The 56,574-nt window shown below is 67.3% G+C and carries 51 protein-coding genes (2 of these 51 cut by a window edge); 34 read left to right on the top strand and 17 right to left on the bottom strand.

Annotated features, from left to right (window positions below; all coding sequences use genetic code 11):
• Positions 1–795 carry the 5' portion of a lipase family protein gene (locus AC5P7A_RS12850; protein ID WP_495220194.1) on the bottom strand. The gene continues 408 nt to the left of window position 1, outside the view, so 795 of the gene's 1,203 nt are visible here — the first part of the coding sequence; its start codon is at positions 793–795; its stop codon lies off the left edge, out of view.
• Between the two features lie 199 nt (positions 796–994).
• Positions 995–1,882, bottom strand: coding sequence for an outer membrane protein assembly factor BamD (locus AC5P7A_RS12845; RefSeq protein WP_032960726.1), 888 nt, complete (start codon positions 1,880–1,882; stop codon positions 995–997).
• Positions 1,883–1,995: 113 nt separating this feature from the next.
• Between AC5P7A_RS12845 and rluD the strand changes: the two genes are divergently transcribed.
• From rluD to AC5P7A_RS12825, 4 genes are read left to right on the top strand one after another with little or no spacing between them, the layout of a single operon-like run.
• On the top strand, positions 1,996–2,985 hold the full coding sequence (rluD, locus tag AC5P7A_RS12840; RefSeq protein WP_014038257.1) for a 23S rRNA pseudouridine(1911/1915/1917) synthase RluD: 990 nt from the start codon (positions 1,996–1,998) through the stop codon (positions 2,983–2,985).
• Positions 2,985–3,755, top strand: a complete 771-nt coding sequence (gene pgeF, locus AC5P7A_RS12835; RefSeq protein ID WP_111206593.1) for a peptidoglycan editing factor PgeF — start codon at positions 2,985–2,987, stop codon at positions 3,753–3,755. The genes rluD and pgeF overlap by 1 nt, the downstream gene beginning before the upstream one ends.
• A 20-nt stretch (positions 3,756–3,775) precedes the next feature.
• Positions 3,776–4,282: a DUF4166 domain-containing protein gene (locus AC5P7A_RS12830; RefSeq protein WP_049440363.1), complete on the top strand. Its 507-nt coding sequence runs from the start codon at positions 3,776–3,778 to the stop codon at positions 4,280–4,282.
• A complete protein-coding gene (locus tag AC5P7A_RS12825; protein WP_111206591.1) occupies positions 4,257–4,694 on the top strand; it encodes a thiol-disulfide oxidoreductase DCC family protein in 438 nt (145 codons plus the stop codon). Before AC5P7A_RS12830 ends, AC5P7A_RS12825 begins: the two co-directional genes overlap by 26 nt.
• A gap of 70 nt (positions 4,695–4,764) precedes the next feature.
• On the opposite strand, the gene otsA is transcribed toward AC5P7A_RS12825, so the two are convergent.
• The 4 genes from otsA to AC5P7A_RS12805 all read right to left on the bottom strand — a co-directional run bounded on the left by otsA (position 4,765) and on the right by AC5P7A_RS12805 (position 11,294).
• Positions 4,765–6,129 (bottom strand): alpha,alpha-trehalose-phosphate synthase (UDP-forming), encoded by a 1,365-nt coding sequence (otsA, locus tag AC5P7A_RS12820; RefSeq protein WP_014648191.1) that lies wholly within the window; start codon positions 6,127–6,129, stop codon positions 4,765–4,767.
• Entirely contained in the window at positions 6,126–7,907 is a 1,782-nt protein-coding gene (locus tag AC5P7A_RS12815) for a glycoside hydrolase family 15 protein (protein ID WP_032960733.1), read from the bottom strand. The genes otsA and AC5P7A_RS12815 overlap by 4 nt, the downstream gene beginning before the upstream one ends.
• Positions 7,908–7,948: 41 nt before the next feature.
• On the bottom strand, positions 7,949–8,707 hold the full coding sequence (gene otsB, locus AC5P7A_RS12810) for a trehalose-phosphatase (RefSeq protein WP_014648189.1): 759 nt from the start codon (positions 8,705–8,707) through the stop codon (positions 7,949–7,951).
• A 151-nt stretch (positions 8,708–8,858) separates the two neighbouring features.
• A complete protein-coding gene (locus AC5P7A_RS12805; protein ID WP_495220193.1) occupies positions 8,859–11,294 on the bottom strand; it encodes a TonB-dependent receptor plug domain-containing protein in 2,436 nt (811 codons plus the stop codon).
• Between the two features lie 214 nt (positions 11,295–11,508).
• Between AC5P7A_RS12805 and AC5P7A_RS12800 the strand changes: the two genes are divergently transcribed.
• The 4 genes from AC5P7A_RS12800 (at position 11,509) to AC5P7A_RS12785 (ending at position 16,945) form a co-directional block, all read left to right on the top strand.
• The gene (locus AC5P7A_RS12800; protein ID WP_197562144.1) at positions 11,509–11,991 is read left to right on the top strand and encodes a DUF3574 domain-containing protein; all 483 of its coding nucleotides are present in this window, start codon (positions 11,509–11,511) and stop codon (positions 11,989–11,991) included.
• Between the two features lie 36 nt (positions 11,992–12,027).
• Complete coding sequence (locus AC5P7A_RS12795) at positions 12,028–12,885, top strand: SH3 domain-containing protein (protein ID WP_495220192.1); 858 nt, start codon at positions 12,028–12,030, stop codon at positions 12,883–12,885.
• 108 nt (positions 12,886–12,993) lie between these two features.
• Positions 12,994–14,712 carry a thiamine pyrophosphate-dependent enzyme gene (locus tag AC5P7A_RS12790; protein ID WP_495220191.1) on the top strand — a complete coding sequence of 573 codons (1,719 nt, stop codon included), beginning with the start codon at positions 12,994–12,996 and terminating at the stop codon, positions 14,710–14,712.
• Positions 14,713–15,334: 622 nt separating this feature from the next.
• Entirely contained in the window at positions 15,335–16,945 is a 1,611-nt protein-coding gene (locus AC5P7A_RS12785) for a SulP family inorganic anion transporter (protein WP_478425987.1), read from the top strand.
• A 164-nt stretch (positions 16,946–17,109) separates the two neighbouring features.
• Here AC5P7A_RS12785 and AC5P7A_RS12780 read toward each other — a convergent pair whose 3' ends face one another.
• A complete protein-coding gene (locus AC5P7A_RS12780; RefSeq protein WP_164167680.1) occupies positions 17,110–17,820 on the bottom strand; it encodes a glutathione S-transferase in 711 nt (236 codons plus the stop codon).
• Positions 17,821–17,990: 170 nt separating this feature from the next.
• On the opposite strand from AC5P7A_RS12780, the gene AC5P7A_RS12775 reads away from it, so the two are divergent.
• The 3 genes from AC5P7A_RS12775 (at position 17,991) to AC5P7A_RS12765 (ending at position 22,218) form a co-directional block, all read left to right on the top strand.
• On the top strand, positions 17,991–18,812 hold the full coding sequence (locus tag AC5P7A_RS12775) for a DUF3014 domain-containing protein (protein WP_495220190.1): 822 nt from the start codon (positions 17,991–17,993) through the stop codon (positions 18,810–18,812).
• Positions 18,813–18,993: 181 nt separating this feature from the next.
• Positions 18,994–21,579, top strand: coding sequence for an ATP-dependent chaperone ClpB (gene clpB, locus AC5P7A_RS12770; RefSeq protein ID WP_111205396.1), 2,586 nt, complete (start codon positions 18,994–18,996; stop codon positions 21,577–21,579).
• A 93-nt stretch (positions 21,580–21,672) separates the two neighbouring features.
• On the top strand, positions 21,673–22,218 hold the full coding sequence (locus tag AC5P7A_RS12765) for a hypothetical protein (protein WP_227864321.1): 546 nt from the start codon (positions 21,673–21,675) through the stop codon (positions 22,216–22,218).
• Between the two features lie 39 nt (positions 22,219–22,257).
• Here AC5P7A_RS12765 and AC5P7A_RS12760 read toward each other — a convergent pair whose 3' ends face one another.
• The 3 genes from AC5P7A_RS12760 to AC5P7A_RS12750 form a co-directional block, all read right to left on the bottom strand.
• Positions 22,258–23,058 carry a MipA/OmpV family protein gene (locus tag AC5P7A_RS12760; protein ID WP_046432175.1) on the bottom strand — a complete coding sequence of 267 codons (801 nt, stop codon included), beginning with the start codon at positions 23,056–23,058 and terminating at the stop codon, positions 22,258–22,260.
• Between the two features lie 140 nt (positions 23,059–23,198).
• Complete coding sequence (locus AC5P7A_RS12755) at positions 23,199–24,488, bottom strand: ATP-binding protein (RefSeq protein ID WP_049407037.1); 1,290 nt, start codon at positions 24,486–24,488, stop codon at positions 23,199–23,201.
• Positions 24,485–25,222 carry a winged helix-turn-helix domain-containing protein gene (locus AC5P7A_RS12750; RefSeq protein ID WP_014648178.1) on the bottom strand — a complete coding sequence of 246 codons (738 nt, stop codon included), beginning with the start codon at positions 25,220–25,222 and terminating at the stop codon, positions 24,485–24,487. Before AC5P7A_RS12750 ends, AC5P7A_RS12755 begins: the two co-directional genes overlap by 4 nt.
• Positions 25,223–25,401: 179 nt before the next feature.
• Here AC5P7A_RS12750 and AC5P7A_RS12745 point away from each other — a divergent pair, with 179 nt between their 5' ends.
• Positions 25,402–26,688: an O-acetylhomoserine aminocarboxypropyltransferase/cysteine synthase family protein gene (locus AC5P7A_RS12745; RefSeq protein ID WP_288496513.1), complete on the top strand. Its 1,287-nt coding sequence runs from the start codon at positions 25,402–25,404 to the stop codon at positions 26,686–26,688.
• A gap of 423 nt (positions 26,689–27,111) precedes the next feature.
• Here the strand turns inward: AC5P7A_RS12745 and ybaL are convergent, their stop codons facing one another.
• The 4 genes from ybaL to AC5P7A_RS12725 form a co-directional block, all read right to left on the bottom strand.
• On the bottom strand, positions 27,112–28,809 hold the full coding sequence (gene ybaL / locus AC5P7A_RS12740; protein WP_041863753.1) for a YbaL family putative K(+) efflux transporter: 1,698 nt from the start codon (positions 28,807–28,809) through the stop codon (positions 27,112–27,114).
• 193 nt (positions 28,810–29,002) lie between these two features.
• The gene (locus AC5P7A_RS12735) at positions 29,003–29,812 is read right to left on the bottom strand and encodes an XVIPCD domain-containing protein (RefSeq protein ID WP_053092054.1); all 810 of its coding nucleotides are present in this window, start codon (positions 29,810–29,812) and stop codon (positions 29,003–29,005) included.
• An 82-nt stretch (positions 29,813–29,894) separates the two neighbouring features.
• Complete coding sequence (locus tag AC5P7A_RS12730; RefSeq protein WP_005418535.1) at positions 29,895–30,203, bottom strand: hypothetical protein; 309 nt, start codon at positions 30,201–30,203, stop codon at positions 29,895–29,897.
• 279 nt (positions 30,204–30,482) lie between these two features.
• Complete coding sequence (locus tag AC5P7A_RS12725; protein ID WP_014648176.1) at positions 30,483–32,870, bottom strand: TonB-dependent receptor plug domain-containing protein; 2,388 nt, start codon at positions 32,868–32,870, stop codon at positions 30,483–30,485.
• Between the two features lie 334 nt (positions 32,871–33,204).
• Between AC5P7A_RS12725 and AC5P7A_RS12720 the strand changes: the two genes are divergently transcribed.
• Positions 33,205–35,070 (top strand): ABC-F family ATP-binding cassette domain-containing protein, encoded by a 1,866-nt coding sequence (locus AC5P7A_RS12720; RefSeq protein WP_014648175.1) that lies wholly within the window; start codon positions 33,205–33,207, stop codon positions 35,068–35,070.
• An 80-nt stretch (positions 35,071–35,150) separates the two neighbouring features.
• Here the strand turns inward: AC5P7A_RS12720 and ampR are convergent, their stop codons facing one another.
• Complete coding sequence (gene ampR / locus AC5P7A_RS12715) at positions 35,151–36,017, bottom strand: LysR family transcriptional regulator AmpR (protein ID WP_049440344.1); 867 nt, start codon at positions 36,015–36,017, stop codon at positions 35,151–35,153.
• Between the two features lie 175 nt (positions 36,018–36,192).
• Between ampR and blaL2 the strand changes: the two genes are divergently transcribed.
• The 3 genes from blaL2 (at position 36,193) to AC5P7A_RS12700 (ending at position 39,102) form a co-directional block, all read left to right on the top strand.
• Entirely contained in the window at positions 36,193–37,107 is a 915-nt protein-coding gene (blaL2, locus tag AC5P7A_RS12710) for a L2 family extended-spectrum class A beta-lactamase (RefSeq protein WP_134967265.1), read from the top strand.
• 85 nt (positions 37,108–37,192) lie between these two features.
• Positions 37,193–38,407, top strand: coding sequence for a cation:proton antiporter (locus AC5P7A_RS12705; RefSeq protein WP_014648172.1), 1,215 nt, complete (start codon positions 37,193–37,195; stop codon positions 38,405–38,407).
• A 53-nt stretch (positions 38,408–38,460) separates the two neighbouring features.
• Entirely contained in the window at positions 38,461–39,102 is a 642-nt protein-coding gene (locus AC5P7A_RS12700; protein WP_049406173.1) for a hypothetical protein, read from the top strand.
• Between the two features lie 99 nt (positions 39,103–39,201).
• Here AC5P7A_RS12700 and AC5P7A_RS12695 read toward each other — a convergent pair whose 3' ends face one another.
• Entirely contained in the window at positions 39,202–39,936 is a 735-nt protein-coding gene (locus AC5P7A_RS12695) for a DUF3011 domain-containing protein (RefSeq protein WP_032958942.1), read from the bottom strand.
• A gap of 158 nt (positions 39,937–40,094) precedes the next feature.
• Here AC5P7A_RS12695 and aspS point away from each other — a divergent pair, with 158 nt between their 5' ends.
• The 18 genes from aspS to queC all read left to right on the top strand — a co-directional run bounded on the left by aspS (position 40,095) and on the right by queC (position 56,097).
• Positions 40,095–41,846, top strand: coding sequence for an aspartate--tRNA ligase (aspS, locus tag AC5P7A_RS12690; protein ID WP_111206115.1), 1,752 nt, complete (start codon positions 40,095–40,097; stop codon positions 41,844–41,846).
• A 16-nt stretch (positions 41,847–41,862) separates the two neighbouring features.
• On the top strand, positions 41,863–42,186 hold the full coding sequence (locus AC5P7A_RS12685; RefSeq protein ID WP_014648168.1) for a hypothetical protein: 324 nt from the start codon (positions 41,863–41,865) through the stop codon (positions 42,184–42,186).
• A 31-nt stretch (positions 42,187–42,217) separates the two neighbouring features.
• Positions 42,218–42,739, top strand: coding sequence for a GNAT family N-acetyltransferase (locus AC5P7A_RS12680; RefSeq protein ID WP_014648167.1), 522 nt, complete (start codon positions 42,218–42,220; stop codon positions 42,737–42,739).
• A 75-nt stretch (positions 42,740–42,814) separates the two neighbouring features.
• Positions 42,815–43,447, top strand: a complete 633-nt coding sequence (locus AC5P7A_RS12675; protein ID WP_032958946.1) for an esterase/lipase family protein — start codon at positions 42,815–42,817, stop codon at positions 43,445–43,447.
• Positions 43,448–43,623: 176 nt separating this feature from the next.
• Positions 43,624–44,355, top strand: coding sequence for a YebC/PmpR family DNA-binding transcriptional regulator (locus AC5P7A_RS12670; protein WP_014648165.1), 732 nt, complete (start codon positions 43,624–43,626; stop codon positions 44,353–44,355).
• A gap of 105 nt (positions 44,356–44,460) precedes the next feature.
• Positions 44,461–44,982: a crossover junction endodeoxyribonuclease RuvC gene (ruvC, locus tag AC5P7A_RS12665; RefSeq protein WP_014648164.1), complete on the top strand. Its 522-nt coding sequence runs from the start codon at positions 44,461–44,463 to the stop codon at positions 44,980–44,982.
• Between the two features lie 13 nt (positions 44,983–44,995).
• A complete protein-coding gene (gene ruvA / locus AC5P7A_RS12660) occupies positions 44,996–45,589 on the top strand; it encodes a Holliday junction branch migration protein RuvA (protein WP_014648163.1) in 594 nt (197 codons plus the stop codon).
• A gap of 49 nt (positions 45,590–45,638) precedes the next feature.
• Positions 45,639–47,558: a potassium transporter Kup gene (locus tag AC5P7A_RS12655; protein WP_075075726.1), complete on the top strand. Its 1,920-nt coding sequence runs from the start codon at positions 45,639–45,641 to the stop codon at positions 47,556–47,558.
• Positions 47,559–47,693: 135 nt separating this feature from the next.
• Positions 47,694–48,734, top strand: coding sequence for a Holliday junction branch migration DNA helicase RuvB (gene ruvB, locus AC5P7A_RS12650; RefSeq protein ID WP_014648161.1), 1,041 nt, complete (start codon positions 47,694–47,696; stop codon positions 48,732–48,734).
• Positions 48,724–49,155 carry a tol-pal system-associated acyl-CoA thioesterase gene (ybgC, locus tag AC5P7A_RS12645; RefSeq protein ID WP_014648160.1) on the top strand — a complete coding sequence of 144 codons (432 nt, stop codon included), beginning with the start codon at positions 48,724–48,726 and terminating at the stop codon, positions 49,153–49,155. Before ruvB ends, ybgC begins: the two co-directional genes overlap by 11 nt.
• Before the next feature lie 10 nt (positions 49,156–49,165).
• Positions 49,166–49,945, top strand: a complete 780-nt coding sequence (tolQ, locus tag AC5P7A_RS12640) for a protein TolQ (RefSeq protein ID WP_005410752.1) — start codon at positions 49,166–49,168, stop codon at positions 49,943–49,945.
• Between the two features lie 24 nt (positions 49,946–49,969).
• The gene (tolR, locus tag AC5P7A_RS12635) at positions 49,970–50,398 is read left to right on the top strand and encodes a protein TolR (RefSeq protein ID WP_005410751.1); all 429 of its coding nucleotides are present in this window, start codon (positions 49,970–49,972) and stop codon (positions 50,396–50,398) included.
• Complete coding sequence (tolA, locus tag AC5P7A_RS12630; RefSeq protein ID WP_014648159.1) at positions 50,388–51,443, top strand: cell envelope integrity protein TolA; 1,056 nt, start codon at positions 50,388–50,390, stop codon at positions 51,441–51,443. The genes tolR and tolA overlap by 11 nt, the downstream gene beginning before the upstream one ends.
• A gap of 285 nt (positions 51,444–51,728) precedes the next feature.
• Positions 51,729–53,048, top strand: a complete 1,320-nt coding sequence (gene tolB / locus AC5P7A_RS12625) for a Tol-Pal system beta propeller repeat protein TolB (RefSeq protein ID WP_014038220.1) — start codon at positions 51,729–51,731, stop codon at positions 53,046–53,048.
• A 64-nt stretch (positions 53,049–53,112) separates the two neighbouring features.
• On the top strand, positions 53,113–53,631 hold the full coding sequence (gene pal, locus AC5P7A_RS12620) for a peptidoglycan-associated lipoprotein Pal (protein WP_014648158.1): 519 nt from the start codon (positions 53,113–53,115) through the stop codon (positions 53,629–53,631).
• Positions 53,632–53,634: 3 nt separating this feature from the next.
• The gene (gene ybgF / locus AC5P7A_RS12615) at positions 53,635–54,453 is read left to right on the top strand and encodes a tol-pal system protein YbgF (protein ID WP_049406165.1); all 819 of its coding nucleotides are present in this window, start codon (positions 53,635–53,637) and stop codon (positions 54,451–54,453) included.
• A gap of 198 nt (positions 54,454–54,651) precedes the next feature.
• A complete protein-coding gene (gene queE, locus AC5P7A_RS12610; RefSeq protein ID WP_495220189.1) occupies positions 54,652–55,353 on the top strand; it encodes a 7-carboxy-7-deazaguanine synthase QueE in 702 nt (233 codons plus the stop codon).
• Between the two features lie 78 nt (positions 55,354–55,431).
• A complete protein-coding gene (gene queC, locus AC5P7A_RS12605; RefSeq protein WP_032958954.1) occupies positions 55,432–56,097 on the top strand; it encodes a 7-cyano-7-deazaguanine synthase QueC in 666 nt (221 codons plus the stop codon).
• Between the two features lie 141 nt (positions 56,098–56,238).
• Here queC and AC5P7A_RS12600 read toward each other — a convergent pair whose 3' ends face one another.
• A protein-coding gene (locus AC5P7A_RS12600; protein ID WP_495220188.1) for a DUF2268 domain-containing putative Zn-dependent protease crosses the window boundary here: on the bottom strand, positions 56,239–56,574 show its 3' portion. 621 nt of this gene lie beyond the right edge of the window; 336 of the gene's 957 nt are visible here — the last part of the coding sequence; the start codon falls outside the window, past its right edge; it ends in the stop codon at positions 56,239–56,241.

Below are 56,574 nucleotides of genomic sequence, written 5' to 3'. Positions count from 1 at the left end.
GGCACGGCCTGCGTCGCTGAGGACGCGGTCGATCTGAGGCGCGGCCTGCAGCAGGCCGTCGAGCAGATACGCGTGATATGCGTTGGGTGCGCCAGGATTGGCGGTGCGGTTGCCGGGATTCATCACCAGCGCGGTCAGTTCGACTGCGGTGGGCGTTCCGGCGGTGAAACTGCCGCGGTACTGCAGGGATGGGCCGCCATGGGAGGCGGCCAGATGGCCTGCTGTCAATGCGGCCGCGCCCCCCTGCGAATATCCGACCGAGACCCAGCGCGGCGACAATGTTGCCGTCCCCAGGTACTGGCGGCTGGCCTTGACCATGTCGATGGCGTTGCGCGCCGCGGTACGCACGTGCAGGTAGGCATGATTGCCTGGGCTGCCCAGGCCCTGGTAGTCGGCGGCGGCGACGGCATAGCCCTGGGCCAGGAACACGTCCAGGAAGCGTCCGTCGCGTTCGGCATGGGTGGGGCCGGAGACCGAGGGCGCACAGCGATCCGCAATGCCCTGAGTGCCATGTGCCCAGGACACCACCGGCCACCCGCCCGCAGGCGCCGCGCCGGCGGGCAGGTACAGCAGGCCGGTGCCTTCGGCCAGCTGGCCGCGGTGGTCCGGGGTGCGGTAGTGCAGCTTGTAGGCCTGCGCGGCCCTGGACGGCACCCATGACGCGCGATAGGGGGCAGCAGACAGCAGATCGCCCGGCGCGGCCGGTGCAGCGGCCAGGGGGCGCGGGGATAGCGCCAGCAGGGCGGTGGCGATGAGGCAGGACAGGGGACGGAAACTGCAGCGCAGTGGGGCCATGGGACGCTCCGTGATGGCCGGTGTGGCCGTTGCGCCGCAGTGTGGAGCGCCTCGCCCAGGCGGGCTGCGACCGGCGTCGCATCCGCGCTGGATTCGTAGCATTCCTAGGTGCCGGCCCCGGCGCGGGGAGGCGGATGAGGAAAGCAGTTGAGCGTGGCTCGACTCCACAAAGAAGAAGGGCCCCTTTCGGGGCCCTCTCTTATTTCTTTTCCAGTCGCGCGTTGCGCTGGCCGGTGCTGGCGGACTTCTCGCCGGCGAACGGGTTCAGCTTGCGGATCATCCACGGGTACTTCGGCCACTTGCCTTCCAGCCACGGGTGATCCGGCTGGTTCAGCTGCAGGACGCGACGGGCGTCGTCGGCCAGGGTCTTGTTGCCCAGGTGGGTGTAGGAATCGGCCAGCACGGCCACGGCGTCGTACTGGAAGGCGCTCTGCGGGTAGGTTTCCAGCAGGTAGTTGGCGCGGCCCACGGCCGAGACCCAGGCGCCGCGGCGCATGTAGTACAGGGCGTTGTCCAGCTCGTGCTGGGCGAACACGTCACGCAGCTCCAGCATGCGCTGGCGCGCATCGGCGGCGTAGCGGCTGTTCGGGTAACGATCAACCACGATGTTGAAGTCCGAGTACGCCTGGTGCGGCGTGGACAGGTCGCGGCGGCTGGCATCCAGCGACCATACGCGGCGCAGGAAAACCGTACTGCGGTTGGAATTGGCCAGGCCGCGCAGGTAGTACAGGTACGCAATGTTGCGGTGCGTCGGGTAGGTGCGGATGAAACGGTCGATGCTGGAGACGGCGTCATCGTGCTTGCCGGCCTTGTACTGGGCGTAGGCGGTTTCGATCATCGCCTGCTCGGTGTACGGGCCGTACGGATACTGGGCCACCAGGCGGCGGAAGCTGGCTTCGGCGCCGCTCCAGTTGCCGCCCTGCATCAGCTTGTGGCTTTTCTCGTACAGCTGTTCGACCGGCACGCCTTCGTCGGGGCGATCACCCTTCTTGGCGCCGCGGTGGCAGCCGGTTGCGGCGATGACCAGCACCAGCAGCAGGGCGGTGAGGCGGACGGGCGCGGAGAGCATGGCGGAGCGTCGGATCATGGGGTCGAGGCGGGACGCGGCTGGAATACGAAGGGTCGATGATAGCCTAGTGTCCTGTCCAGCGACTGAAACCGGCCGCCGGGACCCCAAAATTTCAAAGAATGCCCCCTGCCATGTCTGAACAACCCTCTGAATCGGCCCGCCAGGCCATCGTCCCTGACACCGCCGCCGGCCGTCGTTTCGATGCCGTCGTGGCCGAACTGTTCCCCGAATATTCGCGTTCGCGCCTGACCGAGTGGATCAAGTCCGGTGACGTCCTGCTGGACGGCGCCCAGGTGCGCCCGCGCGATCCGCTGCGCGGCGGCGAGGTGGTGACCCTCCACGTGGTGCTGGAAACCCAGACCGACGCCCAGCCGGAGGACATCCCGCTGGACGTGCTGTTCGAGGACGAGCATGTGCTGGTGATCAACAAGCCGGTCGGCCTGGTGGTCCACCCCGGCGCCGGCAACCACAGCGGCACCCTGGTCAACGCGCTGCTGTTCCGCGACCCCTCGGTGGCGGTGCTGCCGCGCGCGGGCATCGTGCACCGCCTGGACAAGGACACCAGCGGCGTGATGGTGGTGGCCAAGACCCTGGAAGCGCAGACTGCATTGGTCGAGCAACTGGCGGCCCGTGACGTGCACCGCCAGTACCTGGCCATCGTGATGGGCGCGCTGGTGGCAGGCGGTACCGCCGATGCCCCGATCGACCGCCACCCGCGCGACCGGCTGAAGATGGCGGTGCGCGAAGACGGCAAGGAAGCGGTGACCCACTACCGCCTGCGCGAGCGCTTCCGTGCGCACACCGCGCTGGAGTGCCGCCTGGAAACCGGCCGTACCCACCAGATCCGCGTGCACATGGCACACGTGCGCCATCCGATCATCGGCGACCCGCTGTACGGCGGTGCGCTGAAGCTGCCCAAGGGTGCCAGCGACGAGCTGGTGGCCGCGCTGCGCGGCTTCAAGCGCCAGGCCTTGCACGCCGAGACCCTGGAGTTCATGCATCCGATCACCGGTGAGCCGGTGCGCAATACCGCGCCGGTGCCGGAGGACATGCTGCACCTGATGAAGGTGCTGCGCGAAGACAGCGAAGCCTTCGCCGCCCGCGAGCGGGATCGCTGGTGATGGCCGCCGCGCTGCCGTTGCTGCAGGCGGACTGGCCGGCGCCGGCAGGCGTCCATGCGCTGACCACGCGCCGGCATGGCGCGGGCATTTCGCCGGCGCCGTTCGCGCAGTTCAACCTCGGCAACCGGCACGCGGCCGATGGTGATACCCCGGCCAACGTGGAGCACAACCGCAAGCTGCTGCAGGAGGGGCTGGCACTGCCCTCGGCACCGCACTGGCTGCGCCAGGTGCACAGCAGCACCGTGCTGCGCTTCACCGCGCCACCGGTGCCCGGCACCAGCGAACCGGTGGCCGACGCCGCGGTGACTTCGGTGCCGGGCGTGGTGCTGGCGATCCTGACCGCCGACTGCCTGCCGGTGGTGTTTGCCGCGGCCGATGGCAGCGAGGTGGGTGCGGCCCATGCCGGCTGGCGTGGGCTGGCTGACGGCATGCTGGAGGCCACGGTGGCCGCCCTGCAGACGCCGCCGGCGCAGCTGCGGGCCTGGCTGGGCCCGGCCGCCGGGCCGTCCGACTATGAGATCGGCGAGGAGGTCTATCACGCCTTCGTCGGCCATGATCCGGCCGCCGAAGCGGCGTTCGTGGCGACCCGGCCGGGCCACTGGAAGGTGGACCTGTTCGCGCTGGCGCGGCAGCGGTTGCAGGCGGCGGGGATGGACCCGGCGCAGGTGTATGGCGGCACGGTGTCGACCATGGCCGATCCTGACCTGTATTCGCACCGGCGCGACCGTCGTACCGGGCGCATGGCGACCCTGGCCTGGATCGCGCCCTGACCCCGTCGCTGTTTGCGCGGGTGCTGGGGCCGGCCTTCGCCACCCTGGCAGCGCCGGTGCAGGCGCTGCATGCCGCGCCGTTGCCCTGCCGTTACGTGGGGCAGGCGCGCATCGTGAGGGGGCGGCACTGGCTGGTGCCGCTGCTGGCCACGTTGGCGCGGTTGCCGAAGGACGGCGACGCGCTGCCCACCGAAGTGGCGTTCAGTGCACGCGGGCAGGGCGAGCAGTGGGCGCGGCGGTTTGGCCGCTGGCCGATGGTGTCGCGGCTGTGGGCGCACGAAGGGCTTCTGCGCGAGCAACTGGGCGCGGTTCGCTTCGAGTTCGCGCTGCAGGCCCGCGAGGGTGGCATCGACTGGTCGGTGCGGCGGGTCTGGGCGTTCGGGCTGCTGCCGCTGCCGACGCGTTGGTTCGGCGGTGTGCGCTGCCGTGAAGCCTGGCGCGGCGAGCGTTACACTTTCCTGGTCGATGTGACGCTGCCCTGGGCCGGAGCCCTGATCCGCTATGAAGGCTGGCTCGAACCACAGTGACGGCGCCGCCGGGACTGGCAGCGCGGTGATCGTGTTCGACGGCGTGTGCGCCCTGTGCAACCGCTGGGTGCGCTTCCTGCTGCGTTTCGACCGCAAGGGGCGCTACCGTTTTGCGGCGATGCAGGGGCAGCAGGGCAGCGCGATGTTGCGCGCGCACGGGCTGGACCCGCAGGACCCGATGTCGTTCCTGCTGCTGGATGCGCAGGGCACCTGGACCGATACCGATGCCATCCTGCGTGTACTGGCCGGGCTGGGCGGTGGATGGCGCCTGAGCGGCGTACTGAAGGTGCTGCCGCGCGGACTGCGCGACGCGGCGTACCGCGCGCTGGCCCGCAACCGCTACCGCTGGTTCGGGCGGCATGATGCCTGTCATCTGCCCGCACCGGAGCAGGCAGCGCGATTCCTGGATTGAAGAAAAAGGGGACGGAGGGGATTAAGTCGTTTGTGCACAAACGACTTAATCCCCTCCGTCCCCTTTTTTCTCAGCCTTCCAGTGCGTCCAGGTAGCTGCGCCGCCAGTGGTTGATGTCGTAGGTGCGCAGGTGCTCCATCATGGCGTGCCAGCGCTCCTTGCGCTTGCGCAGCGACATCGTCGCCGCGGTGGCGATGGCGTCGGCAACGCCATCCAGGTCGTGCGGGTTCACCAGCAGTGCCTGCTTGAGTTCGTCGGCGGCGCCGGCCAGCAGCGACAGCACCAGCACGCCCGGGTCCTCCGGGTCCTGCGAGGCCACGTATTCCTTGGCCACCAGGTTCATGCCATCACGCAGCGGCGTGACCAGCCCCACCGCCGCTGCACGGTAGAAACCGGTGAGGGTGGCATGGGTGAAGTTCTGGTTGACGTAGCGCAGGGGTGTCCAGTCCGGCTCGGCGTGGCCACCGTTGATGTGGCCGGCGATCTGCTCCAGCTGGCTGCGCAGCTGCCGGTACTCGGTGACATCACCGCGCGAGACGGGGGCGATCTGCAGGTAGGTCAGCGACCCGCGCTGGTCGGGATGGCGCTCAAGATACCGTTCGAAGCCGAGGAAGCGCTCGGGCAGGCCCTTGGAATAATCCAGGCGATCAACGCCGATCGCCAGTTGGCGATCACGCAGGCTCGCGCGCAGGTTCTTTACGGCGGCCTTGGTGGCGGCGGTACCGGCCTGGCGCGCGATCAGCTCGGTGTCGATGCCGATCGGGAACGCCGCCGCGCGGAAACGACGCCCGCCCGGTGCCTCCAGCTCCCCGTTGGCGAGTACCCGACCGCCGCCGAACAGGCGCAGGTAGGTCTGGAAGCGATCGGCATCGCGCTGGGTCTGGAAGCCCACCAGGTCATACGCGTAGAGCGCGGAGAACAGCCGCAGGTGGTCGGGCATCGCCTGCAGCAGGTCGGCCGAGGGCATCGGGATGTGCAGGAAGAAGCCGATGCGGCAGCCGATGCCACGCTCGCGCAGCAGTGCGCCAAGCGGGATCAGGTGATAGTCGTGGATCCAGACGATGTCATCCTCGCGCAGCAAGGGCGCGAGCTTGTCGGCGAACAGTGCGTTGACCTTGTGGTAGGTCTCGCGGGTGGCACGGTCGTAGTCGACCAGATCCAGGCGGAAGTGCAGCAGCGGCCACAGCGTGCGGTTGGCAAAGCCGTTGTAGTAGCCGTCCACCTCGCGCTTGCTCAGGTCCATGGTGACGTAGTCGATGTCACCGTCTTTCTGCCGGTGCAGCGTGCCGCTGCCGTCCTTTACCGTCTTGCCGCTCCAGCCGAACCACAGGCCGCCGCGTTCCTTCAGGGCGGCCAGCAGGCCGACCGCCAGGCCGCCGGCGCGGTTCTCGCCGGGTACGGCCACACGATTTGAAACCACCACCAGACGACTCACGATGCCTCCTGCCAGGACCGCGACAGGCGCATCGCGGCAGTGATCAGGCCGACGTGCGAATAGGTCTGCGGGAAATTGCCCCAGGCCTCGCCGCTGTCGAAGGCCAGATCCTCCGACAGCAGGCCCAGGTGGTTGCGCTGCTTCAGCAGCAGCTCGAACATCTCGCGCGCCTCGTCCATGCGCCCGATCGCCGCCAGCGCATCGATGTACCAGAACGTGCAGATGGTGAAGCTGGTTTCCGGCTCACCGAAGTCATCCGGCGCGACATAGCGGTACAGCGAATTGCCATGCTTGAGGTCGCGGCCGATCGCATCGACGGTGGCGATGAAGCGGGCGTCCATCGCATCGATGAAGCCGATGTCGGCCAGCAGCAGGAGCGAGGCGTCCAGGCGATGGCCGCCGAAGGTATCGGTGAAGTGGCCCAGTTCCTCATTCCAAGACTCGGCCATGATGCGCGCATGGATGGTGTCGGCGCGCTCGCGCCAGTAGTGTGCACGGTCATCGCGCTTCAGGCGCACGGCGATCTTGCACAGGCGGTCGCAGGCGGCCCAGCACATCGCGCTGGTGTAGGTGTGTACCTCGGTGCGGCCACGGAACTCCCACAGGCCCGCATCGGGCACGTCATGCAGGGCGAAGGCCTGTTCGCCCAGCGGTTCGAGGCGGGCGAATGTGTGCGCGTCGCCGGGATCCTGCAGGCGGCGGTCGAAGAACAGCTGCGTGGAGGCCAGCACCACGCTGCCGTAGACATCGTGCTGGCGCTGCACCCAGGCCAGGTTGCCGCGGCGTACCGGGCCCATGCCGCGATAACCGGACAGGCTGGGCACTTCGTCTTCGTCCAGCTTGGCTTCAAAGCCGATGCCATACAGCGGCTGCAGCGTGCCGTCGGTGGTGGCCAGGTTGAAGATGTAGCCGAGGAACTGTTCCATCGTGCGCGTTGCGCCGAGACGGTTCAGCGCCCGCACCACGAAAGCTGCGTCACGCAGCCAGCAGTAGCGGTAGTCCCAGTTGCGCACGCTGCCGGGTGCTTCTGGAATGGAAGTGGTCATCGCCGCGATGATCGCGCCGCTGTCCTCGTACTGGCACAGCTTCAACGTGATCGCACTGCGGATGACCGCGTCCTGCCACTCCAGTGGAATGGACAGGTAGCGCACCCATTCGCGCCAGTAGTCGCGGGTGCGCTGGAAGGCTTCCTGCACGTAGCCGCTGATCGACCGGTTGAGTGACTCATCCACGCCCAGGATCAGGTGGATGGGATGGTTGAGCACGAACGGCAGGCCATCGCGCACGAAGCGCACCGGCACATCGGTGGTCAGCCGCAGCACGTGCTCCGGCAGGATCCAGCGCACATGGTTGCTGCCCCAGGTCGACTCTGGCACGCGTGCGCCCCAGTCGGCCAGCGGGCGCGCACGCACGGTGATGCGCGGGCTGCCAGCCAGCGGACGCACCTGGCGGATCAGGCTGACCGGCCGGTAGAAGCGGTCGTTCTGCCGCCAGCGGGGGGCAAAATCCAGGATTTCCAGTTCGCCGCCGTGCGCGTCGCGGAGCACCGTGCGCAGGATCGCCGTGTTGGTGAGGTATTCCTGCTCGCTGCTGGCGAAGTCTTCCAGCTCGATGGCGAAGTCGCCACCGGTCTGCTGGTTGGGGCCGAGCAGCGCACAGAAGGTAGGGTCGCCGTCGAAGGTGGGCAGGCAGCTCCAGACAACGCGGGCACGTTTGTCGACCAGGGCGCCGAAGCTGCCGTTGCCGACCACGCCCAGATCAAGATCGGGTTGGGTCATCACGCGGTACATCTCGGTTGCGGCCGTGGGGGTTGGCCGGGTCAATAGGCATTCTCACGCAGCCAGGCGTGCACGCTGCGTATGTCGGGCAGCGCGAACACCGCCGCGCTGGGTTCACGTTCACCCACCAGCACGCTCCAGCCATGCTGGCTGTTGGCGGCATCGAAGCCGAATTCATCGGTGAGGTCGTCACCGAGAAACACCGGCAGGCGGCCGCGGAAGGGCAGGTACTGCATCATCCGGCGCACGGCACGGCCCTTGTCGGTGCCGACGGGCACGAACTCGACCACATGGTCGCCGGGTTGCAGGCGGTAACTGGCGCGGCCCCGCACGTGGCGATCGGCGAAGGCGCGCACATCACTTGCCGCGTGCGGCGCACCGCGCCAATGCAGGGCCAGGCCGACGCCCTTGTCTTCCACCAGCACGCCGGGATGGCCGTGGGCAAAGCGCATCGCCTGCTGGTGCAGCGCGTGCAGCCACTCGGCGGTGTCGTCGTCGTGTTCGTCGCGCAGCACACGACCATCCTCGCCGCGCAGTTCGTGCCCATGCAGGCCGGCGGCAGGCAGCTGGAGGGGAGCGAACAGCTGGTCCAGCTGTTCAAGCGGTCGGCCACTGACCAGTGCCACGGCGCCTTCCAGGCGGTCACTGATGCGGCCGATGGCTTCGCGCACATCCGGCAGGAGCTGCACGGCATCCGGTCGTGCAGCGAATTCGATGAGGGTGCCATCGACATCGAGGAACAACGCACAGGCGTCGTCCAGCAATGGCGGTGGCGGACGCAGGGGGAGCGGTTCAGCCATGACGACCAGCCTGCCAGCCTGGGCGTGTACGTGGGGTCGAGGGCAGGCTGCGGATCAGCTTCGGTGGGTGCCGACCGTTGGTCGGCACGGCAGGTCAGCCTGCATCCAGCCCAAACAGCGCGGACCAACGGTCCGCACCCACCCAATGCGATCAGAACGTATAGCGGACGCGGCCGTAGTAGTACGCGCCGTTGCTGCCGATCGGCGACAGCACGTCGTACGGCAGGTTGCCGAAGTAGTGGATATCGCTGTTGGATCGATCCGGGTAGTTGTCGGTCAGGTTCTGGCCGCCGATGGCCACGCTCCATTGCGGGGTAATGCGGTACTCGACTTCGGCATCCAGCTGCCATTCGGCCTGGTAGGTCTGGCGCGGGATGTAGCCATCACCGAAGTTGAACACCCGGGTGGCGCTGCCGTAACGGTTCACGCGGGTGCTCAGCAACCAGTGGTCGTTGTTCCAGGCGGCCGAGAAGCTGCCACGCGTGCGCGGGGTGGCATCGGTCAGGGTGTTGGTCTCCTCGATGCCGAACAGTACGTAGTCCGGGTTCAGCGCGCGCAGCTGCGCCGGCGTGGCCAGCACATTCTTCAGCGTGGTCTTGGTGTAGGCGTAGGTGCCGGTCAGCAGCAGCTGGCCATCGCCCAGCGACTGCCGCCAGTTGCTTACCAGCTCGGCGCCACGGGTGCGGGTATCGGCGGCATTGACGAAGAAGCTGGCGCTCTGCAGGCCACTGACGCCGTAGCTGGCGGCCACGTAATCGGTCAGCGCATCGCCGGTGATGCTCTCCGACAGCGCGATGCGGTCGTCGATATCGATCTGGAAGAAGTCCAGCGACAGGTCGAAATGCTCGCCGATGCGGCTGGTGAAGCCCAGCGAGGTGTTGATCGACTTCTCCGGCTTCAGGTTCTGCGCACCCAGGCCACGCGCGATCGGATTGTTGACCGACAGCAGCCGGCCCTGCACCAGCTGGCCGCCGGCGTTGTAGCCGGTGGAGGTGGATTCGTAGCCGATCTGCGCCAGCGACGGAGCGCGGAAATTGTTGGAGATGGCACCGCGCAGTGCGAACGCCGGGGTGAATTCGTAGCGCAGGCCGAGCTTGCCGGTCAGTTCGCCGCCAAAGTCGTCGTTGTGCTCGTAGCGCGCGGCCAGGTCGGTGGAGAACTTCTCGCCGAACTGGCTGGACAGGCTGGCATAGGCGCTGGCCACGTCGCGCGACAGGGTGGCGGCGTCCTGTGGGGTCAGGCCGCCACCGGCCTGCGAGCCGGTCGGGCGGTCGGTGTACGGGCCCGCCGCATAGCTGGCCGGGTCGCCGGGGCGGGTCTGGTAGCGCTCATGGCGCGCTTCCACGCCCAGGCCCAGCGTGTGGCTGATGCTGTCGCTCTGGGTGAACACGCGGCTCAGATCGAGGTTGCCCACGGTCTGCGCGTACTCGTAGTCGGCGGTCTTGAAGCGGGTCGGGCTGGTCGGGCCCAGCGATGCGTTGAGCGAATCACGCAGGCGGTAGGTGAAGTCGTTCTGGCCGTAATCCAGGCTGCTGTCGTAGCTCCACTCGCCCCACTGGCCGCGCACGCCGGCCACGGCCTGCACGTCGCGGTTCTCGCCTTCGGAGATCGGTCGGTAGCCGTTCGGATAGACCTGCTTCCAGTTGGCCTCGCCATCGGGATAGCGGAAGTAGTTGGCGCCTTCGGTATCGCGCTGGTTGAAGGTGCCGAACGCGTAGAACGTCGAGGTCTGGCCCACCGGGATCTCGGTGTTCAGCCACAGGTTGATGTCCTTGCTCTTGCCATCGCCCAGCACGTAGTTGCGCTTGCCCTGCAGCGCCAGGTTGTCCGGCGTCTGGTCCCATGGCGGAATCTGGTCGAAGCCGGCGCGGTTGGTGCCGTTGCGGTGCTTGTATTCCAGGCCGACGCGCAGGAAGCCGCCGTCCTCGCCCAGCGAAGTACCGACCTTGGCGCTGATGTTGCCGGTCTGGCCATCGGTGAGGGTGCGGCCGATCGGCTTGAGGTCGGTGTGGTTGGCACCGTAGCTGGCCTCGATCTCGCCGCCGTCGCCGCCGTTGTCGAGGATCACGTTGATCACGCCGGCCACGGCGTCCGAGCCGTAAAGCGCACCGGCACCGTCGCGCAGCACTTCAATGCGCTTGATCGCGCTGACCGGGATCGCATTGAAATCGACCGGGGTGGTGCCCTTGCCGATCTTGCTGTCGGTGTTGACCAGCGCGGTGTGGTGGCGGCGCTTGCCGTTGACCAGCACCAGCACCTGGTCGGGGGACAGGCCACGCAACTGTGCGGCGCGCACGTGGTCGGCGCCACCGGAGTTGGATTGGCGCGGGAAGTTGAACGACGGCAGCAGCGCCTGCAGCGCGCTGCCCAGTTCACCGTTGACCACGCCGGCCTTGCGGATGTCCTCGGCGGTGAGCACATCCACCGGCGAGGTGGATTCGAGCACGGTGCGATCGGCGGCGCGGGTGCCGGTGACGATCACGGTGTCCAGGTTGGTGGCGTCCTGGGCCAGGACCGGGACGGCAGCGGAGGAAAGCACGAGGGCGATGGCGAGGCCGAGCGGCGACGCGGGCAGGCGGGCGGACATGGGGGCTCCAGCAACAACGACGACGGAGAAGGGGGAGATAGTTTCACTTACATCCATCCGGATGAAGCGATATATTATCTTCGCGTGATGGCCGGTGCCGATGCAAGTCCCTGCCGGTCCGGCATGAGCTGATGCCCGGTTGGCATCAGCACGCCGGGCCAGTGGCGCTGTACGCTGCCGGCTCGCCCTGTTCCCCTTCCCCGGAGCTGTACCGATGAAACACCTTGGCCTCGTCTTCGCCGTGCTGCTGGCCACCAGTGGCTGCGCCAGCCTCTCTTCGCAGGCGCCCAGCGCCTATGCCACGGCCACCACCGCCGAACTGAAGGGCGATGCCGCCCGCCCTTCCGCCGGCCACGGCTGGGTGCGCAGCGAGCTGTACTTCGGCGTAGGCGAAGAGCAGGGCGCCGGCAACCGCCCGCAGGCCGACACCATCAGCGAGGCGCAGTGGCGCACCTTCCTGGACAAGGAAGTGACCCCGCGCTTTCCGGATGGCCTGACCGTGTTCGATGCCTACGGCCAGTGGCTGTTCCGCGGTGATGCCTCGCCCAACCGTCTGCGCACCAAGGTGCTGGTGGTGCTGCACGAAGACACCCCGCAGCGCCGTGCCGATATCGAAGCCATCCGCCTGGCGTGGAAGCAGCAGACCAGGCATCAGTCGGTGCTGTGGTCGCGGCAGCCGGTCGAGGTATCGTTCTGAGTTGAAGGTGCCGCCGCGGTGCTGCAGGGAGCAATGATGAACTACAGGGAATGCCTGCTGGGCCTGGCATTGGCAGGCGTACTGGCACCGACGGCGCAGGCGGGTGGGGACGACGGCGAAACGCTGCGCTTCCAAGTGGCCGCGCACGTGCAGGCGCACGCCGATCCCCAGCAGGACGGCAGCATCGCGGTGCAGCTGTTACCGTCAGGCAAGCGCCAGACGCTTGAGGGCGCGGCCGATGCCGACGGCAATTCGCGATGGTCGCTCGAAGATGTCGATTTCGATGGCTACCCGGAACTGGTCGCGCGCGCCTCGGTGGGCATGGTCAACGAAGCGGTGACGGTGTACCGCTTCGATCCGGCCAGTGCCGGGTTCCGCGCGCTGCAGGCCGACACCCACGGCAAGGACAGTTGCGGTGACCTGATGGGGCTGACGGTCGACCGTCCGAGCCGCACGCTGACCAGCAGCTGCCGCAGCGGCCCGATGTGGTACACCGACCAGTACCGGTTTGCAGGCGCGAAGCTCTATCTGTACCGCGCCGAGAGCGTGCTGATGCTGGGCGATACGTTGAACGCCGCGCTGCGGTGGGAACAGACCGGCGAGCAGGGCCCGCTGGCGGTCTGGCGCACCTATGATGCCGCCGGCCGGGTGCTGGAAAGTGCCATCGCCGATGGCCTGGGTGCACCGCCGGATGGACCGTTGCGTGGCCAGCAGGCCACCGTGGTACCCGCGCGGCTGTTCCTGTTCGATCGACCCGGCGCATCCAGCACCAGGCGTTACCTGGTGCAGGGAGACCGCGTGGAGATGCTGGATGAACAGGATGGCTGGGTGAAGCTGCGCTACCGCAACCCGAAGCAGGGCGCGGTGGAGGGCTGGATCAACGTCAACGATTGACTCGATCTCCGCCGGTAGTTTGCCTATCGAGGTGATGTGCGCCTTGCCCACGGAGGCATCACTTCTTCGGGTCTAGCCTCGGATGCTCTCCCCTCGAGGATGTATCCGATGAGCAAGCGCGTTGCCGAGATCGTTGTCGATGCCCTGCAGCAGGCGGGCGTCCGCCGCTGTTACGGCATCGTTGGCGATACCTTGAATCACGTCACCGATGCCCTGCACCGCAGTGAAATCGACTGGGTACATGTACGCCACGAAGAAGTGGCCGCCTTCGCTGCCGGCGCCGATTCGCTGGTGAGCGGCGAGTTGACCGCCTGTGCGGGTTCTTGTGGTCCCGGTGGCCTGCACTTCATCAACGGCGTCTTCGAGAGCAATCGCAACCGTGCACCGATGGTACTGATCGCCAGCCAGGTGGTGACCAGTGAGCTGGGCATGGAATTTCCGCAGGAAGTGGACTTCAAGGCGGTGTATGCCAGTTGTTCGGTGTTCTGCGAGCAGGTGCACAGCCCGGAGCAGGCGCGGCGCGTCGTGGCCCTGGCCTGCCAGGCCGCGATCAGCCGCCGTGGCGTGGCGGTGGTGATCCTGCCGGCCGACATCAGCCAGGCCGAGGTGAAGCACGATGTGCCGTTCTCGGTGCACTACACCCAGCCGGTGCTGCGCCCGTCCGATGCCGAGCTGCAGCGCATCACCGAACTGCTGGGGCAGGGCAAGCGCATCGGCATCTATGCCGGTGCCGGTTGCCAAGGCGCGCACGCGCAGCTGCTGGAGCTGGCCCGGCGCCTGCAGGCGCCCATCGCGCATACCTCGCGCGCCAAGGATTTCGTCGAGCCGGACAACCCGTACAACATGGGCATGACCGGCATCTTCGGCATCGAATCCGGCTTCCACACGCTGATGGAGTGCGACACGCTGCTGCTGCTCGGCGCCGATTTCGCCTGGGGCCAGTTCTACCCGGACAAGGCCACGATCATCCAGGTCGACCGCGATGGCAGTCACCTCGGCCGCCGCCACCCGGTGAGCCTTGGCGTGGTCGGTGACATCGCACCGACGCTGGACGCGCTGCTGCCGATGCTGCCGCCGCGCGAGGACAGCAGTTTCCTGGACGAGTGCATCGGGCGTCGCGACAAGGCGCTGAAGAAGCGCGAACAGGAAGAACAGCCGGGCGAGGGTGAATTGATCCACCCGCAGCATCTGACGGCATTGCTGTCGAGGCATGCCAGCGACGATGCGCTGTTCACCGCCGACGGGGGTTCGCCGATGGTGTGGGTGCTGCGCCATATCCGCGTCAACGGCCGCCGCCGCACGCTGACCAGCCTGCTGCACGGCACGATGGCCAACGCGATGCCGCAGGCGCTGGGCCTGCAGAAGGCCTTCCCCGGCCGGCAGGTGATCTCGCTGTCCGGTGATGGTGGCCTGGCGATGCTGCTGGGTGACCTGCTCACGGCAGTGCAGGAGAACCTGCCGATCAAGGTGGTGGTGTTCAACAATGGTTCGCTGAACTTCGTCGAGCTGGAGCAGAAGGTGGAGGGCCTGCTGGACAACTACACCGACCTGAAGAACCCGGACTTCGGCCGCCTGGCCGAGGTCATCGGCTTCCACGGCCGCACGGTGACCCGCAGCGAGGATCTGGAAGAGGCGGTGCTGGATTTGCTGTCCCAGCGCGGCCCGGCGCTGCTGGACGTGCATACCAGCCGCGCGGAGCTGGTGATGCCGCCGCAGATCGAGGCCAAGCAGGTGGCCGGTACGGCGTTGTACGCGGCCAAGGCAGTGTTGAACGGCCGCTTCGACGACGTGAAGCATCTGCTGGTGGACAACTTCCTGAAGAAGTAGAGGGTTGGTCGATGCAGGGCTGCGCCCTGCACCCGCGGTAGTGCCGGCCGCTCAGAAGCAACGGCGGCCATCCGTGTGGTAGGTGTCGACCTTGGTCGACACGGTAGATCCACGCCATGCGTGGATGAACGAACGAATGATCGAAATAATCTTCTGTAGAGCCGAGCCATGCTCGGCTCAGAGCCTTCGCGTACAGCGGGCGAGCATGGGCTCGGCACTGCAGCGAGAGCCTGCCTTGGCTTTGGATCTTTTGATCTTCTTCCGTGGCTGCCGCGCGCAGGAAACTGTCAGGGGTCGGTCGGGTGGGCTGCGCAGGACCGTTGGCGCCATGGATGGCGCCATCGAGCCCCCGTGGGTGAGGGCGCTTTGCTTGCGAAGCACTGCTTCGCAAGGCCCGAACGCACAGCCGCCAGCGGCTGGGCCGGTCTGGGGATTTACGGCGTGTCCTGCGCAGCCCCCCGACCGGCCGAACTCGCAATGCCGGTCGACTAACAGTCGACTCTACCCGCGACCAGCCACGAGGGGCCCCGCCGTTGGCTGGAACCCATCATTCCACGACGGAATTGGCGCGCCGGCCCCGCTGGGCCTACCATCGGCGCTCCCCACCCCCACCGCCCCTTCCATGTCCGCTCCCGCTTCCGCCGTACCGCGTCGCTGGTTCGTCGCCGGCGACTTCAACGGCTTCTTCGGCCTGGTCGTCGACAACCTCTCCATCCTCGGCTTCATCGCCATGGCCCTGGTCGGGATCTTCCAGTTCCCCGCCGACGTGGTGTTCGGCCGCATGTTCCCCGGCACCGCCTTTGGCGTGCTGGTCGGCAACCTGCTGTACACCCTGATGGCGCGCCGGCTGGCGGCACGTACCGGCCGCGACGATGTCACCGCCATGCCGCTCGGCCTGGATGCCCCCACCAGCATCGGCATGGCCCTGCTGGTGCTCGGCCCGGCCTTCCTCGCCTTCAAGCAGCAGGGCATGGATCCGCATGCTGCGGGCATCGCCACCTGGCAGCTGGGCATGGCCGCGCTGGTCATCATGGGCGTGCTCAAGTTCGTGCTGTCGTTCTTCGGTGAAGCGGTCACCCGCGCACTGCCGCGAGCTGCGCTGCTGGGTTCCATCGCCGGCATCGCGCTGGTGCTGATGGGCCTGCTGCCGCTGCTGGAAACGCTGCGCTCGCCGCTGGTCGGCTTCACCACGCTGGGCCTGCTGCTGTATGTGCTGATCGCCAAGGGCAAGCTGCCGGTGCGTGGCCCGGGCGTGCTGCTGGCCTTCGTGTTCGGCACCGTGCTGTATTACGGCCTTGGACTGGCCGGGCTGGGCGCGCCCGGCTTCCATGTGCCGGAATGGGTGCCGCCGCAGGTGGTGCTGCCGCTGCCTACGCTGGGCTTCCTTGAGGGCCTGCCCACGGCGATGACCTACCTGCCGCTGCTGCTGCCGTTCGGCCTGCTGATGGTGGTCGGCGGCATCAATGTGTCTGAGAGCGCACGCGCGGCTGGCGATGACTACCGCACCCGCGACATCCTGCTGGTGGAGGCGGTGGCTACGCTGGTGGCAGGCGTCTGTGGCGGTGTCGCGCAGACCACGCCGTACATCGGCCAGCCGGCCTACAAGCACATGGGCGCGCGCAGCGGCTACACGCTGCTGACCGGCCTGTTCGTCGGCATCGGCGGCATGCTCGGCATCATCTCCGGGCTGGTGCAGTGGCTGCCGCTGGCGGTGCTGGCACCGATCATCGTGTACGTGGCCATCGACATCACCACCCAGGCCTTCCAGGCCACGCCGCGCCACCATACCGGCGCGATGGTGTTCGGTTTCCTGCCGTCGGTGGCTTACCTGCTGGCGATCAAGGCGCCGGGCTGGATCGCACCGGACCAGCTGCCGCAGCTGCTGACCAAGCTCGACGGCCATGGCCTGCCCGAACTGGCGGTGATTTTCACCCTCGGCAACGGCTTCATCATCACCTCGATGCTGTGGATCTCGGCCGTGGCGGCGATGGTCGATGGCCGCCTGCGCCGTGCCTGTGGCGTCCTGCTGGTGGCCGCGGTGCTGACCCTGTTCGGCCTGATCCATTCGGTGGACCCGCGCGGTGGCATCTACCTGCCGTGGGACCTGGAAGGATTGGCGCGCATCATCAGTTTGCAGTTTGCCGGCGCCTACGTGGCATTGGCGCTTCTGCTGGGCCTGCTGTCGCTGCAGAAGCAGCCGGTGAAACCGCTGGATGATCGCACCGATCATTGACCGGTGACGCCGGGCATGGCCCGGCGTTACCGCTACTTCCACTTCTGGTGCTCTGTAGAGCCGAGCCTGCGCTCGGCTGCTCTGAGCCGAGCATGGCTCGGCTCTACAGGGCGTGTTGCAGGCGGCGAATGATCACAGCGCGCTCTGCCGGCCAGCGGCCGGCACTACCGTTCGGCGTCCAGTTCCGGGTAATGGCGGAAGATGCCGTTGGTGTTGAACGGCAACCGCCGCTCAGACGCCAGATAGGCGGCGATGTTGGGTCGTTTCGCCACTCGTTCCTGCAGCGCGCGCAGCCGGGGCAGGGTGGGGCCGAGCGCCTGCATGCGGCGCGGAAACATGTAGTCCAGCCCGCTCAGCAGCTGGAACAGTGACAGATCCACATAGGAGTGCTCGCGCAGTGCATGGCGGCCACCGTTGGCGGCCATCACCTGCTCGAAGTAGCCGAGGAACTTGGGCAGGCGCTCGCTGCGCAGTGACGCGGCTCGTGCCCTGGCCTCGGTCTTCTGCTGTTCGTAGTACTTCGATGCGGCGATCGGATGGTGGGTGTCGTGCACCTCGGCTACCAGGTCGGCGATGGTCAGCTGCAGTTGCAGCGCCTGCATCCGCCGCGATGCGGCCTGCGGCACCAGGTCCAGCGTCGGGGCGAGGAAATCCAGGATCGCCGCGACCTGCGCGATGACCTGGCGGCCGGCCTTCAGGAACGGCGGCGCAAAGGGCTGTGCCCCTTCGTTGCGACCCTCCAGAAACGGCTGCATCACCGCATCGCCGTGCACCCGCGCCATGTCGATGTAGTCGGCGCCGGCATCTTCCAGCGCCAGGCGCACGAACTCGCCACGGCCCTGGATGCCGGTCCAGTAGTACAGCGCGTACTGCATGGCAGAGTCTCCACGGGACAGGACTCCTAGCCTCGCGCGGGTGGCGCAAAGCAGACGTGAGCGCGGCCTTGCTGCAGGTCTCAACCCGAACGGCAGCGGAACAGGCGGGGAACCGGCTGCACTCGATGGGGTCACACCTTCTCCATGCGTGTGAAACGAGGTGCTGCATCATGCAGAGTGGAAAGGCGGTCTGGCCCTGGGTGTTGGGTGTGGTGGTGATCGGTGGCGCGGGCGGCTGGTTGTTCCGCGATCAGCTGAAGAGCCTGGCCGACGGTGTCCCGGTGCCGGTGCAATCAACCCCTGCCAGTACCAGTGCACCGGCACAACCGCAGGCGGCCGCAGAGCCCGCGCCAGCACCACCATCGATCAGGCATCCGCTGGATACCGAGGCCGCCGCCGACCCGGCGCTGCCGAAACTGGCTGACAGCGATGCCGCGGCCTGGGGCGCACTGAGCCAGCTGTTCCAGGGCGAGGGACCGCTGACCCTGCTGCTGCGTGATCACCTGATCCAGCGCCTGGTCACCCAGGTCGACAACCTGGACAAGCCCAGCGTGCCGCCGACCGCGCTGGCCGCGCGGCCGCTGCCGGGCAACCTGCAGGTCGATACGGGCGAAGGCGGCGAACGCATCGCCGCCAGCAATGCGGCACGCTATGCGCCTTACGTACTGGCGTTCACTGCGCTGGACCCGGCGGCAACGGCTACCGCTTACAAGCGCTTCTATCCGCTGATCCAGCAGGCCTATGCCGACCTTGGCCGGCCCGAGGGTTATTTCAACGACCGCCTGGTCATGGTGATCGACCACCTGCTGGACACCCCGGAACTGGCCCAGTCGCCGCTGGTGCAGCGCGATGAACGCGGCCGCTATCGCTTCGTCGATCCCACCCTGCAGTCACGCTCGATCGGGCAGAAGGCCCTGCTACGCATGGATCCTGCACAGGCGCGGGCGATCAAGCAGCAGCTGCGGGCGATCCGCAGCGCGATCACCCGCTGAGCCCGTCCACCGTACGGAACTGATCGGGATCAACGCGCCGACCACACGCGCTCCGGCATGCTGGCCGCAGGCTGACTGGCCCCGGGGTGCAGTCGCAGCCACCCTTGAAACCGGGTGGGGCAACCGCATCTTTCCAGCATTGCCGGCCCAGGCCGGCCCTGATGACCGATGAGGATTCGCAATGCGGATGGACAAGCTCACCTCGCGTTTCCAGCAGGCGCTGGCAGACGCACAGTCGTTGGCCGTGGGCCGCGACAACAGCATCATCGAACCGGTTCACCTGTTCAGCGCGCTGCTGGACCAGCAGGGTGGCAGCACGCGCCCGCTGCTGGCCCAGGCCGGGGTGAACGTGCCGGTGCTGCGCGAGCGCCTGACCGAGGCGCTGGACGCACTGCCCAAGGTATCCGGCCAAGCCGGCAACGTCTCGATGGGCAACGATCTGGGGCGCCTGCTGAACCAGACCGACAAGCTGGCGCAGCAGCACGGGGACGCCTTCATTGCCAGCGAGTGGTTCGTGCTGGCGGCGCTGGACGATGGCGGCACGCTGGGCATGGCGCTGCGCGCCGCCGGTGTCGACAAGACGCGCCTGCAGGCGGCGATCGACAAGCTGCGTGGCGGCGAGAACGTGCAGTCGGAGAATGCCGAGGAGCAGCGGCAGGCGCTGGAGAAGTACACCATCGACCTGACCGCGCGGGCCGAGAGCGGCAAGCTCGACCCGGTGATCGGCCGTGACGAGGAAATCCGCCGCACCATCCAGGTGCTGCAGCGCCGGACCAAGAACAACCCGGTGCTGATCGGCGAACCCGGCGTGGGCAAGACTGCGATCGTGGAAGGGCTGGCCCAGCGCATCATCAACGACGAAGTACCCGAGGGCCTGCGCGGCAAGCGCGTGCTGTCGCTGGACATGGGCGCGCTGATCGCCGGGGCCAAGTTCCGCGGCGAATTCGAGGAGCGCCTGAAGGGTGTACTCAACGATCTGGCCAAGAACGAAGGCCAGATCATCCTGTTCATCGATGAACTGCACACCATGGTCGGCGCGGGCAAGGCCGACGGCGCGATGGATGCCGGCAACATGCTGAAGCCGGCGCTGGCACGCGGCGAGCTGCACTGCATCGGTGCGACCACGCTGGACGAATACCGCAAGTACATCGAGAAGGACGCTGCGCTGGAGCGCCGCTTCCAGAAAGTGTTCGTCGGTGAGCCGTCGGTGGAGGACACCATCGCGATCCTGCGCGGGCTGAAGGAAAAGTACGCCGTGCACCACGGGGTGGAGATCACCGACCCGGCCATCGTGGCCGCCGCCACGCTGTCCAACCGCTACATCACCGATCGCCAGCTGCCGGACAAGGCCATCGACCTGATGGACGAGGCGGCCTCGCGCCTGCGCATGGAGATCGACTCCAAGCCGGAGGAGCTGGATCGCCTGGAACGCCGGGTGATCCAGCTGAAGATCCAGCGCGAGATGCTGAAGAAGGAAAAGGACGAAGCCTCGCGGCAGCGGCTGGCCGACCTGGAGAACGACATCGACGGGCTGGAGCGCGAGTTCTCCGACCTCAATGAAATCTGGAAGTCGGAGAAGGCTGCGCTGCAGGGCGCCACCAAGATCAAGGAGCAGGTCGAGCAGGCCAAGCTGGAACTGGAAGCCGCGCAGCGCCGCCAGGATTTCGCCAAGATGAGCGAGATCCAGTACGGCCTGTTGCCGCAGCTGGAAAAGCAGCTGGCCGCGGCCCAGGAAGCCGAGCACAAGGACTTCAAGCTGGTGCAGGACCGGGTCACCGACGAGGAGATCGCCGAGGTCGTGTCGCGCTGGACCGGCATTCCGGTCAACAAGATGCTCGAAGGCGAGCGCGACAAGCTGCTGCGCATGGAAGAAGTGCTGCACAACCGTGTGGTCGGCCAGGAGGAAGCGATCAAGGTCGTCTCCGATGCCGTGCGCCGTTCGCGTGCAGGCCTGTCCGATCCGAACCGTCCGGCCGGCTCGTTCCTGTTCCTCGGCCCGACCGGCGTCGGCAAGACCGAGCTGTGCAAGTCGCTGGCCGAATTCCTGTTCGACAGCGCCGACGCGATGATCCGCATCGACATGAGCGAATTCATGGAGAAGCACAGCGTCGCCCGCCTGATCGGCGCCCCCCCGGGTTACGTGGGCTACGAGGAAGGCGGCTACCTGACCGAGGCGGTGCGCCGTCGCCCGTATTCGCTGATCCTGCTGGACGAAGTGGAGAAGGCGCATCCGGATGTGTTCAACATCCTGCTGCAGGTGCTGGACGATGGCCGCCTGACCGATGGCCAGGGCCGCACCGTGGACTTCCGCAATACCGTCATCGTGATGACCTCGAACCTGGGCTCGCACCAGATCCAGGACATGAGCGCCGACGACAGCCCGGAGGCCTACACGCAGATGAAGGCAGCGGTGATGGGCGTGGTGCAGGCGCACTTCCGTCCGGAGTTCATCAACCGCCTGGACGACATCGTGGTGTTCCACCCGCTGGACAAGCAGCAGATCAAGCAGATCGCGCGCATCCAGATGCGCGGGCTTGAGAAGCGGCTGGCCGAGCGCGGGTTGAAGCTGGCGGTCTCCGATGCGGCGTTCGACCTGCTCGGCAACGTCGGCTTCGATCCGGTGTACGGCGCGCGCCCGTTGAAGCGTGCGATCCAGTCGCAGCTGGAAAACCCGCTGGCGCAGCAGATCCTGTCCGGCGCCTTCGTCAACGGCGATACCATCGAAGTCGGCAACGACGGTGGTCGCCTGGTGTTCGCCAAGGCTTGAACCGGTGGCGCCCCGGCCATGGCTGGGGCGCCATCCGAGCCTTGGCAGCGCACGATGGTCCTGTTTCACTTTCGCAAGGATGAGGAGAACCGCATGGACGTTGCCCGCAGGGCTTCACTCTGCATGACGCTGGCGTTGGCTGCTGTTTGTGGACACGCCGCGGCCGCCGAACAGGTCCAGCTGCCCCCGATGAAGGGCTACCAGCAGGCCCACCAGAGCACCGACGCTCAAGGCAACCGCATCACCGAGTACGTGCCACAGGGCCAGACCGTGCACGACTGGACCGACATGGTCACCGTCAACGATGCGCCGAACAGTGGCCATGTGAGTCCGCGTGAGTTCCTCGGCATCATCGAGGCGGGGTGGCGCATCGCCTGTCCGGCGGCGCAGAGCCACTGGATCCGCGAAGGTGAAGAAGGGGGACGGCCCTTCGCGCTGCTGATGCTCAGCTGCCCGCGGAATCCGGGGACAGGCAAGCCGGAGTTCACCTGGATCAAGGGCGTGCAGGGCAGGCAGGGCTTCCACACCGTGCAGAAGTCGTTCCGCTCCGAGCCGGAGAAGGAGGACGTCGTGCAGTGGATCGGCTGGCTGCGCGAGGTCGGGTTGTGCGGCAACGGCGACGCACCGGCCTGCCGCTGACCGCAGAGGGAAAGGGCGCCCAGCGGCGCCCTTCATGCATCAGAAGCGGTGGGTGTAACCGCTCATCAGCCCGAACTGGTTTGCCTTCTGCACGATCGGGCTGTTGGCCGCATCGCCGAGCAGGCGCGTGCCTTCGGCCGAGATGTACCAGTTGCCGTTGCGGCCCACGCGGTGGCTCCACTTCAGGCCGACACCGGCACTGACCAGGCCGGCCTTAGGCCTGTGCTCGGCGAAGCCCGTGCGTTTGGCCTGTTCCGGGCTGACGCCGTACCAGGTCTGCATGTAGCCGCGGTTGCCGTAGTCGGTGGAAACACTGCCGCTGACCACGCCACCGGCCAGGTCGAACAGCGGCATGCTCAGGTTCAGATGGATCTGCTGGGTGGCCAGGCCGTTCTCGGCCTTGTCCTCGTCCTTGCGGGTGAACTGCCAGGAGCCGCTCAGCACGGCTTCGCCCAGCGTATAACCAGCCGAGACGCCGACCAGGGGACGGGTATCGATATCACCCATGCCGCGCAGGAAGTCCGAACCGCCCAGCAGCGAGTCCTTGTCCTTGCGGATGCCGCTGGCGCCGACATAGGCACGCACGCGCGTGTGCTCGCCGAGGGAGGTGCCCCAGCCGATGCCACTGGTGCCCAGAAACCATCCCCCCGGCGAGGTGACATCAAAGGACAGCGACGGCGTCGCACGATACTCCTCGCTGCCGCTGTAGCGCGGTGCCACGCCGCCACCGGCGGCGAGCTCGAAGGTCCAGTGGTCATCCTTGGCGTGGGCGATCGGGGCGGCGAACAGCGGCAACACGGCCAGGCAGAGCAGGGCGGGGGAACGGCGAAGCTGGGACATGGAAACTCTCGGCAATGGGAGGAAAGCAGCGCGCGCATCCGGCGAGTGCTGCAGGGTTGCCAGCGTGGCGATATGCCGGCGACCGATCCGTCCGCAGTTGTGCGGGAGTTGTAATCAACTGTAATGGCGCCCTTGGGCGTTCAGCTGGCAGCCAGCGGCCAGTGCATTTCCAGGCGCGCGCCGCCCAGCGTGGCGCGACTGATGCGCAGCTCGCCGCCGTGGCGGGCTGCAATGCGGCCGACAATGGCCAGGCCCAGGCCGAAGCCGCCGGTATCGCGGCTGCGGCTGTCGTCCAGGCGGGTGAACGGGCGCATCACCTTCTCCCGATCGGCTTCGGCGATGCCCGGGCCGTCATCGTCCACGCGCAGGCAGGCGCGGCCGCTGATACCGACCAGCGAGACCTCCACCTGCGAACGCGCGTGGCGCAGCGCATTGCCGACCAGGTTGCTCAGCGCCAGCTGCAACAGGCGTGGCTCGGCATCCACTCGCGGCAACGCGCTGGGCTGCACGCGCAGGACAATGCCGGCACGTTCGGCATCGCGGCGGGCATCGGCCAGGCAGGCCTGCAGCCAGTCGTTGGCTTCGATGCGCTGCATCGGCTCGCCCTCGCTGGGATGCTCCAGCCGTTCGTAGGCCAGCAGTTCGCTGACCAGCCGGTTGAGCTCGGCCAGGTCGCCGTGCAGGCCCTGCGCCAGCCGTTCGCGGCGTTCGCGGTCATCGCTGTCCTGCATCAGGTCCAGGCCGAAGGCCACCCGCGCGATGGGCGTGCGCAGTTCGTGCGAAATGGCATGGGTCAGGTCGCGCTGGCGCTGCACCAGTTCGGCCACGCGTGCCGCCATGCGGTTGGAGTGTTCGACGATGACCCGGATCTGCGAGCGAGGCGAAACCTGCGCACGTGCCTGCAGGTCGCCGGAACCGATGCGGTCGGCGTGCCGGCGCAGTGCTTCCAGGTCGCGCCAGAGCAGGCGCACCCAGGCATACAGGCTGGCGCCCACCAGCAGCAGGATGCTGAGGTAGGCGGCGATGGTCATGTACGTCGTCATCTGCACCGCGCCGGGCAGGCGCAGGTGCAGCCAGCGGCCGCCGATGCCGTCGATGGGCAGCAGCACCTGCTGGTACTGATCGCGCACGACGAAGCCATCGGCCTTCACGGCCTCCTGTTCCTGCGCGTCGAGCGCGGGAGGTTTGTCGAGCAGGGTCAGGGCGATGCCGTAGTGTGGCTGCCACTGTTGCAGGCGCTCACGCTGCTGGACGGCGTCCAGGCCGGCCAGGCCACTGCGCAGGGCGTACACCTGCCCGCGCACCTGCTGCACGAACACGCGATCCTGCACGGGCGTGTAGATGCCATCCAGGATGTGGTTGAGAAAGAACACCGACACCAGGAAGCAGGCGCCGGTGATGAACCACAGCCACAGGAACAGCCGCTTCATTCCGACCAGGCCGCAGGATTGAACTGGTAGCCGCGCCCCCACACGGTCTTGATCCGCCGCGGTTCGCGCGCATCGTCGCCGAGCTTGCGGCGCAGCTTGCCGATGCAGACGTCGACGCTGCGGTCCAGACCGTCGAAGCCGATGCCGCGCACCGCCTGCAGGATCTGGTCGCGCGACAGGATCTGCCCCGGCTGGCTGGCCAGCAGCCACAGGATCTCGAATTCCGTGGTGCCCAGCTCGACCGGCTGGCCGTGCAGGTGCACCTCGCGCTGCATGCGATCGATCAGCAGCTCACCATGCATCAGCCGGCTGGGCGTGCCGGTGTTGCTGCTGCCGTGGCGGCGGCGCAGCAGGGCGCGCAGGCGGGCCAGCAGCAGGCGTGGCTCGATCGGCTTGTGCACATAGTCATCGGCACCCGATTCCAGGCCCAGCACCTGCTCGATGTCGTCCTCACAGGCGGTCAACATCAGGATCGGCACATCGGAGAAGCTGCGGATCTGCCGGCACACATCGATGCCCCCCAGGCCGGGCAGCATCAGGTCCAGCACCACCAGTTCCGGTGCATGCTGGCGGCAGGCGGCGCTGGCGAGGTCGCCGCGTGCCACGTGCTGCACGGCGAAGCCATGTTCGTGGAGATAGTCGCTGACCAGTTCGGCCAGGCGACGGTCGTCCTCCACCAGCAGGACCGACGTGGGCGAACTGCTGGCAGGGGGAGTCCAGGGGGATGGCTGCATGCGTGGGGCCTCCGTTCCCAGGCAGGAGCGCCCGGCGGCGCAGCCTAGCAACGCCCCATGACGACTGCCTGAATCGCGGCCAACCTGATAACCGCGGGTACGGACGTCATCGCCAGCGGCTTTCAGCGGGCGGCCCCGGCTGGCCTATGGTGGCGGTTTCCCGGATGGAGCCTGGTGCAATGAGCGACCCGCAGTGGCAACTGGAAACCCTGGCCGTGCACGGCGGTTACCGTCCCGACCCGACCACCCGCGCGGTGGCGGTGCCGATCTACCAGACCGTGGCGTATGCCTTCGATGACACCCAGCACGGCGCCGACCTGTTCGACCTGAAGGTTCCGGGCAACATCTACACGCGCATCATGAACCCCACCACCGACGTGCTGGAGCAGCGCCTTGCCGCGCTGGAAGGCGGCATCGGCGCGCTGGCGCTGGCCTCGGGGCAGGCCGCGATCACCTATGCCATCCAGACCATCGCCGAGGCCGGCGACAACATCGTCGCCTCCAGTGCGCTCTACGGTGGCAGCCTCAACCTGCTGGCGCACACGCTGCCGCAGTACGGCATCCAGGCGCGCTTTGCCGATCCGGCCGACCCGGCCGCGTTCGCCGCGCTGATCGACGACCGCACCAAGGCGGTGTTCGTCGAATCCATCGGCAACCCGCGCGGCAATGTCACCGACATCGCTGCGATCGCCGAGGTCGCGCATGCCGCGGGCGTGCCGCTGATCGTCGACAACACCGTGGCCACACCGTTCCTGCTGCGCCCGTTCGAGCACGGCGCCGACATCGTGGTGCATTCGCTGACCAAATACCTCGGGGGACACGGCAACAGCCTGGGCGGCGCGATCATCGATTCCGGCCACTTCGACTGGACCGCACAGCCCCAACGCTTCGCACGGCTCAACCAGCCCGACCCCAGTTACCACGGCGTGGTCTATACCGAAGCCCTGGGGCCAGCGGCCTACATCGGCCGCGCGCGGGTGGTGCCGCTGCGCAATACGGGCGCTGCGTTGTCGCCGTTCAACGCGTTCCTGATCCTGCAGGGCATCGAGACCCTGGCCCTGCGCATGGAACGCATCAATGCCAATGCGCTGGCCGTTGCGCAGTTCCTGAAGGCGCATGCCAGGGTAGCCTGGGTGCGCTACGCCGGACTGGCCGACGACCCCGAGCATGCCGCCGCGCAGCGCTATCTGGGTGGACATGGCTCGGGCGTACTGACCTTCGGTCTGCCCGGTGGGCGCGAGGCCGGCGCCCGCTTCCTCGATGCGCTGAAGCTGTTCACCCGCCTGGTCAACCTGGGGGATGCGAAGTCACTGGCCACCCATCCGGCTTCGACCACGCATCGCCAGCTGGATGCAGCGGAGCTGGCCAAGGCCGGTGTCAGCGAGGACACCGTGCGGCTGTCGATCGGCATCGAGCACATCGGCGACCTGCGCGCGGACCTGGAACAGGCCCTGGCCGGCGCCTGATAGCTGCGCGCTTGGTCGTCATCGCCACAGGCGATCACCGCCGGCACCGCGATGGGTTACGGTGGAACTGCCTCTCCAAGGCGTGGCAACGTGGCGATCCAGATCCCCGGTCGATGCGGGTCGACCGGGGATTTTTTGTTTCCGGGGTCAGATCCGTTTTCCTGTGGAAAACGGATCTGACCCCGCGCGCCGCCGTGTCGACCAAGGTCGACATCCACCAACAGCAGCGGGGAACTGTCGAAGGCGGGGTGGGTCCGGTTGCGGGAGTGTCCGCGGCATGGATGCCGCGGCCAAGCCCCCATGGAAGGGTTTACGGCGTCTCCCGCAATCGGACCCACCCCGCCATCCCACGCTATGCCCGCTTTTGCCGTTGCCGTTGTTTCGGCAGGTGCAGGGCTGCAAGCCCTGCCGCACGCACACCCCTCACACCACCGGAATGCTGTGCTGCCCCAGATTCCGGTACGGCGGCGTGGACATGATCATCTCCGCCAGCGAATACGCCAGCTCGCGCTCGGCCATCACCGTGCCATCGGCGCCGTGCTCCAGCAGATGCTTCACCTCGGCATCGCTGTGCGCGCGCGCCAGCAGGGTCAGGTCCGGATTGATCGCCCGCAGCTTGGCCAGCGCCTCACCGGCTTCCAGCGGCTGCGGAATCGCCAGCACCGCGATCTTGGCGCGCTCCGGATGGGCCTCGGCCAGCACCCGGTCGGCGGCGGCACTGCCGCGGATCGCCGCCAGGCCCTTGGCATGTGCCTGCTCGACGTGTTCCTTGTTGTCATCGATCACCAGCACCGGCACGCCACGGTCGCGCAGCACCTGCGCCAGTTCGCTGCCGACGCGGCCGTAACCGATCACGATGGCGTGGTCATGCAGGTCGCGCGACGGGCCGATCGCTTCGGGCGGCTCGGGTACCTGCGGAGACTGCTCCTGCTTGGCCTGCCAACGGTCCAGCAGGCCGAACACCAGCGGGTTGAGCATGATCGACACCAGCGCGCCGGCCAGCACCAGCGACTGGCCTTCCTTCGGCAGGATCTGCAGCGCCACGCCGAGGCCGGCGATGATGAAGGCGAACTCGCCGATCTGCGCCAGGCTGGCCGAGATGGTCAGCGCGGTGCTGGTCGGGTGGCCGAACGCACGCACGATGAAGAATGCCGCCGCCGACTTGCCGAACATGATGATGGCGACGGTGGCCAGCACCTGCCACGGATGCTGGACGAGGATGTTGGGGTCGAACAGCATGCCGACCGACACAAAGAACAGCACTGCGAACGCATCGCGCAGCGGCAACGAATCATGCGCGGCCTTGTGGCTCAGCTCCGATTCGTTGAGCAGCATGCCGGCGAAGAACGCGCCCAGCGCGAACGAGACGCCGAACAGCATCGCCGAGCCGAACGCCACGCCCAGCGCGATCGCCAGCACCGACAGGGTGAACAGCTCACGCGAACCGGTACCGGCGATGCGCTCGAGGATCCACGGGATGACCCGCCGACCGACCACCAGCATCACCGCCACGAACAGGCCCAGCTGCACGAAGGTCCAGCCGATGTCGGCCAGCACGCTGCCGAGCGAGTGCGATTCCTTGGCCGCGTCAGGACCGAACACACCGGCCATCACCGGCATCATCACCAGCGCCAGCACACAGGCCAGGTCTTCCACGATCAGCCAGCCGACCGCGATCTTGCCACGCATCGTTTCCAGCAGGCGGCGTTCCTCCATCGCCCGCAGCAGCACCACGGTACTGGCGGTGGCCAGCGAGAAACCGAAGATGACGCCATGGATGGCGGGCCAGCCCATCAGCGAGGCCACGCCCCAGCCGAGCAGGGTGGCCACCGCGATCTGGCCGATGGCGCCGGGAATGGCGATCGCCTTGACCGCCATCAGGTCCTTCAGCGAGAAGTGCAGGCCGACGCCGAACATCAGCAGCATCACGCCCAGTTCGGCCAGCTGGTTGGCCAGCGCCTGGTCGGCGACGAAGCCGGGGGTGAACGGGCCTACGCAGATGCCAGCAACCAGGTAACCGACCAGGGGAGACAAGCGGAGCTTGTTGGCCAGCGCGCCGAAGATGAAGGCGAGCCCCAGGCCAACGGCAACGATGTTGATCAGGTCGGTGTCATGGTGCATCGGCACTCGCAGGCAATCGGGGGATGCCCCGATTTTCACCGATGCGGTCACATACGGCAAACCTGGCCAGCGTATCGGATCGTTGCGTGGGCGGCTTGTACGGGCGAGATATCAAGCCTTGTTGAGAGATGGCAGGCCCTGACGGGCCGAATGGTGCCTACCTATGGGGGGCTCCAGGCGTAGCCGTCGATGATCACACCATCTGCCGGCGCTGGGTCTCTTCCAGGGCAGGCTCGGCCTGCTGCGGCGAGGCGGCCAGCTGCTTGTCCAACTGATGAATCTGCCGCAGCGACTCCGCAACGGGTGGCTGAAGGGCCGTTTCAATGTTGATGTGGGCACGCAGATGGCCCGGGTCATCCAAGGCTCCTTGAATGACGAAGACGTTCTCCGGCCTTGGGGGCTGACCAGCCGGCAAGCCCAATACCACATGGTCGATCCGTTCCAGACCTTGTGCCCGGGCAAGTTGGGTGAGGCTGGCCGCCATGCGTTGGCTGGCTTCATCAGATGCGCGACCCAACGATGCGTCCAGCGCGTGGACGCCGGCGAGTGCCTGCTGGTGAAGCGATGCCGAGGCATCGCTCAGCGATGGGATGCTGGTTTCCGGCCGTTCGGTTGCCGGTTGCGGCTGCGAAGGACTGGTGGGCCGCACGCGCTCTGCCTTGCGAATGGACTCGATCAGCTCCCGCGGTGTATCGGTGAACAGCAGTTCGCCTGCATCCAGGGACTGCCCGGTAACCTTGTTCACGGTACTGGTCGCCCACGATGCGCAGGTATTGCCATATGACCAGGTGACATTTTCGCCCAAGGCCTGGTCAAGTCGCTTGACCTGCTCGGGAGTCAATTCGTAATAGCGTGAGGCCGAAGGTGTGGCCCGGGCTTCCATGCCTTCGCGGATGTCCGAACCTGGGCCATTGTCCTCAACGAGTGGATGGTTGTCTGGCCACAGGCCATGGAACGTCGTATGGCCGTTTCGCGTCACCGAGATCCAGGCGTGGCCGTCCACGAACTGATTGAACGACCCCTGTGTATTGGGGGTCTACGTGACTATGGATGCCGAGGACGACCTTGTCGCTCATGGGATGCCCTTACGGAAAAATCTGTGTTTCGCCATCGGCGTACAGCATCACCACGCGCGGCGCCATCAAGGGAATTTCCTGACGGGCCGGGCCAGCAGGTCCGGGCTTCACGTCGCGCCGCAGCATGGTTGTGCATTGGCCGGATATGGGGCAGCGATCAACAACGACTTTCATGGTGTCCCCTTCCACGACATAGCTCATCCCTGCCGCGTAATACATGCTTTCCATCGGTTCATTGAACTGGACCTGGAGCTTCGACGCGGAGAGCTGGGTGACGACGACCGGCTCAAGGCTCGATTTGGAATAGCTGGGTTTCACGTGATCTCCTGAACACCCTGACAGGGGGGCCGCCAGCGCAACCCACGCGAGCGCAGCGTACACATGGCGGCGAGTGATGCAGGCTCTCGTCACGGAGCGGCTCCTTCGTTGGTCCGCTGATTATGCACGGGACGACCTATGAGGCGCGTGCAACAGCGCACAGCCTGGAAACCGGGTGCAGGAGCTGGCAACGGTATACGGTCAGGGCCGCGCCTGCCCCGAGGCCGCGGGCGGGTGTGTGGAGCAGCGCCGGGCAGGGCCCGGCGCACCCATTACCCCTTACCAGGTGTACTTGATCCGCCCGTACACATACGCGCCGTTGAAGCCGAACGGCGAGTAGTTGCTGTACGGCAGCATGCCGAAGGTGGAGTTCTGCAGGTCTTCGGTGCGGTCCGGGTACTTGTCCAGCAGGTTGTCGGCACCCACGGTCAGGGTCCAGTTGCTGCTGGGCTTGTAGCTGGCCGAGGCATCCACCACCCAGGCGTCGCCGTAGGTCTGGTCACGCAGCGCGGTGGCCGAGTTGCGCACGGTGAATTTGCCGTAGCGGGTGGCGGCCAGGCCCAGCTCCCAGTGGTCCGAACGCCAGGTGCCGCTCAGGATCGCCTTGTCGCGCGGGTAGCTGTCCTCGATGCGACCGATCTCATCACGGCCGATCAGCGACTGGGTCAGGCCCAGCGTGCCGAACACCGGCGGGGTGCCGCCAACGCGGCGCACTTCGGTGTCGTTGTAGCTGTATGCCGCGGTCAGCTCCAGGCTGCTGGCGCTGAACGGTACCGTGTAGCTGGAGACGAAGTCGACACCGCGGGTGCGCGTATCCAGGCCGTTGGTGAAGTAGGAGAACGCGGTCACCTGCGGCAGGCCCAGGGTGCCCAGCAGCGCGCTGGTCGCGGCATTGGTGGTGATGCTCGACGACAGTGCGATGCGGTCATCGATGTCGATCTGGTAGGCATCGACGGTGATGTACAGGCGGTCGACCGGCTGCAGCACCAGGCCCAGGCTGTAGGAGGTGGAGGTCTCGGCCTTCAGCGGCGAGGCGCCCAGCGCCTGCGCGGCCTGGCTGGTGGTCGGGAAGGTGCCGCGCTCGACGAATACGCCATTGAGGAACTGGCTGGTCACCGCCTGGTAGCCCTGCTGCGCCAGCGAGGGCGCGCGGAAACCACTGGAGGCGGTGGCCCGCAGCGCCACCTTGTCGGTGAACGCGTAGCGCGCCGACAGCTTGCCCGAGAAGCGGTCGCCGAAGTCCGAATAGTCTTCGTAGCGGCCGGTGATGCCGGCCGAGAACTTGTCGGTCAGGTCCGCTTCCAGGCCGGCATAGACCGCGTAGTTGTGGCGGTCGGCATGCACTTCATTGGTCGGGGTGAAGCCCGCGAAGCCCTGCGCGCCGCTGCCGGTGTACGAGTTCAGTTCGCCCGGGTTCTGGTCCCACTTCTCCTTGCGGTACTCACCGCCGAAGGACAGCGTGACCGGGTAGGCCAGGCCCCAGTCCAGCGACTTGGTCAGATCGGCATTGAAGATGTCCTGCTGGTACTTCAGCGTGCCGTCGTAGAACGAGCGCGGGCTGGTCGCACCCAGGCTGTAGTTGATGCTGTTGCGGGTGTGGAAGTCCAGGGTGTTCTCGCCGTGGTTCAGGCTCAGGTCCCAGGTCCAGCCGTTGTCGGTGTTGCCCTTGACCCCGGCCACCAGCGAGCGGTCCTTGGAATACTGGTTGATCTCCGGCACGTAGCCGTCCGGGTAGGTCTGCGCCAGCAGCGCGCTCTGCCCGCTGTGGTTGCGCGAACGGTAGAACGCGAACGAGGTGATGTCGCGGTTGCTGAGCAGCGCGCTGGCGTAGCCGGTCACGTGGTCGCTGAAGTCGAAGCTGGCGTTGGCCGAGGCCGCGGTGGCATCCACGCGCGGGTCGCCGACGATGAAGGTCTTCTGGCCGATGCTGGGGAAGTTGCCGGTGTTCGGCGTGGTGCCGCGGTACGGGCCGGCGCGGTTGCTCTCGTCCTGCTGGCTGATCTGGCCGGCCACGTGCACGCGGCCGCGGCCGTTGCCGAACTCGACGCCGGTGTCGCCGGACAGCTGGTACTTGTTGCCGTCGCCGGCCGAGTACTGGCCGTAGTCCACTGCCAGGCTGCCGCCACTGCCGCTGCCCTTGAGCACGATGTTGATGACGCCGGCGATGGCGTCCGAGCCGTACTGCGCCGAGGCACCGTCGCGCAGCACTTCCACGCGCTCGATCGCGGCGATCGGGATCGCGTTGATGTCCACCGCCGACGAGCCACGGCCGATGCTGCCGTTGACGTTGATCAGCGCCGAGGTGTGGCGGCGCTTGCCGTTGACCAGCACCAGCACCTGGTCCGGCGACAGGCCGCGCAGCTGCGCCGGGCGCACGCCGCTGGTGCCGTCGGTCAGCGCCGGGCGCGGGAAGTTCAGCGAGGGCAGGGCGCGCGACAGTGCGGTGGCCAGTTCACTGGTACCGGTGGACTGCAGCACTTCGGGGGTGATGATGTCGATCGGCGACTGCGATTCGGCGACCGTGCGGTCGGCCACGCGGGTGCCGGTGACGATCACCGTGTCCAGGGTGTTGGCGGCGGTGCCGGCCTGCTGTGCAGCGGCGACGAACGGAGAGCCACCGAGTGCGACAGCGACGGCGGCGGCGATCAGGCGGGTCTTGCGGGTCATCGGGATGGGCTCCGGTTGGCGGGGGCGGCACCGGAATCGACATCACGAGCGTGAGGCGGACGGCGGTTGTTGCGGTGCGCAATACAGCAATTAACGGGATATTCAGTGCCTGTCAAATGCCAGGCGTCAGAAAAAACGTTGCAGCAGCAACCATTTAGCCCGGATCAGCGCTGGCAGGAAGGGACCCCGGGACGCGCGCGGCGGGGACGTGGGAGAGAGGAACGTCGGCCACTGCGCATCCCGGGACGCGTCAAGTATTCGTTAACGCTAGAATTGCGTCGCAGGAACAGTGCTCACCAGCACATTCCATCCGGTTATATGGACCCCTCCCCCGATGATCTCCCTTCGTAATTTCGCCTTGCGCCGCGGCGAGCGGCTGCTGTTGTCCAATGTCGACCTGACCCTGCACGCCGGTTACCGGGTAGGTGTGGTCGGCCGCAACGGTGCTGGCAAGTCCAGCCTGTTCGCGGCGGTGAAGGGCGAGCTGGAGGCCGACAAGGGTGACGTCGACCTGCCCGGCAAGGTGCGCATCGCCAGCGTGGCCCAGGAAACCCCGTCGCTGCCGGATCCGGCGCTGAGCTTCGTGCTGGGCGGCGATACCGAGGTGGCCGCGGTGCTGGCCGAAGAGGCCGAGGCGACCGCGCGCGAAGACTGGGAGGCGGTGGCCAACGCGCACACCAAGATGGCCGAGATGGGGGCCTACGACGCCGAAGCGCGTGCCGGCAAGCTGCTGCACGGCCTCGGCTTCCCTGCCGAGACGCACCACCGTGCGGTGTCCTCGTTCTCCGGTGGCTGGCGCGTGCGCCTGAATCTGGCCCGCGCGCTGATGATGCCCAGCGACCTGCTGCTGCTCGACGAACCGACCAACCACCTGGATCTGGACGCGGTGTACTGGCTGGAACAGTGGCTGCTGAAGTACCCGGGCACCCTGCTGCTGATCTCGCATGACCGCGAGTTCCTCGACAACGTGGCCACCCACACCCTGCACCTGCATGGCGGCGGCGCCAAGCTCTACCCGGGCGGCTACACCGATTTCGAGCGCCAGCGCGCCGAACAGCTGCGCCAGCAGCAGATCGCGCACGAGAAGGAACAGGCCGAGCGCGCCCACCTGCAGAGCTTCATCGACCGCTTCAAGGCGCAGGCCAGCAAGGCTGCGCAGGCGCAGAGCCGCATGAAGCGCCTGGCCAAGCTGGCCGGCACCGAAGCGGTGCGCGCCGAGCGCGAGTTCCGCATCGAGTTCGCGCCGCCGGCCAAGCTGCCGTTCTCGCTGATCCGCCTGAACCACGTCGAGGCCGGTTACGGCAAGGACGCGGTGATCCTGCACAACGTCGGCTTCGGCCTGGAAGCGGGACAGCGCATCGGCCTGCTCGGCCCGAACGGTGCGGGCAAGACCACCCTGGTGAAGACCCTGGTGGGCGAACTTGCACCGATCGTCGGCGAGCGCATGGCGCACCCGGACCTGAAGATCGGCTACTTCGCCCAGCACACCGTGGAATCGCTGCACGAAGGCCAATCGCCGATGGAGCACTTCCGCGAGATCGCCCCGGACGCACCGAACCAGTCCTTCCGCGATTTTCTCGGCAAGTGGAACTTCCCGGGCGATCGTGCATTCGAGCCGGTTGATGGCTTCTCCGGTGGCGAGCGCGCGCGCCTGGCGCTGGCGCTGATCGCCTGGCAGCAGCCGAACGTGCTGCTGCTGGACGAACCGACCAACCACCTTGACCTGGAAATGCGCGAAGCACTGGCCGAAGCGCTGGCCACCTTCGAAGGCGCGATCGTGATGGTCTCGCATGACCGCCACCTCATCGGCCTGGTCTGCGATACCTACTGGCGCGTGGCCGATGGTGTGGTCGAACCGTTCGATGGCGACCTGGACGCGTACGCCGCGTGGCTGCGCACCCGCCCGCAGGCGCAGGGCACCAAGGCGCGCATGGAGCAGGTGGAAGAGCCGGTGGTGGTCAAGACCGCACCGGTGGCGCAGGTGGTGCAGAAGAAGCCGGTGAACCCACACAAGCTGGCGGCTGCCGAGGCCAAGGTGGCCGAACTGGAGGGCGCGCTGGCCGAGCTCGACCGCCAGCTGGCCGACCCGGCCAACTATGCCGATGCCACCCGCATGGCGGTGATCGGACGTGACCGCGAAACCACCGCCGCGCAGCTGGAGAAAGCCGAAGCGGCGTGGATGGAGCTGCTGGAGTCCTGATCACGCAAAAAAAAAAGGGGACGGAGGGGATTAAGTCGTTTGTGCCACAAACGACTTAATCCCCTCCGTCCCCTTTTTTGTTACGTGCCCTGCGCCTGCAGCCATTCGCGGAACCGCTTGGCCGGTTCGCGCTCGGCGCGCGAGCGCAGCCGCGTCAACCAGTAGCGGCCCAGCTCCAAGGTGGTGCCGAAGGGCTGCAGCAGGCGGCCTTCGGCCAGTTCCTGCTCGAACATGCACAAGGGCAGCAAGGCCACGCCGGCGCCCCCGGCGGCGGCCATCGCCACCGTCAGTGAGGAATCGAACACCGGCCCGCGGGCTTCCACGCCGCTCACCCCGGCCGCCTGCAACCAGCGCGGCCATTCGTCGCTGCGGTAGGAACGCAACAACGGCAGTGTGGCGAGGTCGCGCGGTTGCTTCAGCCGCCGCGCCAATGCGGGGGCGCACAGCGGTGCGAAGGGCGCATCGAGGATTGCCGTGCAGGCCTGGCCCTGCCAGTCGCCATCGCCGAAGCGGATCGCCAGGTCCAGCCCTTCGCCGGCCAGGTCGATACGGTTGTTGTGGGTCTGCAGGCGCAGCTCGATGTCCGGGTGCGCGGCTTCGAACGCCGCCAGCCGTGGCAGCAGCCAGCCGGTGGCGAAGGTACCGACCACGCCCAGCGTCAGCACCTCGCGTGCCGGGCCACCGGTATAGCGCGCGATGCTGGCGGAAATGCGCTCGAACGCTTCGTTGAGCACCGGGTACAGCGCTGCCCCTTCATCGGTGAGCGCCACGCCGCGTGGCAGGCGATGGAACAGGCGGATGCCAAGCCGGTCCTCCAGCCCACGGATCTGATGGCTCAGCGCGGCCTGGCTGACACACAGCTCGAGCGCGGCACGGGTGAAGTTCTGGTGGCGGGCGGCGGCTTCAAAAGCGCGCAGCGCGTTCAGCGGCAGGGTAGGGTGCAACATCGAAAAGCCGTGAGCCAGGATGATGGCTGATCGTACCCGTTCAATGAGGAATTTCGTAAATCTCAATGAGTTGATCGCGACAGGCATGAATTCCACTTATGGCTTGCCTTGATTTTTCGCGCTGGTCGGCTGCAGGGGAGGCGCCAATAATCGAGCGGTCACCAGGAGAACCCCTATGCTCGCCCGTCGCCGATTCCTGCAGTTCAGTGGTGCTGCCGTTGCGTCCTCGCTGCTTGCCCCGGCGCTGGCGCAACCGGTTTCCGCCTCGTCTGGCATACCCGCCGCGAACGCCGCCATTGCCGGCGCCGCCGATTTCGCCGCGCTGGAGAAAGCCAGCGGTGGCCGCCTGGGCGTCACCGTGCTGAACACCGGCAACGGCCGTCGCATCGGCGGGCATCGGCAGGATGAGCGCTTCCCGATGTGCAGCACGTTCAAGTCGATGCTGGTCGCCCATGTGCTGAGCCTTGCCGATGCAGGCCGCGTTTCGCTCGACACCCGTGTGCCCATCGCCGGGAAGGATCTGCTGTCCTACGCTCCGGTGGCGCGCCGCCACGTGGGCAAGGATCTGACCGTGCGCGACCTGTGCCGGGGCACGCTGACCACCAGCGACAACACGGCGGCCAACCTGCTGCTGGAGGTGGTGGGCGGGCCGTCGGCGCTGACGGCATTCCTGCGCGGGCAGGGCGACAGCATTACCCGCAATGACCGCAACGAGCCGGACGTGAATCTGTTCGCGAAGGGAGACCCGCGCGATACCACCAGCCCGGCCGCGATGGCCACCAGCCTGGCCCGCTTCGCGGTGGGCAATGGCCTGCAGCCTGCATCGCGCCGGCAGTTCGCCGATTGGCTCATCGACAACCAGACCGGCGATGCCTGCCTGCGCGCCGGGCTGGGCAAGCGCTGGCGGGTGGGGGACAAAACCGGCAGCAACGGTGATGACACGCGCAACGACATCGCCGTGCTGTGGCCGCATGCGGGCGGCACCGCGTGGGTGGTCACCGCCTATCTGCAGGGCGCATCGGTCGATGACGACCAGCGCGCAGCAGTGCTTGCACGGGTGGGGGCGCTGGCCGATGCGATGATCGGATGAGGTAACCGGGGTCATTGGGAAATGGCTTGCCGGATCGGTCGGGCACGCGCATCCTGCGCGCGTTCGAACCCCACGGAAGACCCCGATGAGCCATGAGTTGATCTACCTGCTGCTGATCTTCGCGCTGCTGGTGATCCCGCGCGCACTGCAGCGATTCAGCCTGCCGGCGCCGTTGACCTGCCTGCTGTTCGGCATCATCGGCATGCTCTGGCTGGGCGACCAGGCACACGACGCGGTGATCGGCCTGCTGGCCACGCTGGGCATTTCCTCGCTGTTCCTGTTCGCGGGCCTGGAAGTGGATCTGCAGGCGCTGCGGCGTGGCATGTGGCCGCTGCTGGCGCACCTGGTGATCCGTACCGGCACGCTGTTCGGCGTGGGCTGGCTGGCCTGGCGCTATGCGGGGCTGCCATGGCAGGCCGCTGGGCTGCTGGCGCTGGCGCTGCTGACGCCCTCCACCGGCTTCATCATGGATTCGCTGTCGCGGCTGGGCCTGAGCGAGGACGAGCGGTTCTGGGTCACCAGCAAGGCCATCGCCGGCGAACTGCTGGCGCTAGCGGCGTTGTTCATCGTGCTGCAGGCCGGCGACCCGGGCCACATGGCGCTGTCCAGCCTGGCCCTGCTGGCGATGATGATCGGCCTGCCGCTGCTGTTCATCGCGCTGGGCCGCTGGGTGGCGCCGCACGCGCCGGGCTCGGAGTTCTCGCTGCTGGTGATGGTCGGCATGGTGGCGGCGTACATCACCTATCTGCTGGGCGTGTATTACCTGGTGGGCGCGTTCATCGCCGGCCTGGTCGCGCGCCTGCTGCACCAGCGCATGCCGCTGCTGGCCTCGCACGAGAACCTGCACGCGCTGCGCCTGTTCGCCTCGTTCTTCGTGCCATTCTATTTCTTCAATGCCGGCACCAAGGTGCCCAGCGAAGCCCTCAGTTTCGAGGCGCTGGGGCTGGGCATCGTGATCACCCTGGTGGTGCTGCCGCTGCGCATCGGCGTGGTCTGGCTGCAGCGCCGGGTGATGTTCGGCGAGAGCTTCCGCAGCAGCCTGCGCGTCTCGCTGGCGCTGGCCCCGACCCTGATCTTCACCCTGGTGCTGGCGGCGATCATGCGCGAGCGTTTCCAGATTCCGGCGGTGCTGTTCGGCGCGCTGCTGCTGTACGCCGCACTGACCACACTGTTGCCGTCGCTGGTGTTCCGCACACCCTTCGACGTCGATCCGGTGGAGCAGGAGCCGGCGGGCAAGGGCGAGTCCGCGCCGGTAGCGGCCACCGAGACGCGGCCGGAACCTCACATCGCCGAACGCTGACCGGTTGCCGCGCGCGGTTTGCGCCCGTCGGCCATGGCCGTTAGGGTTGGGGCATGAAACTGCCTGCCGTTGTCACCGCTTCCGCCCTCCTGCTCAGCCTCGCTGCCTGCTCGCAGCGTTCCGATACGGTCGCGCATGATCTGGCGACCGCACCGGCCGATGCCTTCATGGCTGCCATCGCCGCGCATTGCGGCCAGGCCTATGAGGGCCGGGTGGTGGAGGACACGCCGGCACCGACCGGCAAGGACCCGTTCGCCGGCCAGCGCCTGGTCATGCATGTGCGCGGCTGTGCCGACCCCGCCCATGAACTTCGGATTCCCTTCCATGTGGGGGATGACCATTCGCGCACCTGGGTGCTGACCCGCACCGGAAACGGCCTGCGCCTGAAACACGATCATCGCCACGAAGACGGTAGCCCCGACGCGATCACCCTCTATGGCGGCGACAGCACGCCACCGGGCACCGCCGAGCGCCAGCGGTTCCCAGCCGACTCCGATTCGGTGGCGATGTTCCGTCGTGCCGACATGCTGGCCTCCACGCACAACACCTGGGCGATGGAGATCGACCCCGACCAGACTTTCGTCTACGAACTGACGCGCCCGGAAGGCCGCCGTTTCCGCGTGAAGTTCGACCTGAGCAAGCCGGTCGAGCTGCCGCCCGCACCGTGGGGCGACGAGAAGGCGCCAGCACCCTGATCTTCGGGTCGGATCCCTCCTGCGGAGGGTCCGACCCGGTCACTGCATGAACCCACGGGTCAGAGCCCTGGCCGTCGGCCAGGGATCCGACCCCGGGGCTCAGCGCGCGCTGAAGCGTGCACGGCAGCCGTTGCTCACCCACACCTGGCCGCGTGCATAGCCCCAGCTGCGGCCTTCCTGGCAGGCACTGCCGGACAGCTGCTGCTGCAGCACCGGCCGGCCCTGGCGCTCATCCCAGTCGCAGTTCTGCGTGCGGTTGTTGTTGCTGCTGCAGGTGATCGAATAATTGCTGTTGCCGCCGCCCCAGCCACCGCCGCCGCCCCAGCCGCGGGCCTCGGCGAACTCGGCGCGGCAGCCGTTGCTGACCCAGACCGCGCCGTTGCGCACGCCCCAGGTGCGGCCTTCATCGCAGGGGCTGCCGGACAGCTGGCGGACCAGGCGGGCGTTGCGCCAGCCGACCGGGCAGCTGCGCTCACGGTTGCTCTGGCTCTCGCAGCGGATGGTTTCGCCGGGACGGCCGTTGTTGCCGCCCCAGCCACCGCCATTGCCACCGCCCCAGCCGCCGCGGGCTTCAACGAACTCGGCGCGGCAGCCATTGCTGACCCAGATGCTGCCATTGCGGCTGCCCCAGGTGCGGCCCTCGTCGCAGGCGCTGCCGGACAGCTGGCGGACCAGCTGCGCATTGCGCCAGCCGGTGCTGCAGACACGTTCACGGTTGTTCTGGCTTTCGCAGCGGATCACCCCGTCCTGCGCAGCGGCCGGAGCAGAGGGCAGGGCGAGCACGGCCAGAGTGCTCAGGGTCACGGCCAGGCTGGCCAGGGACAACGATTTCATGGCGGCATCCCATACGGTGGCAGGTGCCCGACTATAGGGACCGGGGCGATCAAGCCGGCGTGACTGCCCGGATTTGCCCCGGCCGGGGCCTCGGCCGCAGAATACGAGGCTTTCCGGCCCCCATCCGGTGCCGGCGTTCTCCAGCGGAGCTTCCCCCCATGCGTACCCACTTCTGCGGCCTGGTCGACGAGACCCTGATTGGCCAGACTGTCACCCTCGCCGGCTGGACCGACGTGGCCCGTAACCAGGGCGGCGTCTGCTTCATCGATCTCCGCGATCATGAAGGCATCGTGCAGGTGACCGTGGAGGTCGACAACGCCGACGTGTTCGCCGTGGCCGCGTCGCTGGGCTATGAGGACGTGCTGCAGGTGGAGGGCGTCGTGCGCGCCCGCCACGCGGTGAACGACAAGATGCGCACCGGCAAGGTGGAAGTGATCGCCACCGCCATCACCGTGCTGAACAAGGCCGCCCCGCTGCCGTTCCACGCCCACGAGAACCCGGGCGAGGAAACCCGCCTGAAGTACCGCTACCTGGACCTGCGCCGCCCCGAAATGCAGCGCATGCAGCGCACCCGCATCAAGCTGGTGCAGGCGCTGCGCCGCCACCTGGACGAAAAGGGCTTCCAGGACATCGAGACCCCGATCCTGACCAAGGCCACTCCGGAAGGCGCGCGCGACTTCCTGGTGCCGGCGCGCATGCATCCGGGCGAGTTCTACGCCCTGCCGCAGAGCCCGCAGCTGTTCAAGCAGATCCTGATGGTGGCCGGGTTCGACCGCTACTACCAGATCGCGCGCTGCTTCCGCGACGAGGCCCTGCGTGCCGACCGCCAGCTGGAATTCACCCAGCTGGACATGGAGTTCGCCTTCGTCCGCGAACGCGATGTGCAGGACTTCGTCGAGGACATGATCCGCGCCATCTTCAAGGAAGTGGTCGATGTCGAGCTGGATGCCAGCTTCCCGCGCATGACCTGGGCCGAGGCGATGCGTCGCTATGGTTCGGACAAGCCGGATCTGCGCATCGCGCTGGAACTGGTCGACGTGGCTGAACTGGTCAAGGACAGCGAGTTCCCCGTGTTCACCGGCCCGGCCAACGATGCCGAAGGCCGCGTCGCCGCGCTGCGCATCCCGGGCGGCGCGGCGCTGAGCCGCAAGCAGATCGACGAGTACGCCGCGCATGCCGCCAAGTACGGCGCCAAGGGCCTGGCCTACATCAAGATCGCCGACAACGGCGAAGTCAGCTCGCCGATCCAGAAGTTCTTCAGCGAAGAGCGCTTCGCGGCGCTGGTGGCCCATGTCGGTGCCGGCAACGGCGATATCGTGTTCTTCGGTGCCGGTGGCTACAACAAGGTCTCCGACTTCATGGGCGCGCTGCGCCTGAAGGCCGGCAAGGACTTTGGCCTGGTCGCCGACGGCTGGGCACCGCTGTGGGTCACCGACTTCCCGATGTTCGAGTGGGACGAGGAAGAACAGCGCTACGTCGCCCTGCATCACCCCTTCACCGCACCGGCCGTGGACGACATCGCCGACCTGCGCGCCAATGCCCGTACCGCCGTCTCGCGCGGTTACGACATGGTGCTCAACGGCAATGAAATCGGCGGCGGTTCGATCCGTATCCACCGTCCGGACATGCAGAGCGCGGTGTTCGAGCTGCTGGGCATCGGCGCCGAAGAGGCCCGCGCCAAGTTCGGCTTCCTGCTCGACGCGCTGAACTACGGCGCGCCGCCGCACGGTGGCATCGCGTTCGGCATCGACCGCATCGCCGCGCTGATGGCCGGAACCGAGTCGATCCGCGACGTCATCCCGTTCCCGAAGACCACCGGTGCACAGGATCTGATGACCGACGCGCCGTCGCCGATCGTCGACGCGCAGCTGGCCGAAGTGCACATCCAGGTTCGCCCCAAGACCAACTGATCAGGAGATCCAGGCAATGACCGAGTTTGCGTTTTCGCTGGAGTGGGAAAAGCTGGGCAATGAAGGCTCCGAGGCCACCCTGGTCACCGAGCGTGCACGCGTGTTCGGGGGGTGGCTGGTCCGCGTCGGCACCAATCCGGCCGCGATGGCCCTGACCTTCGTCGCCGACGGCGAAGGCCGTTGGGACGGTGAAGACTTCGGCGTCGAGGACTACGAGGACGACGAAGAGGAAGAAGAGTACGACGAGGACGAGGAAGGCGAGGAAGAAGAGGACGAGGACGAAGAGGAATACGAGGAAGAGGACGAGGAAGAAGAAGCGGAATCGCCTGGAAAGGCTTGACCCGCGCTTCGCCCTGACGTCAACTTCCTGCATGTATTCGATCCGCCGCGCCACTGTGGACGACGCGCCGACCCTGTCGGCGCTGGCCGCACGCACGTTCACTGAAACCTTCGGCCATCTGTACCCGCCGCAGGACCTGCAGGCCTTCCTCGAGGAGGCCTACACGGTCGAGCGCCAGCGCGTGATCCTGTCCCACCCCGATTACGCGGTGTGGCTGCTGGAACTGGATGGGGAGGCGGTCGGCCATGCCGCCGCCGGCCCCTGTGGCCTGCCGCATCCGGATGTGAAACCCGGTGACGGCGAACTCAAGCGCCTGTACCTGGTCAAGACGCAGCAGAGCTGCGGCTGGGGCAGCCGCCTGCTGGAAACCGCGCTGGCCTGGCTGGAACACGAAGGCCCGCGCACGTTGTGGCTGGGCGTGTGGTCGGAGAACTTCGGCGCGCAGCGCTTCTACGCCCGCTACGGCTTCGAGAAGGCCGGCGAGTACCTGTTCCCTGTCGGCGACACCCAGGACCTCGAATTCATCCTGCGCCGCGCGCCGCGCGCGGCCTGACGTTCACCGCCGCTTGCCGCGCGCGCGTGTTCAATCACCTCACGTTCCTGCCCCGCTGACCGCCAGGCTGTTTGCATGACTCCCCCCGTATTGCTGCTGCATGGCATCTGGAATGCCCGTGCCTGGGTCGGGCCACTGGCCTGGCGCCTGCGCGCGCGTGGTTTCCAGGTACACGCGTTCGGCTATCCCTCGGTGTTCGGTGGCCCCGATGTGGCAGTGCCGCAGTTGCTGGAACGTCTGGCCGACGCCGGGCCGTTGTCGCTGGTCGGTCACAGCCTGGGCGGACTGCTGGCACTGGAGGCGCTGCGCCGCGATCCGCAGCTGCCAGTGCAGCGCGTGGTCTGCCTGGGCTCGCCGCTGCGCGGCAGTGGTACCGCGCGCTCGTTGTCCGATCATGGCTGGGGCCTGGCGCTGGGGCGCAGCAGCGAGCTGCTGCTGGACGGCCTGCCGGACTGGCAGGGCAAGGCCGAGGTTGGCCTGATCGCCGGTTCGGTGCCGCACGGGCTGGGCAGCCTGCTGGGCGCGATCGACGATGCGTCCGACGGCACCGTGGCCCTGGCCGAGACCCGCCTGCCGGGCCTGGCCGACCATTGCGTGGTGCGTACCAGCCACAGCGGCCTGGTGGTGTCGCCCGACGCCGCGCGGCAGACCGCGCATTTCCTGCGCCACGGCCACTTCGACCACAGCCGCGACGCGGCGGCGGCATAGGGGCAGGGCAGGCGGGGCCGCCTTGTAGCGCCGAGCCCATGCTCGGCTGCATTCCGTCGGGCCCATTGAGCCGAGCATTGGCCCGGCGCTACAACAATACGGGCCTAGACACGGTTGCAGCGCCCGATCAGGTAGAATCCGCGCCTTGATCCTGAAGCAGCCAGACGGTAGCACCCATGGGTAGAGGCCCCTCCATCGAAGCCCGCAAGAACGCGTCCGACGCGAAGCGCGGCAAGATTTTCACCAAGATCATCCGCGAGATCGGCGTTGCCGCGCGCGGCGGTGGAGGCGACCCCAACAACAACCCGCGCCTGCGCGTGGCGGTGGACAAGGGCCTGGCCGTGAACATGTCCAAGGACGTGATCGAGCGCGCCATCAAGAAGGCCACCGGTGAACTGGAAGGCGTCGATTACGAGGAAATCCGCTACGAGGGCTATGCCCCGGGTGGCGTGGCCGTGATCGTCGACTGCCTGACCGACAACCGCGTGCGCACCGTGGCCGACGTCCGCCATGCGTTCAGCAAGTGCGGCGGCAACATGGGCACCGAAGGCTCGGTGGCCTTCATGTTCAAGCGCCTGGGCGTGCTCAGCTTCGCCCCGGGTGCCGACGAGGAAGCCATCACCGAAGCAGCCATCGAGGCCGGCGCCGACGACATCGTGGTCTACCCCGATGACGGCTCGATCGACGTGGTCACCAGCCCTGACGCGTTCAACGCAGTCAAGGACGCAATGGTCGCCGCCGGGCATGTCGCCGACCACGCCGAGATCACCTTCCGCGCCGACAACGACATCAAGGTCGAAGGCGAGGTCGCCCTGCAGGTCAAGAAGCTGCTGGACATGCTCGAAGACCTGGACGACGTGCAGGACGTGTATTCCAACGCCGAACTCGGCGCCGACGCCTACGCCTGAGCCGTCCTCGACGGCCTGGGCGCGGGCCGTTGAACGGTCACCGCGGACAGTCATGAGCCCATACGCCTGCCAGCGCTCCCCGTTCCGCCCCGCCAGGAGCGCGGCATGACCCGCATCCTCGGCATCGACCCCGGTTCGCAGCGGACCGGGGTCGGCATCATCGATGTCGACGCCGCCGGCCGCGTCAGTTACGTGCACCACCAGCCGCTGGTGCTGCTGGGCGCCGACGACTTCCCGCAGCGCATGAAACTGCTGGTGCTGGGCTTGGCCGATCTGTGCCGCGAGTACCAGCCCAATGAAGTGGCCATCGAAAAGGTGTTCATGGCGCGCAATCCCGATTCGGCGCTGAAGCTGGGCCAGGCCCGCGGCGCGGCGATCTCGGCCGTGGTGCTGCGCGACCTGCCGGTGCACGAATACGCCGCCAGCGAGATCAAGCTCGCGGTGGTCGGGCGCGGTGGTGCCGAAAAGCAACAGGTTCAACACATGGTCGGGCTCATGCTCAACCTGAAAACCAAGCTGCAGGCCGACGCGGCCGACGCGTTGGCGGTGGCGATCACCCATGCCCACGTAAGGGCGACGGCCAACCGCCTGGGGCTCAGTGCCCGCCAGGCGTGGGGCCGCAAATGAGGAGCTGCACGCAATGATCGGTCGACTGCGCGGCATCGTCGCCTACAAGGCGCCGCCGTGGCTGGTGGTGGACGTGAACGGAGTGGGCTACGAACTGGAGGCGCCGATGAGCACCTTCTACGACCTGCCCGAGCTCGGCCGCGAGGTCACCCTGTACACCCATTACTCGCAGAAGGAAGACAGTGTCTCGCTGTACGGCTTCCTGCGCGAGGGCGAGCGGCGCCTGTTCCGCGACGTGCAGAAGGTCAGCGGCATCGGCGCGAAGATCGCGCTGGCCGTGCTGTCCGGTGTCAGCGTCGAAGAATTCGCGCGCATGGTCCAGGCCGGCGACATCACCGCGCTGACCCGCATCCCGGGTATCGGCAAGAAGACCGCCGAACGCATGGTGCTGGAACTGCGTGACCGCGCGGCCCAGTTCGGTGCCGGCGGCGCGCTGCCCACCGGCAGTGGTCCGGCCCCGGCCGATCCGCTGTCCGATGCCACCGTGGCCCTGCAGCAGCTGGGCTACAAGCCGGCCGAAGCGGCCCGCATGGCCCGCGATGCCTTCAATGAAGGCGACGAAGTGGCCACTGTGATCCGCAAGGCGCTGCAGTCCGCGCTGCGCTGAACCGCGTCCCTTTCCCCCAACCTACCGCCTGAGCTTCGCCAGGAGTCCCATGTCCAGCAGTCAAACCCCGCACGCAGCCGCCCCCGGCGGCCATGGCCACGCCCCCTCCACTGGAGGACTGGCGCTGGTCATCGGTGCGATCGGCGTGGTGTTCGGCGATATCGGTACCAGCCCGCTGTACACCCTGAAGGAAGCGTTCTCGCCACACTACGGGCTCAACAGCGACCACGACACCGTGCTGGGCGTGCTGTCGCTGGCGTTCTGGGCGCTGAACCTGGTGGTGACCCTGAAGTACGTCACCATCATCATGCGCGCCGACAACGATGGCGAAGGCGGCATCATGGCGCTGATGGCGCTGACCCAACGCACGCTGCGCAACGGCTCGCGCTCGGCTTATGTGGTGGGCATCCTCGGCATCTTCGGCGCCTCGCTGTTCTTCGGCGACGGCGTGATCACTCCGGCCATGTCCGTGCTCAGTGCGGTCGAAGGCCTGGAGGTGGCCGCGCCCGGACTTCATGTCTTCATCGTGCCGGTCACCCTGGTGGTGCTGCTGGCGGTGTTCGCCGCGCAACGCTTCGGTACCGAGAAGATCGGCAAGGCGTTCGGCCCGATCATGGCAATCTGGTTCGTGTCGCTGGCGGCAATCGGCATCTACAACATCGTCGATGCGCCCGAGGTGCTGAAGGCCTTCAACCCCTGGTGGGGCATCCGCTTCTTCATGGAGCACGGCTGGCACGGCATCTTCATTCTCGGTGCAGTGGTGCTGGCGGTGACCGGCGGCGAAGCGCTGTATGCGGACATGGGCCACTTCGGGCTGCGCCCGATCCGCCACGCCTGGTACTTCTTCGTGCTGCCGTGCCTGGTGCTGAACTACCTGGGGCAGGGCGCACTGGTGCTCAACCACCCCGAGGCCCTGAAGAATCCGTTCTTCGAGGCAGTGCCGTCGTGGGCGCTGTACCCGATGATCATCCTGGCCACCATGGCGGCGGTGATCGCCTCGCAGTCGGTCATCACCGGCGCGTTCTCGGTCTCGCGCCAGGCCATGCAGCTGGGCTACATCCCGCGCATGCGCATCAAGCACACCTCGCACGACACCATCGGCCAGATCTACATCCCGGGCATCAACTGGGGCATTGCGGTGATGGTGTTCGGGCTGGTGCTGGCGTTCCGCAGTTCGTCCAACCTGGCCGTGGCGTACGGCATTTCGGTGTCGGCCACGATGCTGATCGACACCCTGCTGCTGGCCGTGGTGGCGCGGACGTTGTGGCCGAAGTCGCGTGGCTGGCTGCTGCCGCTGTGCGTGGTGTTCTTCATCATCGACCTCGGCTTCGTCATCGCCAACGGCGCCAAGCTGCTGCAGGGCGCCTGGTTCCCGGTGGTGCTGGGCATCTTCCTGTTCACCATGATGCGCACCTGGCGCCGTGGCCGCGAGCTGCTGCGCGACGAGATCCGCAAGGACGGCATCCGCCTGGATACCTTCCTGCCGGGCCTGATGCTGGCCCCGCCGGTGCGCGTGCCGGGCACCGCGGTGTTCCTCACCGCCGACCCGACCGTGGCGCCGCATGCGCTGATGCACAACCTCAAGCACAACAAGGTGCTGCACGAGCGCAACGTGTTCCTGCACGTGGAAACCCTGCCGATCCCGTATGCGATGGAAGGGCAGCGGCTGAAGATCGAATCGGTGGGTGACGAGTTCTACCGCGTCTACGTGCGCTTCGGCTTCATGGAGACCCCGGACGTGCCGCTGGCGCTGATGCGCTCGTGCGACCACGGTGGCATCTATTTTGATCCGATGGACACTACCTTCTTCGCCAGCCGCGAGACCATCGTCGCCACCGCCAACCGCGGCATGCCGATCTGGCGTGACAAGCTGTTCGCGCTGATGCATCGCAACGCCGCCCCGGCCACCGGCTTCTTCCGGATTCCGGGCAACCGCCTGGTCGAACTCGGGGCCCAGGTCGAGATCTGACGCGCGCGGGGTCGGATCCCTTTTCCGCAGGAAAAGGGCTCTGACCCCATGTTCCCGGTGTTCGGTTCGGGGTCAGAGCCGTTTTCCTCTGGAAAACGGATCCGACCCCATACGCTTTTGCCGCATAATCAGCACATGACCGACGACCGCATCATCGGCGCCGGCGCCACCCGCGAGGATGACGCCGCCGACGCCAGCATCCGCCCCAGGCGCTTGGCCGACTACCTCGGCCAGGCCCCGGTGCGCGAGCAGCTGGAGATCTACATCGAAGCGGCCAAGGCCCGTGGCGACGCGCTCGACCATGTGCTGATCTTCGGGCCGCCCGGCCTGGGCAAGACCACGCTCAGCCACGTCATCGCCAACGAGCTGGGCGTGGCCCTGCGGGTGACCTCCGGCCCGGTGATCGAGAAGGCCGGCGACCTCGCTGCACTGCTGACCAACCTGCAGCCGCACGACGTGCTGTTCGTGGACGAGATCCACCGCCTGTCGCCGGTGGTCGAGGAAGTGCTGTACCCGGCGATGGAGGACTTCCAGATCGACATCATGATCGGCGAGGGCCCCGCCGCCCGTTCGATCAAGATCGACCTGCCGCCATTCACCCTGATTGGTGCCACCACCCGCGCCGGCCTGCTGACCGCGCCGCTGCGCGACCGCTTCGGCATCGTCCAGCGCCTGGAGTTCTACAGCGTCGAAGAGCTGACCCGGATCGTGCGCCGTTCGGCCACCATCCTCGGCATCGACTGCACCGCCGATGGCGCCGGCGAGATCGCGCGGCGCGCGCGCGGCACCCCGCGTATCGCCAATCGCCTGCTGCGCCGCGTGCGCGACTACGCGCAGGTGAAGGCCGGCGGCCACATCGACGAGGCCGTGGCACAGGCCGCGATGAAGATGCTCAAGGTCGATCCGGAGGGCTTCGACGAGCTCGACCGGCGCCTGCTGAAGACCCTGGTCGACTACTTCGACGGCGGCCCGGTCGGCATCGAATCGCTGGCCGCGGCGCTGTCCGAAGAGCGCGGCACGCTGGAAGACGTGGTCGAGCCGTACCTGATCCAGCAGGGCTTCCTGGTGCGTACCGCGCGCGGCCGCATGGCCACCCACAAGGCTTACCGGCACATGGGCCTGAAGCCGAAGAACCCGCCGCAGGACCTGTTCGCGGAGGTTCCCGATGTCGGTTGAGCCCCGATTCAGTTGGCCGACACGCATTTACTGGGAAGATACCGACGCAGGTGGCGTGGTCTACCACGCCCGCTACGTGGCCTTCATGGAACGGGCCCGGACCGAATGGATGCGTGCGCTCGGCTACGGCCAGGAGCGCATGCGCGCCGAGCACGGGATGGTCTTCGCGGTGCGCTCGATGCAGATGGATTTCATCAGGCCGGCACGGCTGGATGACACCCTGCAGGTGACTGCCCGCCTGGTCCAGCTGAAGAAGGCCAGCATGGTCTTCGACCAGCAGATCCTGCGCGACGGCGAGCTGCTGCTGTCCGCGCAGGTCCGCATCGCCGCACTGGAAGCGGCCAGTTTCCGCCCTCGTGGCATGGACGATGCCGTCCTTGCCGTGCTGCAACCCCACCTCCACCCCGAATCCGAACATTGAGGAACAACGGATGATCGCAACGCTCCTGGCCCTGCAGGCCACGGTCACCGAGGCACTGCCGGCCGACGTCAGCAACGCCGCGACACAGACCCTTGCCCAGGCCACCACCGGCGGCGGCATCAACTACCTCGAACTGATGGCCAAGGCCAGCCTGCCGGTGAAGATCATCGTGCTGCTGCTGCTGGTCGGCTCGTTCGTCAGCTGGGTGATCATTTTCCGCAAGGCCCGCGTGTTCAAGCAGGCCACCCGCGAAGCCGACGAGTTCGAGAACCGCTTCTGGTCCGGCGCCGACCTGGGCAAGCTGTACAGCGCAGCCACCGACCGCAGCCGCAGCGTGACCGGCCTGGAAGCCATCTTCGAAGCCGGTTTCCGCGAGTACACCCGCCTGCGCGACAAGCGCCGGCTGGATGGCCGTGCGCAGCTTGAAGGCGCGCAGCGCGCCATGCGCACCACCTACACCCGTGAAGTGGACCAGCTCGAGCGCAACCTGGAGCTGCTGGCCAACATCGGCTCGACTGCCCCGTACGTGGGCCTGGTCGGTACCGTGTTCGGCATCATGGTGACCATGCACGACATGATCAGCAGCGGTGCCCAGGCCGGTATCGCCGCCGTCGCGCCGGGCATCTCCGAGGCACTGTTCGCCACCGCCATCGGCCTGTTCGTGGCGATCCCGGCGGTGTGGGCCTACAACCGCTTCACCACCCGCGTGGAGCGCATGTCGGTGCGGTTCGAGACCTTCGCCGAAGAGTTCAGCTCCATCCTGCAGCGCCAGAGCGCTGGCGACGAGTAAGCGCCTGACCCGGGAGTCCAAGCCATGTCCGCTGCCATCGGTCGCCGCAAGCGCCGCAAGCTGAAATCGGAAATCAACGTCGTTCCCTACATCGACGTCATGCTGGTGCTGCTGATCATCTTCATGGTCACCGCACCGCTGCTCACCCTGAGCTTCGACGTCGACCTGCCGCAGTCCAACGCCAAGGCGCTGGAGAGCAAGCAGGACCCGGTGATCGTCTCGGTGCGCCAGGACGGCCAGCTCAGCCTGAAGCTGCCCGACGCCAAGGAGCCGACCGCCGTGTCGGCCGAGGAACTGGAAGGCCGCCTGGCCGGCATCGCCGCCCAGGACAAGGGCGTGCGCGTGATCGTCGCCGCCGACCGCGCCGTGGCCTATGAGAAGGTCATTGCCGCGATGGACGTGATCAAGCGCGCCAAGGTAGACAAGGTAGGCCTGGCCACCGATGCACGCTGACGCCCTGCCACCCCCGCATCAGCGCGAACCCGGCTGGGGTCTGCCCCTGGCGCTGGCGTTGCTGGTGCACTTGCTGGTCGCGCTGGTCTTCATCGTGGCCTGGCTGTGGTCGCCCCAGCGCAACACCGATGCCGCCGCTGGCGACCCCTCGGTCGAGGCCAGCCTGGCGCTGTCCGCCTCCGAGGCGTCCGCCGCACGCCAGGCGCTGCGCCAGTCAGAGAAGCTGGAGGACCTGCCGCCGCCGGTCGCCGAGCCGATCCCGGTGCCGGAAGACACCATTCCGCCACCGCAGCCGATTCCCGAGCCGCGCCCGCAGGACGCGCCCACGCCCCAGCAGCAACAGGCGCAGGAGCGTGTTGCGCAGCCGGACACCAAGGACCAGGAAGCGGTGAGCGCACTGGCCATCTCGCAGGAGAAGGCCAAGCAGGAACAGGAAGCCAAGCGCCGCCAGGAGCAGATCGACCTGACCGAACGCAAGCGCCAGGAAGAAGCGGAGCAGAAGCTGCGCCTGGCCAAGCAGCAGGAAGCGGACGAGAAGAAGAAGCAGGCCGAGCAGGAGCGCGTCGCGGCTGACAAGGCCGAGGCCGAGAAGCAGAAGAAGATCGCCGAGATCCGTGCCCGCCGCGAGCAGGCCGAGAAGGAAGCCAAGCTGGCCGAGCGGAAGCTGCGCGAGGTCGCCGCCGCGCGCAATGCCGCAGGCAGTGCCGCTGCCGGCTCCAGCGGCGCTTCCCAGCCGGCGGCCGGTGGTGGTGGCAACAGCGACGATCTTTCAGCCAAGTACGCCGCAGCGATCCAGGCCAAGGTGCTGTCGCAGTGGGTGCGCCCGGATACGGTGCCGCTGGGCCAGCGTTGCCAGATCACCATCACCCAGATTCCGGGCGGCACGGTGATGCAGGCCAAGGTCAGCCCGAACTGCCCCTATGACGAGGCCGGCAAGCGTTCGATCGAGGCCGCGGTGCTCAATGCGCAGCCACTGCCGTACCGCGGCTTCGAGTCGGTGTTCGCGCGTACGCTCAACTTCACCTTTACCGCCCAGGATCGCTGAGGCGGGCAGGGCAGGGGTGGCCTCGGGCCACTCCTGCCCACGGATGTCGCGCTTGCCTCTGGCGTGCTCGGTTTCGGCCGGGCAGGCTGCAGGCTGCTGTCGAACACCGCCCCGAGGGGCGGCGTGACCGGGGCAGGCAGGTGCGATGTTGGCCACGACGTTAACGGTGCGTGAGAGGACGGGCTGGAACTGACCCGGAATTCACGTACCCTTGGTTCATGATTGCGAAGCGGTTCACTCCTGCTTTGTTATCCCTCGTTCCGGTTTCCCCCTATTGAGCGCTCCATGAAAAAGATGCCTCGCTGGCTTGCCGTGTTTGCGGCCCTGTTGCTGCCCTTTGCTGCCGTCGCGCAGCAGAAGGGGCTGGATATCGACATCATCGGCGGCAATGCCTCCGCCCTGCCGATCACCATCGTGCCGATGCCCTACCAGGGTTCGTCGGCCGCTCCGCAGACCGACGTCGCCGGCGTGGTCCGCGCCGACCTGGAGCGTTCGGGCCAGTTCCGCACGCTGCCGGAAGCGCAGATCGTCGAGAAGCCCGTGCGTGGCGGTGACATCCAGTTCGCCACCTGGCGCGCGCTGAAGCAGAACTACATCGTGGTCGGCCGCGTGCTCGATGCCGGTGCCGGTGCCTACCGCGTCGAGTACGAACTGTTCGACGTGCCCAAGGGCGAGCGCCTGCTGGGCCTGGCGATGACCGCCCGTGGCAACGCCATGCGCGACGTCGCCCACCAGATGGCCGACGCCATCTACGAGAAGATCACCGGCGTGCGCGGCGCCTTCTGGACCCGCATCGCCTACGTGACCGCCAGCGGCAAGGGCGATGCCATGCGCTATGCGCTGATGGTGGCCGACTCCGACGGCTACAACCCGCAGACCATCGTGCGTTCGGCCGAGCCGCTGCTGTCGCCGTCGTGGAGCCCGGATGGCAGCAAGCTGGCCTACGTCAGCTTCGAGCGTGGCAATTCGGCGATCTACATCCAGAACATCGGCACCGGTGCGCGCGAACTGGTCACCAGCTTCCGCGGCATCAACAGCGCCCCGGCGTTCTCGCCGGATGGCCGCAAGCTGGCCCTGACCCTGTCGCGTTCGGGCAACCCGGAAATCTACGTGATGGACCTGGGCAGCAAGCAGCTGACCCAGCTGACCAACCACTTCGCCATCGACACCGAGCCGACCTGGGCGCCGGATGGCAGCGCGGTGTACTTCACCTCCGACCGCGGCGGCCGCCCGCAGGTCTACAAGGTCGGCGCCGGTGGTGGCAGTGCCGAGCGCGTGACCTTCCAGGGCAACTACAATGCCAAGCCCTCGGTGTCCTACGACGGCAAGAAGATCGCCGTTGCGCAGGGCTCGGGCAACAGCTACAAGATCGCGATGATGGACAGCTCGCTGGGTTCGCCCCGCTGGAGCACGCTGTCCCCGGGTTCGCTGGATGAATCTCCGAGCTTTGCGCCCAACGCAAGCATGGTGTTGTACGCCGCCCGCGAGGGTGGCCGTGGTGTGCTGTACGCCGTTTCCGCCGATGCGCGCGTGCGCCAGCGGTTGGTTCTGGCTGACGGAGATGTGCGCGAACCGGCATGGTCCCCATACCGTACCCAGCGCTAAAAGAGTGTTAATATTTTCGCTGTCTTGAACCCCTCATCGGCCTAGGAGCCACAAAGGTATCGCCATGAACAAGTCCACCCGCGTTCTGCTTGTTTCCCTGCTGTCTGTGGCCGTCCTGGCCGGTTGCTCGAAGAAGGTGAAGGAAGAGCCGGCAACCCCGGTCGACACCGGCACCTCCACCACCACCCCGACCGGTCCGTCGACCTCCGGCCTGTACGGCCCGGGCGACCTGGACACCGACGCTTGCCTGCGCCAGCGCGTTGTCTACTTCGACCTGGACAAGGAAGACGTGAAGCCGGAATTCCAGGCCATCATGGCTTGCCACGCCAAGTACCTGCGTGACCGTCCGTCCTCGCGCATCACCCTGCAGGGCCACACCGACGAACGCGGTTCGCGCGCGTACAACCAGGCCCTGGGTGAGCGTCGTGGCAACGGCGTCAACTCGGCCCTGCAGGCCAACGGTGGCTCGGCTTCGCAGCTGACCGTCGTGTCCTACGGTGAAGAGCGTCCGGTCTGCACCGAGTCGAACGAGTCCTGCTGGTCGCAGAACCGTCGCGTCGAAATCGTCTACACCGCGCAGTAATCCATGCGCATTGGCATCAAACTGATGCTGGTCGTTGCGGCAGCCCTCGTGGCTGCCGCACCGGCGCATGCACAGCGACAGAGCCTGGCCGACCGTGTCGGCGCGCTCGAGCAGCAGATGTACAACAACAGCGCCAACCAGGACCTGTTGAACCAGATCAATCAGCTGCGGCAGCAGGTCACCAGCCTGCAGGCCTCGATCGAGCAGTTGCAGCACGACAACGCCCAGCTCAAGCAGTCCGCCCAGGACCAGTACCTGGATCTGGACAGCCGCCTGAACCGGTTGGAAGGGGGCAATGCCGCCCCGGCCCTGCCGCCCGTTCCGGCGAGCGCGCCGAAGGCCGCACCGGCCCCGGCAAAACCCGCAGCGGCGGCCACTTCCGAGCGGCCGCCTTCCGTCCACGGTGATGCCGGCAGTCTTGCCGCCACCGGCGACGAGCGCACCTCCTACAACGTCGCCTTCGATTCGCTGAAGGCCGGCAAGTACGATGATTCGGCGCAGTTGTTCCTGAGCTTCCTGCAGCTGTACCCGAACGGCGTCTACGCGCCGAACGCGCTGTACTGGCTGGGCGAGAGCTACTACGCCACCCGCAACTTCCCGATGGCCGAGACCCAGTTCCGCGAACTGCTCTCGCGCTATCCGACCCACGACAAGGCCGCCGGCGGCCTGCTCAAGGTCGGCCTCTCGCAGTATGGCGAGGGCAAGGTCGACCAGGCCCAGCAGACGCTGGAGGCCGTCGTGGCGCAGTACCCCGGCTCGGACGCCGCGCGCACCGCGCAGGACCGTCTGCAGTCCATCCGCCTCGGCAAGCAGATCCGCTGACCCGGCGTACAATAGGTGCCCTGTAGAGCCGAGCCCACGCTCGGCTGCTTTCGTTTCCGGTTCGGCAAACCCGCCCGGATCCGGCAGCGCCGGGCCCTGTCTGCCCGGTTGTTTTCGTAGAGCCGAGCCATGCTCGGCTGCGTTCGTTACCGGCCACGGTAGCCCACCCGCCACGTGTCCCACCAAGAAGTACCCGCCATGACCGCCGTTACTCCGTCCAGCGCCGCCGCCACGCCCAGTGAGATCGTGCAGTCGCCCCTGCCACGCCTGAAGATCACCGAGATCTTCACCTCGCTGCAGGGCGAAGCCGATACCGCCGGCTGGCCAACCGTGTTCGTGCGCCTGACCGGCTGCCCGCTGCGTTGCCAGTACTGCGACACCGCCTATGCCTTCCACGGCGGCACCTGGTGGGATATCGACGAAATCGTGGCCGAGGTGCTGGCCCAGGGCGTGCGCCACGTCTGCGTGACCGGTGGCGAGCCGTTGGCGCAGAAGCGCTGCCTGGTGCTGTTGGAAAAGCTGTGCGATGCCGGCATGGACGTCTCGCTGGAAACTTCCGGTGCGCTGGACGTCAGCGCGGTGGACCCGCGGGTGTCGCGCGTCGTCGACATCAAGACGCCGGGTTCGGCCGAAGCCGCCCGCAACCGCCTGGAAAACCTGCCGCTGCTGACCGCCCGCGACCAGATCAAGTTCGTCATCTGCAACCGCGAGGATTACGACTGGGCCAAGGCGATGGTCGCCGGGCACGGCCTGGTGCAGCGCTGCACCGTGTTCTTCTCGCCCAGCAAGGGCGAGATCACCGCGCGGCAGCTGGCCGACTGGATTGTCGAAGACCGGCTGCCGGTGCGCTTCCAGATGCAGTTGCATAAAATCCTGTGGAACGACGAGCCGGGCCGATGAGCCGGCGCAGCGTTCCCTGATGTAACTCCGGCGCGGGACAGCGTGCTGGCTTTCCCCTCCCAACCGGATGTTTTTCCCATGAAGAAGGCAGTCGTGCTTCTCTCCGGCGGCATGGATTCAGCCGCCGTCATCGCCATGGCCCAGGAACAGGGCTTCGCCGTGCATGCCCTGAGCGTGCGCTATGGCCAGCGCCATACCTCCGAACTGGACGCTGCCGCCCGCGTGGCCAAGGCCCAGGGCGTGGTCGCGCACAAGACCGTGGACGTGGACCTGCGCAGCATCGGCGGCTCGGCACTGACCGACGACATCGACGTGCCGGAGGCCGGCGGTGCCGGCATTCCGGTCACCTATGTGCCGGCGCGCAACACCATCATGCTGTCGCTGGCCCTGGGCTGGGCCGAAGTGCTTGGCGCCAACGACATCTTCTGCGGCGTCAACGCCGTGGATTACTCCGGCTACCCGGACTGCCGCCCCGAGTTCGTGGCGGCGTTCCAGGCGCTGGCCAACCTGGCCACCAAGTCGGGCGTGGAAGGTGCGGGCATCAAGGTGCACGCACCGCTGCAGTTCCTCAGCAAGGGCCAGATCGTCAGCGAAGGCGTGCGCCTGGGCGTGGACTTCGGCCTGACCGTGTCCTGCTACAACGCCGACGCTCACGGCGCCGCCTGCGGTCATTGCGATGCCTGCCGCCTGCGCGCGCAGGGCTTTGCCGAGGCCGGAGTGCCCGACCCCACGCTGTACGCCTGACCGCGTCTGGTAGAGCTGGCCGCTGGCCGGCTTCACTGCAGGTGCGAACCGCCCCTCTTGGTGGGTGCAAGCCGCCCCCTCTCGGTGGGTGCGCCCGCCCCCCTCTCGGTGGGTGCGAACCGTTGGTTCGCACTCCTTGACCTACCGGGCCTGCAACCATCCCGATGCCTCGATGAAGCCGCGCACCGCGTCCGGATCGGCGTAGTCCAGTTCGATCATCCGCGCGATGGCGGCCCCCTCGTCGGTCTGTTGGCGCATGTACTCCTGCGCGATGCGGTATCCGGCGTAGTAGCCCAGATCACTCACCCCGAACGGATTGCGCGCGCTGTTGTACAGCCAGTTGTCCAGGCTGTCACCGTGCATCTCGGCAAGGAAGCGCGTGCGGATTTGTGCCTCGTGCGCGGGCCCATAGGCGTACAGCGGCAGTGCCGGACGGCGACCGCTGATGCGCTCTGCCACGTATTCGGCCACGCCTTC

It is taken from the genome of Stenotrophomonas sp. YJH_SMC_65 (assembly GCF_059369475.1).
Note: the sequence above shows the minus strand (reverse complement) of the source record. Positions and strands in the feature narration are given on the sequence as shown.

Coding starts and splice junctions, on each gene's coding strand:
- AC5P7A_RS12845 (WP_032960726.1), bottom strand. CDS start 1,882: ATGATCCGACGCTCCGCCATGCTCTCCGCGCCCGTCCGCCTCACCGCC.
- rluD (WP_014038257.1), top strand. CDS start 1,996: ATGTCTGAACAACCCTCTGAATCGGCCCGCCAGGCCATCGTCCCTGAC.
- pgeF (WP_111206593.1), top strand. CDS start 2,985: ATGGCCGCCGCGCTGCCGTTGCTGCAGGCGGACTGGCCGGCGCCGGCA.
- AC5P7A_RS12825 (WP_111206591.1), top strand. CDS start 4,257: ATGAAGGCTGGCTCGAACCACAGTGACGGCGCCGCCGGGACTGGCAGC.
- AC5P7A_RS12815 (WP_032960733.1), bottom strand. CDS start 7,907: ATGACCCAACCCGATCTTGATCTGGGCGTGGTCGGCAACGGCAGCTTC.
- otsB (WP_014648189.1), bottom strand. CDS start 8,707: ATGGCTGAACCGCTCCCCCTGCGTCCGCCACCGCCATTGCTGGACGAC.
- AC5P7A_RS12805 (WP_495220193.1), bottom strand. CDS start 11,294: ATGTCCGCCCGCCTGCCCGCGTCGCCGCTCGGCCTCGCCATCGCCCTC.
- AC5P7A_RS12800 (WP_197562144.1), top strand. CDS start 11,509: ATGAAACACCTTGGCCTCGTCTTCGCCGTGCTGCTGGCCACCAGTGGC.
- AC5P7A_RS12795 (WP_495220192.1), top strand. CDS start 12,028: ATGAACTACAGGGAATGCCTGCTGGGCCTGGCATTGGCAGGCGTACTG.
- AC5P7A_RS12790 (WP_495220191.1), top strand. CDS start 12,994: ATGAGCAAGCGCGTTGCCGAGATCGTTGTCGATGCCCTGCAGCAGGCG.
- AC5P7A_RS12785 (WP_478425987.1), top strand. CDS start 15,335: ATGTCCGCTCCCGCTTCCGCCGTACCGCGTCGCTGGTTCGTCGCCGGC.
- AC5P7A_RS12780 (WP_164167680.1), bottom strand. CDS start 17,820: ATGCAGTACGCGCTGTACTACTGGACCGGCATCCAGGGCCGTGGCGAG.
- AC5P7A_RS12775 (WP_495220190.1), top strand. CDS start 17,991: ATGCAGAGTGGAAAGGCGGTCTGGCCCTGGGTGTTGGGTGTGGTGGTG.
- clpB (WP_111205396.1), top strand. CDS start 18,994: ATGCGGATGGACAAGCTCACCTCGCGTTTCCAGCAGGCGCTGGCAGAC.
- AC5P7A_RS12765 (WP_227864321.1), top strand. CDS start 21,673: ATGGACGTTGCCCGCAGGGCTTCACTCTGCATGACGCTGGCGTTGGCT.
- AC5P7A_RS12760 (WP_046432175.1), bottom strand. CDS start 23,058: ATGTCCCAGCTTCGCCGTTCCCCCGCCCTGCTCTGCCTGGCCGTGTTG.
- AC5P7A_RS12755 (WP_049407037.1), bottom strand. CDS start 24,488: ATGAAGCGGCTGTTCCTGTGGCTGTGGTTCATCACCGGCGCCTGCTTC.
- AC5P7A_RS12750 (WP_014648178.1), bottom strand. CDS start 25,222: ATGCAGCCATCCCCCTGGACTCCCCCTGCCAGCAGTTCGCCCACGTCG.
- AC5P7A_RS12745 (WP_288496513.1), top strand. CDS start 25,402: ATGAGCGACCCGCAGTGGCAACTGGAAACCCTGGCCGTGCACGGCGGT.
- ybaL (WP_041863753.1), bottom strand. CDS start 28,809: ATGCACCATGACACCGACCTGATCAACATCGTTGCCGTTGGCCTGGGG.
- AC5P7A_RS12725 (WP_014648176.1), bottom strand. CDS start 32,870: ATGACCCGCAAGACCCGCCTGATCGCCGCCGCCGTCGCTGTCGCACTC.
- AC5P7A_RS12720 (WP_014648175.1), top strand. CDS start 33,205: ATGATCTCCCTTCGTAATTTCGCCTTGCGCCGCGGCGAGCGGCTGCTG.
- ampR (WP_049440344.1), bottom strand. CDS start 36,017: ATGTTGCACCCTACCCTGCCGCTGAACGCGCTGCGCGCTTTTGAAGCC.
- blaL2 (WP_134967265.1), top strand. CDS start 36,193: ATGCTCGCCCGTCGCCGATTCCTGCAGTTCAGTGGTGCTGCCGTTGCG.
- AC5P7A_RS12705 (WP_014648172.1), top strand. CDS start 37,193: ATGAGCCATGAGTTGATCTACCTGCTGCTGATCTTCGCGCTGCTGGTG.
- AC5P7A_RS12700 (WP_049406173.1), top strand. CDS start 38,461: ATGAAACTGCCTGCCGTTGTCACCGCTTCCGCCCTCCTGCTCAGCCTC.
- AC5P7A_RS12695 (WP_032958942.1), bottom strand. CDS start 39,936: ATGAAATCGTTGTCCCTGGCCAGCCTGGCCGTGACCCTGAGCACTCTG.
- aspS (WP_111206115.1), top strand. CDS start 40,095: ATGCGTACCCACTTCTGCGGCCTGGTCGACGAGACCCTGATTGGCCAG.
- AC5P7A_RS12685 (WP_014648168.1), top strand. CDS start 41,863: ATGACCGAGTTTGCGTTTTCGCTGGAGTGGGAAAAGCTGGGCAATGAA.
- AC5P7A_RS12680 (WP_014648167.1), top strand. CDS start 42,218: ATGTATTCGATCCGCCGCGCCACTGTGGACGACGCGCCGACCCTGTCG.
- AC5P7A_RS12675 (WP_032958946.1), top strand. CDS start 42,815: ATGACTCCCCCCGTATTGCTGCTGCATGGCATCTGGAATGCCCGTGCC.
- AC5P7A_RS12670 (WP_014648165.1), top strand. CDS start 43,624: ATGGGTAGAGGCCCCTCCATCGAAGCCCGCAAGAACGCGTCCGACGCG.
- ruvC (WP_014648164.1), top strand. CDS start 44,461: ATGACCCGCATCCTCGGCATCGACCCCGGTTCGCAGCGGACCGGGGTC.
- ruvA (WP_014648163.1), top strand. CDS start 44,996: ATGATCGGTCGACTGCGCGGCATCGTCGCCTACAAGGCGCCGCCGTGG.
- AC5P7A_RS12655 (WP_075075726.1), top strand. CDS start 45,639: ATGTCCAGCAGTCAAACCCCGCACGCAGCCGCCCCCGGCGGCCATGGC.
- ruvB (WP_014648161.1), top strand. CDS start 47,694: ATGACCGACGACCGCATCATCGGCGCCGGCGCCACCCGCGAGGATGAC.
- ybgC (WP_014648160.1), top strand. CDS start 48,724: ATGTCGGTTGAGCCCCGATTCAGTTGGCCGACACGCATTTACTGGGAA.
- tolQ (WP_005410752.1), top strand. CDS start 49,166: ATGATCGCAACGCTCCTGGCCCTGCAGGCCACGGTCACCGAGGCACTG.
- tolR (WP_005410751.1), top strand. CDS start 49,970: ATGTCCGCTGCCATCGGTCGCCGCAAGCGCCGCAAGCTGAAATCGGAA.
- tolA (WP_014648159.1), top strand. CDS start 50,388: ATGCACGCTGACGCCCTGCCACCCCCGCATCAGCGCGAACCCGGCTGG.
- tolB (WP_014038220.1), top strand. CDS start 51,729: ATGAAAAAGATGCCTCGCTGGCTTGCCGTGTTTGCGGCCCTGTTGCTG.
- pal (WP_014648158.1), top strand. CDS start 53,113: ATGAACAAGTCCACCCGCGTTCTGCTTGTTTCCCTGCTGTCTGTGGCC.
- ybgF (WP_049406165.1), top strand. CDS start 53,635: ATGCGCATTGGCATCAAACTGATGCTGGTCGTTGCGGCAGCCCTCGTG.
- queE (WP_495220189.1), top strand. CDS start 54,652: ATGACCGCCGTTACTCCGTCCAGCGCCGCCGCCACGCCCAGTGAGATC.
- queC (WP_032958954.1), top strand. CDS start 55,432: ATGAAGAAGGCAGTCGTGCTTCTCTCCGGCGGCATGGATTCAGCCGCC.